Here is a 50,113-nt window from a genome sequence, read left to right on the forward strand (position 1 = left end):
TTCGTCCGGGGCGACGAGTTCATCTCCGCGCTGGCCCGCAGCCTGCACCGGGCGGTGGTGGCGATCGGGCTGCCGCCGGCCTTCCTCGGTCACGTCGGCGGCGACGACTTCGTGATCGTCTGCGCCCCCGAGCAGATCCGCCCGCTGACCTCCCGGGCCGTGGTCGACTTCGAGAAGTCCGCCGACACCCTCTACGACCCGATGGACCGGGAGCGCGGCTTCGTCGAGCTGAAGGACCGCCGGGGCAACATCCGGCGGGCCGCCCTGGTCACGCTGTCGATCGGCGTTTCGCTCTCGGACGCCCGCAAACGCTTCACCGACCCCCTGGACGCGATCGCCGTGGCCAGTGAGATGAAAACGGTCGCCAAGAGCCAACCGGGGTCATACGTCGCGGTGGACCGCCGCCGCGCCGACGGGGTGTGAAGTAGCACGCTGGAGGTGGCGGACCTCCCGGGGTGACGTGTAAGACTTCGCATGTACCCACCACGCGCTGGCGGGGCTCGGTGAAATTCCGAACCGGCGGTGATCCACGTAACAGTGGTAAGCCCGCGACCCGGACGGCTGTGCCGCCCGGTGGACCTGGTGAGAATCCGGGGCCGACGGTGGGGGAGCGGTCCGTCCGCACCCCCGACAGTCCGGATGGGAGACAGCGCGCGGGCGGGGCGGGCCTGCGCGGGCGTCATCCGGCCGCGCGTGGGCTCCCCCGGGGGCGGCCCTGCCGTTCCCGGTTCCGCCGCCGCCTGCCCGTTCCTCCCGTACCGCCCGCGCGCGGACCGGCGAGGGAGAGGGCAGGGCATGGGCGGCGTCTCTGTGGACGAGGCGATGCGTCGTGCCATCGAGCTGGGTGCCCGGGGCCTCGGCACCACCAGCCCCAACCCGGTCGTCGGCTGTGTGCTGCTCGACGCGGACGGCACGGTCGTCGGGGAGGGCTTCCATGCCTACACCGGCGGGCCGCACGCCGAGATCGTCGCGCTCGCCCAGGCCGGTGAGCGGGCCCGGGGCGGCACCGCCGTGGTCACCCTGGAACCCTGCGACCACACCGGTCGTACCGGCCCGTGCAGTCACGCGCTGATCCGCGCCGGCATCGCCCGGGTCGTCGTCGCCGTGCCCGACCCCAACCCGGTCGCCTCGGGTGGTGCCGCCACCCTGCGCGCCGCCGGGGTGCGGGTCGAGTTCGGGGTACGCGCCGGCGAGGCCGAGGCCGGCAACGTCGCCTGGCTGACCTCGATGCGGCGCGGCTGGCCGTACCTCATCTGGAAGTACGCCGCCACCCTCGACGGCCGGTCGGCGGCGGTCGACGGCAGCAGCATGTGGATCACCTCCGAGGCCGCCCGGATGGACGTGCACGCGCTGCGCGGCACCGTGGACGCGGTGATCGCCGGGGTCGGCACCGTGCTCACCGACGATCCCCGGCTGACCGCCCGTAACCTGCGCGACGGCACCCTGGCCATCCGGCAGCCGCTGCGGGTGGTGGTGGACAGCGCGGGGCGTACCCCGGCCGACGCCCGGGTCCGCGACGGTGCCGCCCGCACCTGGATCGCCACCGTCGCGGAGGTCGGGGCCGGCCCGGACGGCCGGGTCGACCTGCCGGCCCTGCTGGCCGAACTGCACCACCGGGGGGTACGCGCCGCGCTGCTGGAGGGCGGCCCCCGGCTGGCCGGGGCGTTCCTCGCCGCCGGCCTGGTCGACCGGGTCGTCGGTTACGTCGCGCCGAAGCTGCTCGGGGGTGGCCCCACCGCATTGATCGACGCCGGTGTGACGACCATCGCCGACGCCATCGATCTGGAACTCACCGACGTTACCCGGGTCGGATCCGACCTGCGGATCACCGCGCTGCCCCGGAAGAGGGAGGCCTGACATGTTCACCGGCATCGTCGAGGAGTTGGGCGAGGTCGTCCGGATCGCCGACACGGGGGGTGACTCGGCGCTGGTCGCGATCCGCGGCCCGCTGGTCACCTCCGACGCCCGGCACGGCGACTCCATCGCGGTCAACGGGGTCTGCCTGACCGTGGTCGAGGTCGACGGCGGGGTGTTCACCGCCGACGTGATGGGGGAGACCCTGCGGCGTTCGGCGCTCGGCGGGCTGCACCCCGGTGACCCGGTCAACCTGGAGCGGGCCGCCGCGTTGAACAGTCGGCTCGGCGGACACCTGGTGCAGGGCCACGTCGACGGGGTCGGCGAGGTGCTCTCCCGGGAGCCGGCCGCGCAGTGGGAGACCCTGCGGTTCCGGCTCCCCGCCGCCCTGGCCCGGTACGTGGTGGAGAAGGGCTCGATCACCGTCGACGGGGTGTCGCTGACCGTGGCGGCGGTGGGCGACGACTGGTTCACCGTCGGGCTGATCCCCACCACCCTCAAGCTCACCACGCTCGGCGGTCGGGGCGTCGGTGCCCCGGTCAACCTGGAGGTGGACGTGTTGGCCAAGTACGTCGAACGTCTCCTCGGCACCCGCCTGCCCGGCGACGGCGCACCGCCGTCCGCAGGCCCCCACGGGCCGGTGGCCGGGAACGCCGGTGGCCCGGTGCTCCCGTCGGTCGGCGGGGGTGCGCGGTGACCGGCCCGATAGGTTGGCTGCTCGACGCCCAGGTGCAGGTCGTCGGTTCCCCGGTGCTCGTCCGGGAGATCGTCGGCAACGCCTTCGGGCTGGTCTCGGCGCTGCTCGGGTTGCGCCGGCTGGTCTGGGCCTGGCCGGTCGGCATGATCGGCAACGGGTTGCTGTTCACGGTCTTCCTCGGCGGCGTGTTCGCCACCCCGCAGGCGCACGACCTCTACGGCCAGGCCGGCCGGCAGGTCTTCTTCTTCGCGGTCAGCGTCTACGGCTGGTGGCGCTGGTCGAGCAACCGCCGCCAGGGTGGGGACGCCCCGGCGGTCACCCCCCGCTGGGCCACCGGCCGGGAACGGCTGGGCCTGCTGCTCGCCGCCGTCGTCGGCACCGCGCTGGGCTATCCGCTGCTGGCCGCGCTCGGCTCCTGGGGGCCGCTGCCGGACGCCTGGATCCTCACCGGCAGCCTGCTGGCCACCTACGGGATGGCCCGGGGCTGGGTGGAGTTCTGGCTGGTCTGGATCGCCGTGGACGCGGTCGGCGTACCGCTGCTGCTGCGCGGCGGTTTCTATCCCTCGGCGGCGATGTACCTGGTCTACGGCGCACTCTGCGGCTGGGGCTTCGCCGCCTGGTGGCGCACCTCGCGGGCCGCCCGTACGGCGTCCGCGCCGATCCCGCCCACCTACTCGGAGGTCGTGGCATGAGCACGCACGGTGTCACCTTTGCCCGCATCGAGGAGGCGGTGGCCGACATCGCCGCCGGCCGGCCCGTCGTGGTGGTCGACGACGAGGACCGGGAGAACGAGGGCGACCTGATCTTCGCCGCCGAGCTGGCCACCCCGGAGCTGCTCGCCTTCATGGTCCGCTGGACCTCCGGTTACGTCTGCGTACCGCTGACCGAGGCGGAGTGCGACCGGTTGGACCTGCCGCCGATGCACCACACCAACCAGGACCGGCGCGGCACCGCATACACGGTGACCGTGGACGCCCGGGAGGGGGTCAGCACCGGCATCTCCGCAGCCGACCGGGCGCACACCATCCGGCTGCTCGCCGACCCCGGCACCGACCCGACGGATTTGGCCCGCCCCGGCCACGTGGTGCCGCTGCGCGCCCGTGCCGGCGGGGTGCTGCGCCGACCCGGGCACACCGAGGCGGCGGTCGACCTGACCCGGCTGGCCGGGCTGCGGCCCGCCGGGGTGCTCTGCGAGCTGGTCAACGACGACGGCACCATGATGCGGCTGCCGGATCTGGAAAAGTTCTGCGTCGAGCACTCGCTCACCCTGGTCACCATCGCCGACCTGGTCGCCTACCGGCGGCGGCACGAGAAGCAGGTCGAGCAGGTCGCCGAGGCCCGGATGCCCACCCCGTACGGGGTGTTCCGGGCGCTGGGCTACCGGGCCGAACACGACCCGGCCGAACACGTCGCGCTGGTCTTCGGCGAGTTGGGCGAGGGCGACGACGTGCTGGTCCGGGTGCACTCCGAGTGTCTCACCGGGGACGTCTTCGGGTCGCTGCGCTGCGACTGCGGGCCGCAGTTGCAGGCGTCGCTGGCCCGGGTCGCCCGGGAGGGGCGGGGCGTGGTGCTCTATGTGCGCGGCCACGAGGGGCGGGGCATCGGTCTGCTGCACAAACTCCAGGCGTACCAGCTCCAGGACCAGGGCCGCGACACCGTGGACGCGAACCTCGACCTGGGGTTGCCCGCCGACGCCCGGGACTACGGCACCGGCGCGCAGATCCTCTACGACCTGGGCGTGCGGTCGATGCGGCTGCTCACCAACAACCCGGCCAAGCGTGCCGGCCTGGAGGGGTACGGGCTGACCGTCACCGGCCGGGAGGGGCTGCCGGTCCGGCCGCACCCGGAGAACGTCCGCTACCTGCGGACCAAGCGGGACCGGATGGGCCATCTGTTGGACGAGCTGGACGAGGTGACCGAGGCCCCGATGGGCCGGCCGGTCCCCGGCGACGAGATCGGAGCATGACCATGGCGGGTTTCGGTGAACCGGGAGTGACCCCGGTGGACGCCACCGGGTTGACGGTCGGGGTGGTGGCCGCGCGTTGGCACGGCGAGCTGACCGACCACATGCTCGACCGGGCGGTGGCCGCCGCGCAGGCGTGCGGTGCGCGGGCCGTGACGGCCCGGGTGGCCGGCTCGGTGGAGCTGCCGGTGGTGGCGCAGGCCCTGGCCCGGCGCTGCGACGTGGTGGTGGCCCTGGGCGTGGTGGTGCGCGGTGCGACCGCCCACTTCGACTACGTCTGCCGGTCGGTGACCGACGGGCTGACCCGGGTCGCCCTGGACGAGGGCAAGCCGGTGGCGCACGGGGTGCTGACCGTGGAGACCCTCGACCAGGCCCGGGACCGGGCCGGGCTGCCCGGCTCGGCCGAGGACAAGGGCTGGTCGGCCACCGTCGCCGCCCTCGACGCCGCCCTGGCGATTCGTACCGCCACCACCAACCCCCACCGCGTCGGCTTCGCCCACTGACCACCCGCTGCCCGCCGGTGAGTTGCGCACCATTGACGCGGGACACGCCCCGCACATCCATCGACCGGCCGAGTTCCACGCCGCAGTACGGGCGTTCCTGGACCGCACCCTCGGCTGATCCCGGGTCCCGCTGTCGCGCTGGTCGGGAAGGGCCCCTTCCTATACGGAAGGCGCTGGTGAGGGGCCCTTCCTTACAGGCGGCCGGCGTCGATGATCCGCTTGAGGAACTGGCGGGTCCTCGGGTGGGTCGGCTCACCGAGCACCTGGGCGGGTGGCCCGGCCTCGACCACCCGACCGGCGTCGAGGAAACAGACCTGGTCGGCGACCTCCCGGGCGAAGCCCATCTCGTGGGTGGCCAGCACCATGGTCATCCCGGCGGACTTCAGGTCCCGGATCATCGCCAGCACCTCCCCGACCAGCTCCGGGTCGAGCGCCGAGGTGACCTCGTCGAGCAGCATCAGCCGGGGCGAGTTGGCCAGCGCCCGGACGATCGCCACCCGCTGCTGCTGGCCGCCGGAGAGCCGGTCCGGGTAGGCGTCGGCCTTCCCGCCCAGGCCCACCCGGTCGAGCAGTTCCCGGGCCTGCGCCTCGGCCTCGGCCCGCTCCCGCCGGTGCACCCGGCGCGGCGCGAGGGTGACGTTGTCCAGCACGCTCAGGTGCGGAAACAGGTTGTACGACTGGAAGACCATGCCGATGCGCCGGCGGACCCGGTCGGGGTCGACCCGGGGGTCGGAGATCTCCACGCCGTCCAGCTCGATGGTCCCGTCGTCCAGCTCCTCCAGCAGGTTGACGCAGCGCAGCAGGGTCGACTTGCCCGACCCGGACGCGCCGATCAGGGCGACCACCTGGTGGTCCTCGACGGTCAGGTCGAGCCCGTCGAGGACCACCTGACCGCCGAACTCCTTGCGCAGCCCCCGGCAGGTCAGCACGGCCATCTCAGCCTCCGGACTGGCGTCGGGCCGAGCGCAGCGTCACCCAGTCGGTGACCGCGATCAGCGGGATGGCGAGCAGCACGAACAGCACCCCGGCCAGGATGTAGGGGGTGTAGTTGAAGGTCTGCGCGGTGGCGATCTGCGCCGCCCGGACGGCGTCGATCGGGCCGGCCAGGGAGACCAGGCCGACGTCCTTCTGCAACGCCACCACGTCGTTGAGCAGCGGCGGCGCGACCCGTCGGACGGCCTGCGGCAGCACCACGTGCCGCATGGTCTGCCGGTAGGTCAGCCCCAGCGAGCGGGCCGCCGCGAGCTGGCTCGGGTGGACCGACTCGATGCCGGCCCGGAACACCTCCGCCAGGTAACCGCCGTAGGTGAGCACCAGCGCCAGCCCGCCGAGCACCAGCACCGGGGGCATCCCCTGCAACCGCAGGCCGGGCACGCCGAGGGTGAGCACGTACAGCACGATGATCAGCGGCAGACCCCGGAAGGTGTACGTGTAGCCCGCCGCGAGCGCGCGGACCGGGAAGAAGACCGGCCCGCGCAGGGTCCGCAGCAGCGCGATCAGCAGGCCGAGCAGCAGCGCCCCGACGGCGCAGCAGGCCAGCAGCCGGACGTTGAGCCACAGCCCGGCGAGCACGTCCGGCAGGGCTTCCAGGGCGATCTGCCGGTCGAGGAACGACCGGCGGACCCGGTCCCAGCCGGGCGCGCCGGTGACCGCGACGACCAGCAGCGTGCCGAGCACCGCCGTGGAGGCGGCGGCGACCAGCACGCTGCGGGTCGTCTGCCGACGCCGGTACGCGGCCCGCCGCCGCTGCGCCGTCGACGGGATGTGTCGCCGGGGCGCGGCCGGGCTGTCGTGGTGTGGTGACACCCGGCTCACTGGAGTTCGGTCGCCCCCGCCACCTGGGCGAGCCACTTCTGCTCCAGTTGCTTGAGCGTGCCGTCCCCGGAGAGTTCACCGACGGTCTTGCTGACGCACAGGGTGATCGGTGAGTCCTTGTCCAGCAGCAGCCCGAACGCCTCCGGCGCACCCACCTGCGGCAGTTGGCCGACGATGGTGGCTTCGGGCAGCTCCGACCCGGTGATGTAGAACGCGGTCGGCAGGTCGACCACCAGACCGTCGAGCTGACCGTTCTGCAGGGCCTTCTTGGCGTCGTCGTTGCTGTTGTAGACCTGCGGCTTCACCGTCGGCTTGATCAGCGCGGTGATCGCCTGGTAGCTGGTGGTGCCCACCTGGGCGCCGAGCTTGGCGTTCTTGAGGTCCGCCACCGACTTCTTCCCGGCGATCTTCGAGGACTTGAGCGCGATGACCGTCTGCCGCACCAGGTAGTACGGGGCGGAGAAGTCGACCGCCTGCTTGCGCTCCTCGGTGATGGAGAACTGGTTGATGTCGAAGTCGAAGGTCTTCGGGCCGGGGGCGATGGCGGTGTCGAACTTGACCCGGGTCCAGGTGACGTCCCCCCGGGCGTAGCCGAGCTTCTCCGCCACCGCGTACGCGACGGCGGCCTCGAAGCCCTCGCCGGTGTCCGGTTTGTTGCCCTTGAACCATGGTTCGTACGCGGGTTCGTCGGTGGCGACGGTGAGCTTGCCCGGCGTCCGGGTCTTCAGGCTGTCCTTGGCGCAGGTGGCCGCCGTGGGGACGGCGTCGGGGGTGGGGGTCACTTCCTGGGGTGCGCATCCGGCCACCGCGACGAGGAGAACGGCGGCGGTGGCGGCGGCGCGGGCACGTGAGCTACTGCTGACCATGGCCGCCAGGATAGAGAAGAGCGCCGATCCCTCGAAGGGTGTCCCATCAGGTAGATGAGAGATCGATGTCCAAACGTGTCCGGTCCGTTGCCGGCGTGCCGTCCGGTCGTCCCGGCTGGGCCGGCACGCCACCGGGCTGGCGGGCGCGTCCCAGCCTGCGGGAACCCGGCGTGGCCGGACGACTCGGCCGGACCCCGGAGCGCACGGCGTCGGGGGGCGGCTGGAAGAATCCGGTCCCGTGAAGACGTTCGAGGAGTTGTTCGCCGAGCTCCAGGCCAAGGCCGCCGCCGGCACGCCGGGCTCGGGCACGGTCGCCGCCCTGTCCAAGGGGGTGCACTTCGTCGGCAAGAAGGTCGTCGAGGAGGCGGCCGAGTCGTGGATGGCCGCCGAGCACGAGGGGCCGGAACGCACCGCCGAGGAGATCTCGCAACTGCTCTACCAGGTGCAGGTGCTGATGCTGGCCAGCGGTCTGGAGCTGAAGGACGTCTACCGACATCTGTGAGTGCGCCCGCGTCGTTGATCTGATCCGATCGAAGGAGCACTCCGTCATGCTGCGTGTCGCCGTACCCAACAAGGGCGCCCTGGCCGAGAAGGCCGCCCAGATGCTGCGCGAGGCGGGCTACCGCCAGCGCACCGACCCCAAGGACCTGGTCTGCCCGGACGAGGCCAACGACATCGAGTTCTTCTACCTGCGCCCGAAGGACATCGCCACCTACGTCGGCTCGGGTGACCTCGACGTCGGGATCACCGGCCGGGACCTGCTGATCGACTCCGGCGCCCCCGCCGAGGAGGTGGTCGACCTGGCGTTCGGTCGGGCCACCTTCCGCTTCGCCGCCCGCCCCCAGGACGTCGGTGACGTGCAGGAGCTGGGCGGGCACCGGATCGCCACCGCGTACCCGGGGCTGGTCGAGCGCTACCTGGCCGACCTGGGCGTCAAGGCCGACGTGATCCGGCTCGACGGCGCGGTGGAGAACGCCATCCGGCTCGGGGTCGCCGACGTCGTCGCCGACGTGGTGGAGACCGGCGCGACGCTGCGCCAGGCCGGGCTGGTGGTCTTCGGGGACCCGCTGCTGCGCTCCTCGGCGGTGCTGGTCCGCCGGGCCGGTGCGCCGGCGCACCCGCAGGCGGAGCAGTTGCTGCGTCGCCTGCACGGGGTGCTGGTGGCCCGCCGGTACGTGATGCTCGCCTACGACGTGCCGGCCGGCCTGCTCGACCGGGCCAGCGCCCTCACCCCGGGCATCGAGTCGCCGACGGTCTCCCCGCTGCACCGGGAGGGCTGGGTCGCCGTGCAGGCGATGGTGCTCCGCGACGACGTGCACCGGATCATGGACGAGCTGTACGAGTTGGGCGCCCGCGCCATCCTGGTCACCAACATCCACGCCTGCCGCCTCTGATCCCGCCACCGGGTGGCGGCGCGGGGGTGGGCTGCGGCGGGTGGCAGACTGGAGCGGTGAGCGACACCGAGTTGATCCGCCTGAAGCCGCGCCGTATCCGGGTCGTCTGTTGGGCCTCGGCGATCGCCCTGCTGGTGGTCTTCAGCCTGGTGGCCACCTCGTTGACCGGGGCGACCGGCGAGGGCTACGGCACCTTCCAGCGGGGTGACCAGTTCGCCATGATCGGCCTCGGGGTGTTCGGCGCGCTGGGCATCCTGCTGTTCACCCGGCCCCGGGTCGAGGCGGACGCCCGGGGGGTGCGGGTGCGCAACATCCTCGGCTCGTACGAGCTGCCCTGGGAGGTGGTCCGGGGGGTGCGCTTCGACCGGGGTGCGCCGTGGGCCAGCCTGGAGCTGCACGACGACGACCTGCTGCCGATGGTGGCGCTCCAGGCTGCCGACAAGGAGATCGCGGTCGACGGGGTGCGCGCGTTGCGCCGGTTGCACCAGGCCCACCTGGCCCGCCTGGGCGGCGCCTCCACCATCCGCTGACCGCGCCGACCGACCGGCGACGGGGGTAGCCGACCGGCAGCCGGTCGGCTACCAGGCTGGCCGTGCCGGCCGGTCCGGGCCCGCCGCCGGGCTTCTCGGGCCGTGTTGACCTGCGGGCCCGGTTTGGGGATGGCTGGGGCGGGGGTGTAGTGTTTCGGAGTCGACCAGACTGCCTCCGCCTCCGGCGGTCAGGCGGTCCCGAAGCGGAGCGCCTGCTCCCACCCGAGTCGCCCCAGTCGGTGGCCGGGTCCGGTCACCGGTTCCGGGCATGTCCCGGTGCCGGATGCGCGATCATGTGATCGTGCCGACCGGTCGAGCGGGCCCTGGCATGTGCCGGGGCCTTCTGCTTTCCGAGTCGTCCCCACCCGGGGGCCGCGCGGAGTCGGCCACACAGCAGACTCGACTCGAGGAGGCCCCATCAGCGTCGAACCACGCGTGAACGAGCAGATCCGGGCACGTGAGGTCCGACTGGTCGGCCCTGAGGGTGAGCAGGTGGGCATCGTCCCGCTGGAGCGCGCCCTGCAGCTGGCCGCGGACGTCGACCTGGACCTGGTCGAGGTTGCGCCGATGGCGCGCCCGCCGGTGTGCAAGCTCATGGACTTCGGCAAGTTCAAGTACGAGAGCGCACTCAAGGCGCGCGAAGCGCGGCGTAACCAGCAGCAGACCGTCATCAAGGAGATGAAGCTCCGGCCGAAGATCGACCCGCACGACTACGAGACCAAGAAGGGTCACGTGGTGCGGTTCCTCAAGGCGGGCGACAAGGTCAAGGTGACGATCATGTTCCGTGGTCGGGAGCAGAGCCGCCCGGAGCTGGGTTACCGGCTCCTGCGCCGGCTCGAGTCCGAGATCACGGACCTGGGATACGTCGAGGCCGCTCCGAAGCAGGACGGTCGGAACATGATCATGGTCCTCGCGCCGCACCGGGCCGTGAAGGCCTCCGCGGTCGCCGCCACGGCGTCCCGCACCGGCCCCCGGGACCGGACCGCGGACGAGTCCGCGTCGCCGGCAGACGGCGAGGCCCCGGTGGCCGGCGAGACCGCAGCAGCCGGCGAGACCGGCCCGACCGCTGACACCAGCGGCCAGTAACAGGGAGAAGACGTTCCACATGCCGAAGATGAAGAGCCACACGGGTATGGGCAAGCGGGTCAAGGTGACCGGCAAGGGCAAGATCGTCGCCCAGCAGGCCGGCCTTCGCCACAACCTGGAGAAGAAGCCGTCCACCCAGACCCGGCGGCTGACCGGCACGGTCGAGCTGGCCAAGTCCGACGTCAAGCGCATCAAGAAGCTGCTCGGCCGCTGACGCGCGCCACCTTTACCTAACAAGGAGTTGAGATGGCACGCGTCAAGCGGGCTGTGAACGCCCAGAAGAAGCGTCGTACCCTGCTGGAGACCGCGAGCGGTTACCGCGGTCAGCGCTCCCGGCTGTACCGCAAGGCCAAGGAGCAGGTGCTGCACTCGATGCAGTACGCCTACCGGGACCGTCGCGACCGCAAGGGCGACTTCCGGCAGCTCTGGATCCAGCGCATCAACGCTGGCGCCCGGGCCAACGGCATGACCTACAACCGGCTCATCCAGGGCCTGCGCCTGGCCGGCATCGAGGTCGACCGCAAGATCCTCGCCGACATGGCCGTCCACGACGCCGCGTCGTTCGCCGCGATCGTCGAGCTGGCCCGCGCCGCCGTGACGGCCGAGGGCACCGGTGGCGCCGCAGCCCAGGCTGCCTGACCACCCGCAACAACGGATCGAGGCGTCTCCCATGCAGTCACCAGCGCACGGGAGACGCCTCGACGCCGTCACCGGCCCGTTCACCCCGCGTACCCCCAGGGTGGTCGCCGCCCGCCGGCTGCACCGGCGTCGGGACCGCGACACGGCCGGCCGGTTCCTCGCCGAGGGCCCGCAGGCGGTCCGCGAGGCCCTCGACCGCACCGACACGGTGGTGGAACTCTTCGGCACCCCGACCGCCCTGGACCGGCACGCCGACCTGGCGGCCCGCGCCGCCCGCGCCGACCTGCCGGTCTCCGAGATCACCGACGAGGCCCTGGCCGCGTTGACCGAGACCGTCGCCCCGCAGGGGCTGGTCGCCGTCTGCCGGCACCTCGACGTGCCGTTGCGGACCGCCCTGGCGCGCGGACCGCGCCTGGTCGCGGTGCTCGCCGGCATCCGTGACCCGGGCAACGCCGGCACCGTGCTGCGCACCGCCGACGCGGCCGGCGCGGGCGTGGTGGTCTTCGCCGGTGACACCGTCGATCCCTACAACGGCAAGTGCGTGCGGGCCTCCGCCGGCAGCCTCTTCCACGTCGACGTGGTCCGCGCCGCCGACCCCGGCGCGGCGGTCGCCGGGCTCCGCGCCGCCGGGCTCACGATTCTCGCCACCACCGGGTACGGCGACAGCGACCTCGACGACCTCGTCGACCACGGCCGGCTCGCCGCCCCCACCGCCTGGCTGTTCGGGGCCGAGGCGCACGGTCTGCCCGAGGAGTTGACCGCCGTCGCCGACGCCCGGGTCCGGGTGCCGCTGCACGGGCGGGCCGAGAGCCTGAACCTGGCTGCGGCTGCCGCCGTCTGCCTGTACGCTTCAGCCCGAGCACTGCGCTGACCCCGGTCGGCGCACACCCAGCAGGGGAGTCGGTCACGTGCGGAACGCGCCACGGCGTTCGTTTACCCAGCCCGCCGGTGTCGGCGGGCGGCGGGCCTGACCCTTCCCCGCGCGCAACTCCCACCGGCGGGCTGCGGCGAAGCCGCGCGTCCGTAGACTCGCCTAGCCGCCCGGGAGGGTCGGCGCCGCCGTGAGGGAGTGCCCGTACGCCATGAGCTACCGCAACGATCCGTACGACCCGAAGCAGGTCGCCCTGCTCGACCCGGCCGCCCTGGCCGAGGCGGTGGCCACCGCCGAGCAGGCGTTCACCGCCGCCACCGACCCCGACGCGTTGACCGCGCTGCGCCCCGCGCACCTCGGTGACCGGTCCCCGGTGTCGCTGGCCCGCCGGGAGATCGGCGCGCTGCCGCCGGCCGCGAAGTCCGACGCCGGCAAGCGGGTCAACGAGGCCCGCCGGGCGATCGAGTCCGCGTACGCGGCCCGCGCCGAGGTGCTCGACCGGGAGCAGGCCGCCCGGGTGCTGGTCGAGGAGCGGGTCGACGTGACCCTGCCGTACGACCGGTGGCCCCGGGGTGCACGCCACCCGCTGTCCACCCTGATGGAGCAGATCAGCGACCTGTTCGTCGGGATGGGCTACGAGGTGGCCGAGGGTCCCGAGGTCGAGTTGGAGTGGACCAACTTCGACGCGTTGAACATCCCCGCCGACCATCCGGCACGCGGGCTGATGGACACCTTCCACATCGCACCGCCGGCCGGCGCGGACACCTCCGGCCTGGTGCTGCGCACCCACACCTCGCCGGTGCAGGCGCGCACCATGCTCACCCGCAAGCCCCCCATCTACGTGGTGGTGCCCGGCCGGGTCTACCGCACCGACGAGTTGGACGCCACCCACGCGCCCGTCTTCCACCAGGTCGAGGGCCTGGTGGTGGACCGGGGCATCACGATGGCGCACCTGCGCGGCACCCTCGACCACTTCGCCCGGGCCATGTTCGGCGCGGGGGCGAAGACCCGGTGGCGTCCGCACTACTTCCCGTTCACCGAGCCGTCGGGGGAGTTCGACGTGTGGTTCCCCGAGCACCGCGACGGCCCGCGCTGGGTCGAGTGGGGCGGCTGCGGCATGGTCAACCCGAGAGTGCTGCGGGCCTGCGGCATCGACCCGGAGGTCTACTCCGGGTTCGCGTTCGGCATGGGCATCGACCGGACGGTGATGTTCCGGCACGGGGTCAGCGACATGCGGGACATGGCCGAGGGCGACGTGCGGTTCACCCGCGCGTTCGGGGCCGGGGCGTAGGGCGATGCGGGTACGAGTCACGGAGACGGTGGTCTGAGTCATGCGAGTTTCTGTCAGTTGGCTGCGGGAGTATGTCGATCTCCCCGTCGACCTGCCCACCGAGGATCTGGAACAGGCCCTGGTGGACCTCGGCATCGAGGTCGAGTCCGTGGTGGACCTGCGCCGCACGGTCACCGGTCCGCTGGTCGTCGGTGAGGTCCGCGAGATCGAGGAGCTGACCGGGTTCAAGAAGCCGATCCGGCACTGCCTGGTCGACGTCGGCGCCGCCAACGGCACCGGCGAACTCCAGCAGATCGTCTGCGGGGCGCGGAACTTCGCCCCCGGCGACCGGGTCGTGGTGATCCTGCCCGGCGGGGTCCTGCCCGGCGACTTCACCATCGGCGCGCGCAAGACGTACGGCCGGATGTCGGCCGGCATGATCTGCTCGGCGCAGGAGCTGGGCCTGGGTGACGACCACTCCGGCATCATCGTGCTGCCGCCGGACACCGCCGCCCGACCTGGCGACGACGCCCGCCCGGTGGTGGGCCTCGACGACGTCGTGGTCGAGCTGGAGATCACCCCCGACCGGGGGTACGCGTTGAGCGTGCGCGGCATCGCCCGGGAGCTGGCGTACGCCCTGGGGTTGTCCTTCCGTGACCCGGGCCTGGTGCCCGCGCCGGCCGGGACGGACGAGCCGGCGTACCCGGTGCAGCTGCGCGACACGGTGGGCTGTGACCGGTTCACCGCCCGGATGGTCCGGGGTGTCGACCCGACGGCGGCCACGCCCGGCTGGATGCGGCAGCGGCTGACCGTGGCCGGCATCCGCAGCATCTCGCTGCCGGTCGACATCACCAACTACGTGATGCTCGAGTTGGGTCAGCCGATGCACGCCTTCGACGCCGACCGGATCACCGGTCCGCTGGTGGTGCGCCGGGCCGAGGCGGGCGAGAAGGTGACCACGCTGGACGGTGTGGTCCGCGCGCTCACCACCGAGGACATGGTGATCTGCGATGCCGGGCTGCCCAACTCCCTCGCGGGCGAGGGCGACGGCGTCCCGATCTCGCTGGCCGCGGTGATGGGCGGCGAGACCAGTGAGGTGGTCGGCGGCACCACCGACGTGCTGCTGGAGGCCGCCCACTGGGACCCGGTGATGGTGGGCCGTACCGCCCGCCGGCACAAGCTGTTCAGCGAGGCGGCCAAGCGGTGGGAGCGGGGGGTCGACCCGGCGCTGCCGCTGGTGGCCCTCCAGCGCGCCGTCGAGCTGCTCACCACGCACGGCGGTGGCGAGGCCGGCGCGGAGGTCCTCGACCTCGACCACGTCCGGCCGATGCGCCCGGTCACCCTCCCGGCCGACCTGCCGTCGCGCCGGATCGGGGTGGACTACTCCCCGCAGCGGGTGGTCGACCTGCTGGAGCAGGTGGGTTGCACGGTGATCCGGGGCGGCGACCGGCTGGCCGAGGACCCGGGGACGGTCGGGACGGCCGCCGATGCCGGCGACGTGCTCACCGTCACCCCGCCGACCTGGCGGCCCGACCTCACCGACCCGGCGGACCTGGTCGAGGAGGTGGTCCGCCTCGACGGTTACGACCGGGTGCCGTCGGTGCTGCCGACCGCGCCGCCCGGCCGGGGTCTGACCTGGCAGCAGCGTCGCCGCCGGGCGGTGGCCCGCTCACTGGCCGAACGCGGCTACGTCGAGGTGCTGGGCCTGCCGTTCGTCGCCCCGGAGCTGGCCGACCAGCTGGGGCTGCCCGCCGACGATCCGCGTCGGCCGGCGGTGCGGCTGGCCAACCCGCTGTCGGAGGAGGAGCCGCTGCTGCGCACCACGCTGCTCGGCCCGCTGCTGGGCATCCTCAAGCGCAACCTGGGCCGGGGCCACCGTGACCTCGCGCTCTATGAGATCGGCACGGTGTTCCACCCGCGGGCCGGGGTGGGTGCGCCGCCGGTCATGGGGGTGGACCGTCGCCCCACCGACGCCGAGTTCGCCGCCGCCGACGCGGTGGTGCCGGCCCAGCCCCGGCACGTCGCGGTGGTGCTCACCGGTGACGTGGAACCGGCCGGCTGGTGGGGCGCTGGCCGCGCCGCCGGCTGGGCCGACGCCGTGGAGGCCGGCCGGGCGGTGCTCGCCGCCGCCGACCTGCCGGCGGACCGGATAGAGGTACGGGCCGCCGAGCACGCCCCCTGGCACCCGGGTCGCTGTGCCGCGCTGCTGGTCGACGGGGTGGTGGTCGGTCACGCCGGTGAGCTGCACCCGACGGTGGTGGCGGCGCTGGAACTGCCCCGCCGGACCAGCGCCATGGAACTGGACCTGGACGCCCTGCCGGCCGCCCCGGTGGTGTCCGCGCCGACCGTGTCGGGGTTCCCCCCCGCGTTGATCGACGTGGCGTTGGTGCTGGACGACTCGGTGCCGGCCGCCGACGTCCGGGCCGCACTGGTCGAGGGCGCGGGCGAACTGCTGGAGCACGTCCGGCTCTTCGACGTGTACGCCTCGGAGTCGCTCGGCGCGGGTCGCCGGTCGCTGGCGTACAAGCTCACCTTCCGGGCGCCGGACCGGACGCTGACCGTGGAGGAGGCGGTGGCCGCCCGGGACGCCGCCGTGGCCGTCGCCGCCCGGCGGTTCGGGGCGACCCTGCGCGGCGCCTGAGGCGCACCGGCCTGACGACGGCCCCGATCCGTTCACCGGGTCGGGGCCGTCGCGTTCTGGACGGAGGTCCCGGCCGCGCCGCAGACGGCGGCGGATTCCGTCAGATCAGGCAGCCGTGGGCGGTCATGACCGCCAGGTGTTCCCGGTCTCGGAGCCGGTCGAGCTTCTTCTTGGTGGCGGCGACGACGGAAAGCTGAACGAAGCGGATGCCTCCGATGACGTCTGCCTCATCGATCAGCAGGTCCGTCGACCACAACTCCGGAAACCAGCCGTCAAGGATCTCGACGTGACCGTGGAAGAGTCGTAACCGACGTACGTCCGAGTAGGGGGCGGGCGACGGGCTGCCGTGCTCGCAGGCGGCGGCCCAGGCGGGACCTCTGGCCACGACGTCGATGTCCCCGGGGTCGGATATCCATCCTCTGGCGAAGAGAGGTCCGCTTCCGGCCACCGCGAAGTGCCGCTGCGGTAGGTGGAGGGAGAGTAGCTCCCGCATGTACGGGTGACCGAGCAGCGTGTTCATTGATTTCCTAGAGTGCTGGCAGCCCCAGTGCGATGCGGACCGCGATCCCTGCGCCGACCGCGACAATAAGACTAGTCATCGTCCCCACCATGACGTATTGGCTGAAGGTGCCTTCTGCCTGCTCCCGGACCTCCGGCAGCCTGACGAGAGACTTGACCGCGATCGCCAGCGCCGCGGCTGCGGGTTGCCCCGTGGCGATGAAGGTGAAGACCAGCGCCCGCTCGATCCAGCCGAGCTGCGTCCCCAGGTGCAGCAGGCTTGCGCCGCCTCCCTGTTCGGGAAGGGCGTTGAAGTACGGCTTGACCACGCGTGCCACGACGAGGTTTCCGACGAACACTGCCAGGAGGAAGCCGGAGAGAACGAGACCGAGCTTGTCGTCCCGCCAGAGGGCGACGACCTGCTGGGGCCAGGTACCGCCGTAGAACACGCCTACCGCAAGGAGCAGTACCCCCGACACCATCGCAAGGCTTCGGTGCGCAGTGACCGGACGAAGGTAGCTGCTGAGAACCGACCGATCGTGGAGTTTCCTGGTCCAGCGTCGAATGGGGAACCGCAGGGCGAGACGTCCGGAAGTGGGAAGAAGCAGTATCCCCGTCAGCACGGCCGCAGCCCAGACGAGGGCGGCTTTCCCGCCATCGAGCACCGGGAAGACCGCGTAGGCGGCGTAGCTGCCGGTGACGGTGTGGGCGACCCATGGTCGGGCGCGTAGGACGTCCAGGCTTGTCGGCAACAGCACGGCGACGAGGAGTCCGAACACGAGCCGGGTCAGTTCCAAGGTCCACCCTTAGGCTTAGAGTAATCGCTTTCTCACGGGAAGCTATCCAGTCCTGTCAAGCGTCAGGGTTCCGGGCGTTCCTGGTTCGTCGTCGGGGGGTCGGGCGGTGGGTGCCCTGGTGGCCGGATGTGGCGGTGTCGGCGGGGATCGATGGCGCTACGTCGGCCCAAGGGAGTCGATCACCGCGATCGGGTGTGGGGGCGGGACCGGCCATGTCATGCTCATGCGGCGGAGTGTATTAAGTTGCATCCGGCTGCGGCGGCGGCTAACCTTCTCTGCATAGTCATGCGGAGGTAGGAATGGGTATCCGAGTTGCGGTCGCCGGGGCGAGTGGTTACGCCGGGGGCGAGCTGCTGCGCCTGATCGCCGGTCATCCCGAGTTCGACCTGGTCACCGCCACCGCCCACCGTCAGGCCGGAGCGCCGGTCACCGCCGTGCACCCGCAGCTCGTGGGGTTGGACCTGGTGTTCGCGGCGACCGATGCGGCCACGCTGGCCGACGCGGACCTGGTCTTCCTGGCCCTGCCGCACGGCGAGTCAGCGGCGCTCGCCGCCGAACTGCCCGAGTCGGTGCGGGTGGTCGACCTCGGTGCCGACCACCGGCTGCGCGACGCCGACGCCTGGTCCCGCTACTACGGCGGCCCGCACGCCGGGGCGTGGACGTACGGCCTGCCGGAGCTGCCCGGCCAGCGGGCCGCGATCGCCGGGGCGACCCGGGTCGCCAACACCGGCTGCTACGCCGTGGCCATCACCCTGGCCCTCGCGCCGCTGGTCGCCGCCGGTGCGGTCTCGCCGGCCGACGTGGTCGTGGTCGCCGCCTCCGGCACCTCCGGGGCCGGGCGGGCCGCCAAGACACACCTGCTCGGCAGCGAGGTGATGGGGGACCTGTCGCCCTACAAGGTGGGTGCCCACCAGCACGTCCCGGAGATCAAACAGGCCACCGGCGCGACCGGGCTGTCGCTGGCCCCGGTGCTGGCCCCGATGCCGCGCGGCATCCTCGCCACCGTCACCGCCGTGCCCACCGGCGACGCCGACCCGCGCGCGGTGCTGGCCGAGGCGTACGCCGACGCGCCGTTCGTGCACCTGCTGCCCGAGGGGGCGTGGCCGCACACCGCCGCCACCGCCGGGGCGAACTCCTGCCACCTCCAGGCCACCGTCGACGTCGACTCCGGTCGGGTGATCGTGGTCAGCGCCATCGACAACCTCGGCAAGGGCGCCGCCGGTCAGGCGGTGCAGAACGCCAACCTGATGCTCGGCCTGCCCGAAACCACCGGCCTGCCCCTCTTTGGAGTTGCACCGTGAGCGCGAGGAGCGCAGCGCAGCGGAGCCCCGCAGTCGCGAACGAAAGGCCTGCACTGTGAGTGTCACCGCCCCTCGGGGGTTTCGTGCGGCCGGAGTCGCGGCCGGGTTGAAGAGCGGCGGGGCCACCGACGTGGCCCTGGTCGTCAACGACGGCCCGGACGCCGGCGTCGCCGGCGTCTTCACCACCAACCGGGTCAGGGCCGCGCCGGTGCGGTGGACCCAGCAGGTCGTCCGGGGCGGTGTGGTCCGCGCCGTGGTGCTCAACTCCGGCGGGGCGAACGCCTGCACCGGTCCGGCGGGCTTCCAGGACACCCACGCCACGGCCGAGCACACCGCCGCCGCGCTCACCGCGTCCAGCCCTCGGCTGCGGCTCGGTGCCGGTGACGTGGCGGTCTGCTCGACCGGCCTGATCGGTGAGCGGCTGCCGATGGACCGGCTGCTGCCCGGGGTGCGTGCCGCGATCCGGGCGCTGGCCCGCGACGGCGGCCCGGCCGCCGCCGAGGCGATCATGACGACGGACACCCGGCCGAAGACCACCGTCGTGCGGGGGGCCGGCTGGACGGTGGGCGGGATGGCCAAGGGCGCCGGGATGCTCGCCCCCGGCATGGCCACCATGCTGTGCGTGCTGACCACCGACGCGGTGGCCGGGCCGGAGCTGCTGGACGCCGCGTTGCGGGCCGCCACCCGGGTCACCTTCGACCGGGTCGACTCCGACGGGTGCATGTCCACCAACGACACGGTGCTGCTGCTGTCCAGCGGGGCGTCCGGGGTGGAGCCCGACGAGGCCGAGCTGACCGCCGCCGTCACCGCCGCCTGCCACGACCTGGCCCAGCAGTTGGTCGCCGACGCCGAGGGGGCGACCAAGCAGGTCGCCATCGAGGTGGTCGGTGCCGCCGACGAGGACGACGCGGTCGAGGTGGGCCGGTCGGTGGCCCGCAACAACCTGGTCAAGACCGCGCTGTTCGGCAACGACCCGAACTGGGGTCGGATTCTCGCGGCGGTCGGCACCACCGCCGCCGCGTTCGACCCGGACGCGGTGGACGTGGCGGTCAACGGGATCTGGGTGTGCCGTGGCGGTGCCGCCGCCGAGGACCGGTCCAAGGTCGACCTGACCGGGCGGGACGTCACCATCCGCATCGACCTGCACGCGGGTGCGGCGGCGGCGACGATCTGGACCAACGACCTGTCGCACGCGTACGTGCACGAGAACTCGGCGTACTCGACATGAGCCTGTCCGCGGATCTCACCCGGGCCCAGGTGAAGGCCGAGACGCTGATCGAGGCGCTGCCCTGGCTGGCCCGGTTCTCCGGGGCCACCGTGGTGGTCAAGTACGGCGGCAACGCGATGGTCGACCCGGCCCTGCAACGGGCCTTCGCCGCCGACATGGTCTTCCTGCGCTATGCCGGGCTCAAGCCGGTCGTGGTGCACGGCGGCGGGCCGCAGATCTCGGCGATGCTGGGGCGGCTCGGCATCGCCAGCGAGTTCAAGGGTGGCCTGCGGGTCACCACCCCCGAGGCGATGGACGTCGTCCGGATGGTGCTGGTCGGCCAGGTCGGCCGGGAACTGGTCGGCCTGATCAACGCGCACGGTCCGTTCGCCGTCGGCCTGTCCGGGGAGGACGCCGGCCTGTTCACCGCCGTGCGGCGGCCCGCCTGGGTCGACGGTGAGGCGGTCGACGTCGGTCAGGTCGGTGACGTGGAGTCGGTGGACGGGTCGGCGGTGACCGACCTGATCGCGGCCGGTCGGATCCCGGTCATCTCCACCGTCGCCCCGGACGCCGACGGCGTGCTGCACAACCTCAACGCCGACACCGCCGCCGCCGCGTTGGCGATCGCCCTGCACGCCCGCAAGCTGGTCGTCCTCACCGACGTCGCCGGTTTGTACGCCGACTGGCCGGACACCACCAGCCTGGTCAGCGAGATCGACGCCGAGGCGTTGGCGGCGCTGTTGCCGTCCCTGGAATCGGGGATGGTGCCCAAGATGGAGGCCTGCCTGCGGGCGGTGCGCGGGGGAGTGCCCGCCGCGCACGTCGTCGACGGTCGGGTCGCGCACTCCACCCTGCTGGAGGTCTTCACCTCGGAGGGGTTCGGCACGATGGTCGTCGACACCCCGTCCGGGTCCACCCATGAGGAAGGCACGGTCGGCGCATGAGCACGCTGGTGCAACGCTGGGGCGAGTCCATGATGGACAACTACGGCACCCCGCCGCTGGCGCTGGTCTCCGGCTCCGGCGCGGTCGTCGTCGACGAGGCCGGCCGGGAGTACGTCGACCTGCTCGGCGGTATCGCGGTCAACGCGCTCGGGCACGCCCACCCCGCCGTGGTGGCCGCCGTCTCCAAACAGATCGCCACCCTCGGCCACGTCTCCAACCTGTTCGTCGCGGAACCCCCGGTGGCCCTCGCGGAGTTGCTGCTGGCGTTGGCCGGCCGGCCCGGTCGGGTGTTCTTCGCCAACTCCGGCGCCGAGGTCAACGAGGCCGCGTTCAAGCTGTCCCGGCTCACCGGCCGGTCGCACGTCGTGGCCACCGTCGGCGGTTTCCACGGCCGCACCATGGGGGCGCTGGCGTTGACCGGCCAACCGGCGAAGGCCGACCCGTTCCGCCCGCTGCCCGGCGACGTCGACCACGTCCCGTACGGCGACGTGGCGGCGCTGGCGGCGGCCGTCACCGACGCCACCGCGATGGTGATCCTGGAGCCGGTCCAGGGCGAGAACGGGGTGGTCGTCCCGCCGCCCGGCTACCTGGCCGAGGCGCGGCGGATCACCGCCCGGCACGGGGCCCTGCTGGTGCTCGACGAGGTGCAGACCGGTATCGGGCGCACCGGTCACTGGTTCGCCCACCAGGCCGACGGGGTGGAGCCGGACGTCATCACCCTGGCCAAGGGGCTGGGCGGCGGGTTGCCCATCGGCGCGTGCCTGGCCTTCGGTCGGGCCGCCGAGCTGCTCCGGGCCGGTTCGCACGGCACCACCTTCGGCGGCAACCCGGTCAGCTGCGCCGCCGCCCTCGCGGTGGTCTCCACCATCGCCGGCGAGGGCCTGCTCGACCACGTCAAGCGCACCGGTGAACGGCTGCGTCGGGGCGTCGAGGCGCTGGGCCACCCGCTCGTCGCCGAGGTACGCGGAGCCGGTCTGCTGCTCGGCATCGTGCTCGCCGCACCGGTCGCCGGCCCGGTGGCCGGCGCGCTGCGCACGGCGGGGTTCCTGGTCAACCCGGTCCAGCCGGGGGTGATCCGGCTCGCCCCGCCGCTGATCCTCACCGGCGAGCAGGTCGACGCGTTCCTGGCCGCCCTCCCCGCCGCCCTCGACACGGCCGTCGACCTTCCGGCCGCTGACGGCACGCCGGCCACCCACGGCACGCCGGCTGCGCAGACCCGCACCGCGCCGCCGTCCATCCCCACCCCGACCCCGACGGAGACCCGCACATGATCCGGCACCTGCTGGCCGACGACGACCTCACCCCGGCCGAACAGTCGGCCGTGCTCGACCTGGCCGCCCGGATGAAGGCCGACCGGTTCGGGTTCACCCCGCTGGCCGGGCCGCGTTCGGTGGCGGTGCTGTTCGACAAGCAGAGCCTGCGGACCCGGATCTCCTTCGACGCCGGCATCGCCGAACTCGGCGGTCACCCGCTCGTGGTGGACACCCAGGTCACCCACTTCGGTCGGGGCGAGACACTCGCCGACGCCGGCCGGGTGCTGTCCCGCTACGTCGCCGCGATCGTGCTGCGTACCCACGGCGACGACCGGATCGCCGAGGTCGCCTCGCACGCAGGCGTGCCGGTGATCAACGCGCTCACCGACGGCTACCACCCGTGCCAGCTCCTCGCCGACCTGCTCACCGTCCGCGAGCACTGCGGCGGCACCGCCGGGCGGACCCTGGCGTACGTGGGGGACGCGGCGAACAACCTGTCGCACTCGTACCTGCTGGCCGGGGCTACCGCCGGGATGCACGTACGGGTCGCCGGGCCGGCCGGGTTCCAACCCGATCCGGGGGTGCTGGACCGGGCCGGGAAGATCGCCGCGGGCACCGGCGGGTCGGTACGGGCACTTGTCGACCCGGTCGAGGCGGTCCGGGACGCCGACGTGGTCGCCACCGACACCTGGACCTCGATGGGCCAGGAGGGCGACGGGCTGGACCGGATCACCCCGTTCCTGCCCTACCAGGTCAACGCCGCGCTGCTCGGTCACGCCGGGCCGGACGTGAAGGTGCTGCACTGCCTGCCCGCCCACCGGGACGAGGAGATCACCAGCGAGGTGCTCGACGGCCCGCACAGCGTGGTCTTCGACCAGGCGGAGAATCGGCTGCACGCCCAGAAGGCGCTGCTGACCTTTCTCCTGGAGGCATCCTCATCATGACCGCCCCGACCCGCGCCGCCCGGCACGCCCGCATCGTCGAGTTGATCCGGGCCAGGGCGATCCGTTCCCAGACCGAGCTGGCCGACCTGCTCGCCGCCGACGGGGTGCAGGTCACCCAGGCCACCCTCTCCCGGGATCTGGAGGAGTTGGGCGCGGTGAAGGCCCGGGGCGGGGACGGGCGGGCGGGCTACCTGATCCCCGAGGACGGCCACCGGCCGCTGCGCGACGCCGAGGCGGCCCCCGCCCGGCTGATCCGGCTGCTGCGCGAGCTGCTCAACGGGGTCGACTCCAGCGGCAACATCGCCGTGCTGCGTACCCCGCCGGGCGCGGCGCACTACCTGGCCAGCGCCGTGGACCGGGCGGGTCTGACCGAGGTCGTCGGCACCATCGCCGGTGACGACACCATCCTGGTGGTGGCCCGCGAGGCCGACGGTGGGGCCGCGCTCGGCGACAAGCTCGCCGGGTGGGCCCGCCGCGACGAGGCCGGGGAAGGAAACACCCCGTGACCGGGTCGGTCACGGGTTTGCGTACGACGGACGAGCCGGCGCCGGGAGTGAACCCCGCAGTCGGTGAGCGAAAGGTGAGCACTGCCAGAATGAGCGGCGTGGACGACAAGAGCCTGACCGAGAACAGCGCCGCGACGAACCGGACGAGCCTGTGGGGTGGCCGGTTCGCCGGTGGCCCCGCCGAGGCCCTGGCGCGGCTGTCGGTGAGCGTCCAGTTCGACTGGCGTCTCGCCCCGTACGACATCGCGGGTTCCCGCGCGCACGCCCGGGTGCTGGCGGGCGCGGGGTTGCTCGACCCCGACGAGCTGGGGCGGATCCTGGCGGCGTTGGACGACCTGGAGGCGGCCTGCGCGTCCGGGCAGTTCCGTCCGACCATCGACGACGAGGACGTGCACACCGCGCTGGAGCGGGGCCTGCTGGAGCGGCTCGGCAGCCTCGGCGGCAAGCTGCGCGCCGGCCGGTCCCGCAACGACCAGGTCGCCACCGACCTTCGGCTCTATCTGCGCGACCACGCCCGGGGGGTGGCCGCCCGGCTGGTGGAGCTGGCCGAGGCTCTGGTGGAGCAGGCGGAACGGCACGTCGACACGGCCGCGCCGGGGATGACCCACCTCCAGCACGCCCAGCCGGTCACCTTCGGGCACTGGCTGCTGGCCCACGTCCAGCCGCTGCTGCGGGACCTGGAGCGGCTGCGCGACTGGGACCACCGTACGGCGATCAGCCCGCTCGGCGCGGGCGCGCTGGCCGGCTCGGGCCTGCCCCTGGACCCGGTGGCCGTCTCCAAGGAGTTGGGTTTCCGGACATCCTTCGCCAACTCCATGGACGCGGTCGCCGACCGGGATTTCGTCGCCGAGTTCCTCTTCGTCACCGCGCTCGTCGGGGTGCACCTGTCCCGCCTCGGCGAGGAGGTGGTGCTCTGGACGTCGCACGAGTTCGGTTGGGTCGAGCTGGACGACGCGTTCGCCACCGGGTCGTCGATCATGCCGCAGAAGAAGAACGCTGACATCGCCGAGCTGGCCCGGGGCAAGTCCGGTCGGCTGGTCGGCGGTCTGATGAGCGTGCTCACGATGCTCAAGGGCCTGCCGTTGGCCTACGACCGGGACATGCAGGAGGACAAGGAGCCCGCGTTCGACGCGGTCGACACCCTGGAGCTGCTGCTCCCGGCGCTGGCCGGGATGATCTCCACGATGACCGTCCGGGTGGACCGCCTGGTCGCCGCCGCGCCGGTGGGCTTCTCGCTCGCCACCGAGGTCGCCGACTGGCTGGTCCGGCGCAACGTGCCGTTCCGCGACGCGCACGAGATCACCGGAAAACTGGTGGCGCTCTGCGCGGCCCGCGACTGTGCCCTCGACGAGGTCTCCGACGCCGACCTGGCGGCGGTCAGCGAGCACCTCGACCCGTCGGTGCGTGACGTGCTGTCGGTCCGTTCGGCGCTGGCCGCCCGGATCACCCCCGGCTCGACCGGCCCCGGCCCGGTCGCCGACCAGCTCGCCGCCGCGTCCGACCAGCTCACCGGCTGGCGGGAGTGGGCCGCCGAGCGGGTCGTACCCCGCTGATCTGACGCGTGCCGGTCGTCCGCGCCCCGCAACTCGGAAGGCGGACGACCGGACCTGGGCCGGCTGGCCGCCGCCCAGGTCCAGCGCGTTCCACCCGGGCCGGTCGACGTACCGCCCGGGCCATAGTTGCGGCCGGTCGTCGCGGGCGGGCTGCCCGCGACGCTGGCTCGCCGTCGTCGCGGCGGCTGTGGCCGTCGTGCCGTGCCGTCTTCGTCGCGCTGTCGGTTGCGGTGCGTGAGCGGGCAACTCCCGCTACGGAGAGCGACTTTTGTCCGGCGAACACCATGACACCTTCTCGCCCTTTGCTCTGCTGCCCATTCCGCGCCACGCCGCTGACCAGGTGAATTGTTGGGGCTGGCTGACGGTTCGGCGCGGGAGGCTGTGACGCTAAGTGTCTGTCGCGTCGAGGTCAGCAGAGCAAAGGGGCGACAGCAGGGTAGTGGGTGGTTGCGCCTTGACTACTCTCAGTATCGATCGGCGAGCCTGGGGGTGGTGGGGCCGCAGACGACCAGGCGGTTCCAGCGGGTCAGGCGGTGCGGGCGGCCAGGCGTTCGTGGCGTTGCTTGGCCGCCTGTGCGCTGCCCAGTCCGAGCCCGAACGCGATCGCCTGCCAGGTCAGTCCGCGGGCCCGGGCCATCGTCAGCAGGCCCACCTCCAGCGCGTCGAGTTCGGCGCGCAGGTGTGGCAACAGGGTCAGCGCGGCGGTGAGGTCCGCGTCGTCGACGGGCTCCTCGTCGGCCTCCCGGGTCGCCCCGCCGGCGGCAAGCGCGGTGACCACCGAGACGGCCTCCCATGGGTCGGCCAGGTACGGGTTGGTGTGCCGGCGTCGTCGTGCGTCGGTGTCGGCGTGCCGGGTGCTGATCCGGTGCAGCGCGGCGTAGGTCCGCTCGGCTCGGGCGCGGGCCGCGTCAGGTGCGCTGAAGGTGTCGGTCATGGCACCCATTCCATGCTGACAACGATCCGTTGTCAACAAAATGTTTAAGCAATTCGTCGGGCTGCCCACCGTGACGACCGGCCGGCATGACGACGTCTGCCTGCCCCGGATGCCGACGGGAATACGGTCCTCGGTTTGCCGATCTTCCGCAGGTGCCGTTACCTGGAGCGGTGAACTACCCGTGGCTGCACGCCCCCGCCGCCGAGGTGGCCGAGACGGCGCGCACGCTGCTCGGCTGGGAACTCGCCGCCGGTGGCGTCCGGATCAGGCTGACCGAGGTCGAGGCGTACGCCGGCACCGGCGAGGACCCGGCGTCGCACGCCCACCGGGGACCCACCCCCCGGACCAGGGTGATGTTCGGGCCGGCCGGGCACGCCTACACGTACTTCGTGTTCGGCATGCACTGGTGTCTCAACATCGTCTGCGGTCGCGACGGTGAGGCGGCGGCCGTACTACTGCGGGCCGGGGAGGTGGTCGACGGGCTACCCGCGGCCCGCACCCGCCGGGGGGACGTCGCCGACCGGGACCTGGCCCGGGGGCCGGCCCGGCTGGCCGTCGCGCTCGACGTCACCGCGTCTGCCAACGGCACCTGCGTGCTCGACGGGAGCGGTCCCCTGCTGCTGAGCCCGCCGACCTGCCCGGTCGCCCGCGCCGAGGTCACCGCTGGTCCCCGGGTCGGGGTGGCCGCCGCCCACGACGTGCCGTGGCGTTTCTGGATCACCGGCGACCCGACGGTCAGCGCCTACCGCCGGCACGTGCCCCGCCGGCGCGGCTGACCCGGACCACCATGCCGACCGCCGACGGTGGGCCGACCGCCGACGGTGGGCCGGGGACCGACGGGGCGTCCGTCTCCGGCGAAGTTCGCTAGCATTCGCGCGCAATCGTGACCGGAGGTGGTTCGGATGGACGCAAACGACGCCGGAGTGCTGGTCGGCAGGCTGGCCTGCGTGGCCGTCCCGCTGGTGCTGATGATGGTGCTGGCGGTCGTCGTCGTGGTGGCGGTGCAGCTCGGCCGCCGCCGCCCGCCGCCACCAGGGCCGCCGCCGTCGTGGCCCCCGACCGGCTCGACCGGGTACGCCCCACCCGCCGGCCCGCCCCACCCCGCGCCACATCCCGCTCACCCGCATGCCGGCCAGCCCTCGACCGCCGGCCAGCCCTCGACTGCCGGCCAGCCCTGGACCGCCGGCCAGTCCACGACCGCCGGCCCGCCCGACGGTTCGCCGTCGGACGTCCGACCGGCCGATCGGGCGCCGTCGGCCGCCAGTGCCCCCGGCGACCCGTCGTCGGACGCGTCGGACCAGGGCGATCCGGGTACCCCGAGGCAGGGGGAGGAGCCGGCGGGACCGTCGTCGGCGGGGTGACCGGTGCCACCCCGGGAGTGGCCGACGCCGGAATAGTTGACGCGTCAAATAGGTTGTGCGCGACGTCCGGGTACCACGAACGGCCCGGTATCTCAGACGCGAGGAGCTGGTCATGCAGTTCGGAGTCTTCACCGTCGGCGACGTCACGGTCGACCCGACCACCGGACGGGAGCCGACCGAGCACGAGCGGATCAAGGCGATGGTGACCATCGCCCTCAAGGCCGAAGAGGTCGGTCTCGACGTCTTCGCCACCGGCGAGCACCACAACCGCCCGTTCGTCCCTTCCTCGCCCACCACCATGCTGGGGCACATCGCCGCCCGCACCGAGCGGCTGCTGCTGTCCACCGCGACCACGCTGATCACCACCAACGACCCGGTGAAGATCGCCGAGGACTACGCCATGCTCCAGCACCTGGCCGACGGCCGGGTGGACCTGATGATGGGGCGCGGCAACACCGGGCCGGTCTACCCGTGGTTCGGGCAGGACATCCGCAACGGCATCCGGCTCGCCGTCGAGAACTACGAGCTGCTGCACCGGCTGTGGCGGGAGGACGTCGTCGACTGGCAGGGCAAGTTCCGCACCCCGTTGCAGTCGTTCACCTCGACCCCGCGCCCGCTCGACGACGTCCCGCCGTTCGTCTGGCACGGCTCGATCCGCAGCCCCGAGATCGCCGAGCAGGCCGCCTACTACGGTGACGGTTTCTTCGCCAACCACATCTTCTGGCCCAAGGAGCACACCCAGCGGATGGTCGGCCTCTACCGGCAGCGCTTCGCCCACTACGGCCACGGCTCGCCCGAGCAGGCCATCGTCGGGCTCGGCGGCCAGGTGTTCATGCGACGTAACTCGCAGGACGCCGTGCGCGAGTTCCGGCCGTACTTCGACAACGCGCCGGTCTACGGGCACGGGCCGTCGCTGGAGGAGTTCACCCGCCAGACCCCGCTGACCGTGGGCAGCCCGCAGCAGGTCATCGACCGCACCCTCGGCTTCCGGGAGTACGTCGGCGACTACCAGCGGCAGCTGTTCCTGCTCGACCACGCGGGGCTGCCCCTGAAGACGGTGCTGGAGCAGCTCGATCTGCTCGGCGAGGAGGTCGTACCCGTGCTGCGCAAGGAGTTCGACGCGCTGCGCCCGGCGCACGTGCCGGTCGCGCCCACCCACGCCTCGTTGGTCGCCGCCCGCGACGCCGCGCTGGCCGGGACGGGTGACGCCGGTGACCCGGCCGGTGCGGGTGACGCCGGTGACCTGGCTGCCGCCGGGGCGGAGGGGGTCCGATGACCCGCCGCACCCTGGCCGTGGTGTCGGCGGGTCTGAGCCAGCCGTCGTCGACCCGGCTGCTCGCCGACCAGCTCGCCGCCGCCGCCCGCGACGAGCTGGTCCGGCGCGGCGACGAGGTGGAGCTGCGGGTGGTGGAGCTGCGCGACCACGCCCACGACGTGGTGAACAACCTGCTCACCGGCTTCCCGTCGACGGAGCTGCGGGCCGCCCTCGACGCGGTCACCGGAGCCGACGGCATCGTGGCCGTCACGCCGATCTTCAACGCCTCGTACAACGGGCTGTTCAAGTCCTTCTTCGACGTGGTGGACGCCCAGGCGCTGGTCGACCGACCGGTGCTGATCGGCGCGACCGGCGGCACCGCCCGGCACTCGCTGGCCCTGGAGCACGCCGTCCGGCCGATGTTCGGCTACCTGCGCGCGGTGGTGCTGCCGACGTCGGTCTTCGCCGCCCCGGAGGACTGGTCCGGCGGCACCGCCGAGGGGGCGTTGCGGGCCCGCATCGACCGTGCCGGCCGGGAGCTGGCCGACCAGGTCGACCGGCGGCCACCGGCGACCGGCCCGGCCGACCCGTTCGCCCTCACCACCGACTTCGCCCAGCTCCTGGGCAGCCGGGAGGGCTGACCCGCAGCAGCGGCTGTCGGGCTGGCCCGCGCCGGCTCGGCGGTCCTGCGGCGGCCGGCCGGGCGACCTCACCGGTACGGGTGGGCCACCAGCACCGGGCAGTGGGCATGCTGTACCACCGCCTGGCTGACCGAGCCCAGCAGCATACCGGTGAAACCGCCCCGGCCCCGGGTGCCGACGGCCAGCACCGACGCCGTGCCGCTGGCCTCGATCAGACCCTGCGCCACCCCGACCGCCCGGACCGGATGCTCCCGCAGCACCACGTCCGGGTGGTCGGCGCGGACCGCAGCGGACGCTTCGGCGAGCAACCGGACCGCGTGCGCCTGGTACGCCGCCTCGGACTCGGCGACCTCGTCGGGCACCTCCCGGTCCTGCGGGGCGGGGCCGACGTGCACCAGCACCAGCGGCACCCCCCGCCGGACCGCCTCGGCGGCGGCCTGGTCGGCGGCGACCCCGGCGGCCGGCGACCCGTCCACGCCCACCAGCACCGGCCCGTCCACGCCGATCGGCAACGTCTCCGGCCGGACGACCAGCACCGGGCAGTGCGCGTGCGCGGCGACCTGAGCGCCGACCGAGCCGAGCAGCAGCCCGGCGAAACCACCCAGCCCCCGGCTGCCCACCACCACCAGGTCGGCGCGGCGGGACTCCTCGACCAGTGTCGCGCCCGCCCCACCGGCGACCTGACGCACCTGCACCGTCAGCCCCGACCACCGGTCGGCCAGCTCGGCGGCGGTCCGCTCCAACATCTGCTGCGCCTCGTCCGACGGCGCCGGCACCCCCAGGTCGTACGGGTTGAGCGGCACGCCGTAGCCGAGCGGGTGCAGGTAACCGTGCACCAGGTGCAGCGGCGCGGAACGCAGCACCGCCGCGTGCGCGGCCTGCTCCGCGGCGGCCAGGCTGGTCGGCGAGCCGTCCACGCCCACCACTACCGGTCGGTTCATCAGCTCTCCCAGGGTCGGTTGCGCCCATTGTCGACGTGCCGGCCCGTCAAACGCCGGCAGCTGACCAGGCCGGGCGTGCCGCCGCCTGCGGCGGTCAGACGGCGTGGTTGCGGACGATCACCAGTGGGCTGTGCGCGTGGTGCAGCACCGCGTGGCTGACCGAGCCGAGCAGCATCCCGCCCAGCGCGCTGCGGCCGTGCGCGCCGACGACGGTGAGCTGGGCCGCCGCCGACTCCTCGACCAGCACCCGGGCCGCCGCGCCGGGCACCAGCCGTCGGGTCACCGGGACGTCCGGATAGCGGTCCGACCAGCCGGCCAGCGCCTCGGCGAGCATCCGCTCCTCCTCGGCGGCGAGCGCCTCCACGTCATAGACCAGCGGCAGCACGTCGCCCGGGCCGAGCGGCGCGGGGGTCAGCCAGGCGTGTACGGCCAGCAGCCCGGTGTCGCGCTGGGCCGCTGCGGCGAAGGCGAACCCGAGCGCCTCGGTGGACAGCGCGGAGCCGTCCACCCCGACCAGCACCGGGCCGTCCGCCCTGGCCTCACCGCGTACCACCAGCACCGGGCAGTCGGCGCGGGCGGAGACCTGCACCGCCGTCGAGCCGATCAGCAGCCCGGCGAAACCGCCAAGCCCCCGGGTGCCGAGCACCAGCAGCGCCGCGTCCTGGGCCTCGCGTAGCAGCACCGGGGTCGGTGCGCCGTCGGACAACCAGCCGGTGACGACCAGGTCGGGGGCGACCTTGCGAGCTTCGGTGACGGCGTCGGCGATGATCCGTTCGGCCTCGTGCCGCAGCCCCGCCTGGGGCGGTCCAGCGGGCCCGGGGCCCAACGGGATGCCGAACAGCGGCCAGATGAACGCGTGCACCACCCGCAGCGGGCGGTGCCGGTCGGCGGCCTCCCGGGCGGCGACCCGGACCGCGTCCAGCGCCGAGCGGGAACCGTCCACACCGACCACGACGGGGGCGCCGGATCTGTTCGTCATCATGTCCTCCTTCATCCGTCTCCAGCCTGGTCGTGCGCGGCCCGCCCGGTCAGGGGCGTCCGGCCCGACCGGTGGGCCCTTGGTCCCGCACCGGACGTTCCCGGCCCGTACCGTCGACCGCCGGATCGGTGACCGCGTCCCGGCTGGGGTCGGTGACCGCGTCCCGGCCGGGGTCGGTGACGGCGGCCGTCGGGACGTCGGTCACCGCGTCGGCGACGGCCCCGGCCGGCAGCCGAAGGTCGGGCGGGATCGGGGTGCCGGTGGCGGTGGCGGGGCGGCGGTGGGCCAGCCGCAGCACCAGGCCGGGCAGGACGCTGACCGCCAGGCAGGCCAGCAGGACGGTGGGGCCGAGGGGTTCGGTGCCGAGCAGCGTCCGCAGCGGTGGCAGCAGCACGCCACCGACCTGGAGCAGCGCCGACCCGGCCACGGCGACGAGCAGCCCCGGGTTGGCCTGACCCGCCCCGGCTGTTCGGGGCGCCCGGACGGCGAGTGCCACCCCGAGCTGGGCCAGGCCCAGCACCACGAAGACCACCGACTGCCAGGGCAGCCCGGCGTGGGCGGCGGTCACCCCGGCGGCCAGCACCACCGTCGAGATCAGCGCCCCGGTCACCAGCACGTCGCGGCCCAGCCCTGCGCCGAGCACCGACTCGCGGGGCGAGCGGGGGGCCCGCCGCAGGGTGCCCGGTTCGGCGGGTTCCGCGCCGAGCGCCACCCCCGGCAGGCCGTGGGTGAGCAGGTTGATCCAGAGGATCTGTGCCGGCAGCAGCGGTACGGGCAGGCCGAACAGCGGGCCCAGCAGCATCACCACGATCTCGGCCACCCCGCCGGAGAGGGCGTAGCGCAGGAACCGGCGGATGTTGTCGTAGATCCGCCGGCCCTCGCCGATCGCCACGGCGACGGTGGCCAGGTCGTCGTCGACCAGCACCAGGTCGGCGGCCTGCCGGGCGACCTCGGTGCCGCCGCCCATCGCCACCCCGATGTCGGCGCGGCGCAGCGCCGGGGCGTCGTTCACCCCGTCCCCGGTCATCGCGACCACGTGCCCCCGGGCCTGGAGCCCGGCGATGATGTCCAGCTTCTGCTCCGGCTGGGTCCGGGCGAACACCCGGGCGTGCGGTTCCGCCTGGGTGGCGTCGTCGGTGTCGCCCCGGACCACCGGGTCACCGGCCCGCCACAGGCCGAGCTGTCCACCGATCGCGGCGGCGGTGGCCGGGTGGTCGCCGGTGACCAGCAGCAGTCGTACCCCGGCGGTGTCGAGACCGGCGGCGATCCCGGCCGCGCCGGCCCGCAGCGGGTCGCCGACGCCGACCAGCCCCACCGGGCGCAGGCCGACCGGTGCGGCCAGGTCGGGCACCGTGTCGACAGGTGCGGACGCCACCGCGAGCACCCGCAGCCCCTCGGCGGCCAACTGGCGGGCGGCGGCGGTCAGCGCCTCGATCTCCTCGGCGGTGGCGTCGAGCAGGGTGCTGGTCAGCACGTTCTCCGGTGCGCCCTTGCAGACCACCAACTGCCGCCCGTCGCAGCCCCGGTGCACGGTGACCATCCGGCGGGTGGCCTGCTCGAAGGGGCGTTCGGCGATCCGGGGCCAGGCGCGGCGGGTGGCCTCGGGCTCCAGTCCGCACCGGCCGGCGAAGGCGGTCAGGGCGGCCTCCAGCGGATCGCCGACCGGGGTCCAGTCGGGCTGGTCGTCCTGTGGTGGCGACACGGTGGCGTCGTTGCAGAGCAGCCCGGCGCGTGCCAGCCGGCGCAGTTCCTGCGGCGCGGTCACCGTCGTGCCGTCGCGACTGACCTGCCCGTGCGGGGCGTACCCGACGCCGTCGACGGTGTACCGGACGCCGTCGGGGGTGACCGCCGTCCGCACCACCATCCGTCCTTCGGTGAGGGTGCCGGTCTTGTCGGAGGCGATGACCGTCACCGAGCCGAGGGTCTCCACCGCGTGCAGCCGGCGGGGGATGGCGCGGGCCCCGGCCATCCGGCGCGCGCCCAGCGCCAGCGCCAGGGTCACCACCGCAGGCAACGACTCCGGGACGGCCGCCACCACCAGGCTCACCGCCGTCACGGCCATCTCCACCACCGGCCGGCCACCGGCCACCCCGATGGCGAAGACCAGGCCGGACAGGGCCACCACGGCCAGGGCGAGGATCCGGCCGAGACCGGCCAGCCGGCGCTGCAACGGCGTCGGGGCCGGTCGGGTGCCGGCGACCAGGGCGCTGATCCGGCCCAGCGCCGACGCGGCCCCGGTGCGCAGCACCATGCCGGTGGCCCGGCCGGTGGTCACCACCGTCCCGGCCCGCACCTCCTCGTCGTCGTCGCGGGCCACCGGCACCGACTCGCCGGTCAGCGCCGACTCGTCCACCTGGAACCGGCTCGCCTCGACCAGCCGCAGGTCCGCCGGGACGACGTCACCGGCCTCCACCCGGACCAGGTCGTCGCGGACCAGGTCGGCGGCCGGCAACACCACGTCGCGGCCGTCGCGTACCACCCGGGCGGTGGGGGCGGAGAGCTGGTCCAGCGCGGCGATGGCCCGGTCGGCGCGGACCTCCTGCACCACCCCGATGATCGTGTTCACCGCCACCACCAGCACGATCACCGCCGTGTCCGGCCAGTCGCCGAGCAGGGTGGTGACCGTCGCGGCGGCGAGCAGCAGGGCGACGAGCGGGTCGGTGAGCTGGCGCAGCACCCGGCCGGGGAGCCGCCGCCGGGTCGGCGCGGCGACGCTGTTCGGGCCGTCGGTACGCAGTCGCGCCGCCGCCTCGGCGGTGGTCAGGCCGCCGGTGGCCCGTCCCGGGTCGAGGTCGTCGTCCACCAGCACCGCTCCCGCACCGGATGTCGTCACCGGTGACCTCCCCGCCTCGTGCGGCGTGTCCCGGGCACGCCGTCCCGTTCCACCCTCGCGCGGCGGCGGCCGGTCGGGCAGAGGCGATCTTCCCGCAGGTCACGGGACCATTGGCCCTGCCGCGTCGGCGTCTTCGGGAGTGCCATGGAAGGGACGACATCACGGCGAAGGGCACCCCGATGACCCCTCTGGAGATGCTCACCGAGCACCCCTTCCTCGCCGGCCTGCCGCCGCAGTGGTTGCCCCGGTTGACCGGGTACGCCCGGCCGGTGGTCTGGCACCCCGGTCACCGGCTGTTCTACGCCGGCCAGCCGGCGGAGCGGTTCTGGCTGGTCAGGGGCGGGGAGGTGGCGCTGGACTTCCCGGTGCCGGGGCGCGGGGACGTGGGCATCGAGTCGATCGGGCCGGGTGGGGTGCTGGGCTGGTCGTGGCTGTTCCCGCCCTACCGCTGGCAGTTCGGCGCGGTCGCCGTCCGGCGGACCACCACCGTGGAGTTCACCGCGGAGGGGGTACGCCGGCTGATGGAGTCCGACGACGCCCTGGGTCGGCAGCTCACCACCCGGTTCATGAGCGTGGTCGTGGACCGGCTCCAGGCCTCCCGGGGGCGGCTGCTCGACCTGTACGGCTACCCGACCTCGGCGGCGAGCTGACCCGGACGGGCGGCGACACCCGTGCCCGCGTCGACACCCCCGGCGGCGTCGGCCCGGACCGTTGCGTCGGCGTCGGGGCGGTGCGCGCAGTGACGACCAGTCCGGCGGGCTGGACGAAGACCGTCCGGCGGGACACCGCCTCGTCCCGGTCGTCGAGCCGGTAGCCGTCGAGCCAGATCCACCCGTCGTAGGTGGGCCAGTCGAGCACCCGGATCACCCGGAACCGGACCGGCCGGAGGAACTGGACGCTGGCCGCCCGGGTCAGCAGGAGCAGGTCACCCGCCCTCGGCAGGGGCGCGTTCATCGCCGACCGAACACACTGCGGTACCTGCGCCACGCCCTGATCCGGGTGCGGGCGGCCTCCACCACCGGGCAGAAGCCGCTGCCGGTGCACTTGTCGCACCGCCGGTCGCGGTGCTGGTCCAGGCAGCGCCACGCCGATTCGATCAGATACGGCACCGCGCGGTGTCCATACATCCCGCCTCCCGGGGGTGTCGGGGTCGTCGCGGCACCCCGCCCCGCCGAGCCCCGCTCCACCAGGGCGGGGGCACCGCGTCACCGATTCCACACCGTGAGCGGCACCCCTGTCAACTAGGGCAGGCCCTACAAAATAGTGCCTTGTAGGCCGGGCCGTGTAAGGCAGGCCCTGAGGGGTAGGACCCACTGTGCATACCTTCGGGGGCATGGGCGAGGAGGAAGTTCCGGGTCCGCTCGTCGGAGCCGCTGAGATCCAGCAGATGCTGGGCGTGAGCAGGTCCCGGTTTCGGCAGCTCATCCTGCTGCCCAAGTTCCCCGCGCCGTTTCAGAAGCTGATCGGCGGCTCGGTGTGGCTGCGGTCCGACGTGGAGGCGTACATCAGGGACCACCGTCGGCCCAAGCCGTCAGCCGACGAGGACGAGCAGGGCTGAGCAGCCCCGCCCGTCTGATGGCCGGCGTCTGACCGGCCCTGCCCGTCCGGTGGCCGGCGTCAGGTGACGGTCAGGCCGCGTGCGGCGAACTGGGCCCGGACCCGGGCCACCAGCTCCGGGGACGGCGGTTCCGTCCGGGCGAGTGGAAAGGTGAGCCCCAGCTCGGCGTACTTGTGCGCGCCGAGGCGGTGGAACGGCAGCACCTCGACCCGCTGCACGGTGTCCAGCCCGGCGGCGAAGTCCGCGACCCCGGCCACGTTCTCCTCGGCGTCGGTGAGACCGGGCACCAGCACGAACCTGATCCAGATCGGGGTGCCCCGGTCGGCGAGCCGCCGGCCGAAGCGCAGCGTCGGGGTGACGGACCCGGTGCGGGTGACCCGCCGGTAGGTCGCCGGGTCCCACGACTTGACGTCCAGCAGCACCAGGTCGGTGGCGTCGAGCAGGGCGTCGTCGGCGCGGACGCCGAGGAAACCCGAGGTGTCCAGCGCGGTGTGCAGGCCCAGGTCGTGGCAGCGGCGCAGCACCTCACCGGTGAACCGGGGTTGCATCAGCGGCTCGCCGCCGCTGATCGTCACCCCGCCCCCGGCCACCGCGATGAACCGGCGGTACGGCTCGATCTCCGCCATCAGCTCGTCGACAGTGCGGTGCCGGCCGCTGCGCCGGTACCAGGTGTCCGGGCTGTGGCAGTACCGGCAGCGCAGCGGACAACCGGCGAGGAAGGCCACGAACCGGGTCCCCGGCCCGTCCACCCCCACCGACACGTCCCACGAGTGCACCGCCCCGGTCGGCACGCCGTCGCCCCGCCCGGTGGCGGTGGCGACGGCGTCGCGCGGCCGGACGTTCACAGCGACCCGTGGAAGGTCCGGGACACCACGTCCTCCTGCTGCTCCCGGGTGAGCCGGACGAAGTTCACCGCGTACCCGGAGACCCGCACGGTCAACTGCGGGTAGCGCTCCGGGTGCGCCATCGCGTCGACCAGGGTGGCCCGGTCCAGCACGTTGACGTTGAGGTGGAACCCACCGGCGTCGGTGTAGCCGTCCAGCACCCCGGCCAGGTTGTCGATCCGCTCGTCGCGGGTGTGACCCAACCCGTCCGGGGTCACCGTCGAGGTCAGCGAGATGCCGTCGCGGGCCGCGTCGTACGGCAGCTTCGCCACCGACAGCGCGGCGGCCACCAGCCCGTGGGTGTCCCGGCCGTTCATCGGGTTCGCGCCCGGGGCGAACGGCTCACCGGCCCGCCGGCCGTCCGGGGTGTTGCCGGTGTGCTTGCCGTAGACCACGTTCGAGGTGATGGTCAGCACCGACATGGTCAGCTCCGCGTCGCGGTAGGTGCGCTGCCGGCGCAGCTTCGCCGCGAACGTCTCGGTCAGCCACACCGCGATCGCGTCGGCCCGCTCGTCGTTGTTGCCGTACGTCGGCGGTTCCCCCTCGACCACGTAGTCGATCGCGAGCCCGGTGTCGTCGCGCAGCACCTTCACCTTGCCGTAGCGGATCGCGGCGAGGCTGTCCACCGCCACCGACAGCCCGGCGATGCCGGTGGCCATGAACCGGCGCACCGGGTGGTCGTGCAGGGCCATCTCCAGCCGCTCGTAGGCGTACCGGTCGTGCTGGTGGTGGATCACGTTCAACGCGTCCACGTACGTCTCGGCCAGCCAGTCCAGGGTGCGCTCGTAGGCGGCCAGTACCTCCGCGTAGTCGAGGGTCTCCCCGCCGACCGGGGCGCTGGCCGGGGCGACCTGCTCACCGGTGATCTCGTCGCGCCCGCCGTTGATCGCGTACAGCAGGGCCTTGGCGAGGTTGGCGCGGGCACCGAAGAACTGCATGTCCCGGCCCACCCGCATCGCCGACACGCAGCAGGCGATCGCCGTGTCGTCGTCGTACGCGGGCCGGATCAGGTCGTCGTTCTCGTACTGGATGGCGCTGGTGTCCAGCGACACCTGGGCGCAGAACCGCTTGAACCCGACCGGCAGCCGGGGCGACCAGAGCACCGTCAGGTTCGGTTCCGGCGCGGGACCGAGGTTGTAGAGGGTCTGCAGGTAGCGGAAGCTGGTCCGGGTGACCAGCGGCCGGCCGTCGGCACCCATCCCGCCGAGCGCCTCGGTGACCCAGGTCGGGTCGCCCGAGAAGAGCTGGTCGTACTCGGGGGTGCGCAGGAACCGGACGATCCGCAGCTTGATCACGAAGTCGTCGACCAGCTCCTGGGCGTCGATCTCGGTCAGCCGCCCCTCGGCGAGGTCCCGCCGCAGGTAGACGTCGACGAACCCGGCGGTACGCCCCAGCGACATCGCCGCGCCGTTCTGCTCCTTGGTGGCGGCCAGGTAGGCGAAGTAGAGCCACTGGATCGCCTCCCGGCCGGTGGTCGCCGGCCCGGAAATGTCGTAGCCGTAGCCCGCCGCCATCTGTGCCAGCTCACCCAGGGCCCGGATCTGCTCGGCCAGCTCCTCCCGGTCCCGGATCACCTCGTCGGTCGACGGCCGGTCGTCCAGCGCCGCCTTGAGCGCCTTGCGCTCGGCGACCAGCCGGTCCACCCCGTACAGCGCCACCCGGCGGTAGTCGCCGATGATCCGTCCCCGCCCGTACGCGTCGGGCAGCCCGGTGATGACGTGCGAGCGGCGCGCGGCGAGCACGTCGGCCGGGTACGCGTCGAACACCGCGTCGTTGTGCGTCTTGCGGTAGGTGGTGAAGATCCGGTGCACCTGCGGGTCGGCGGGGTAGCCGTACGCCTTCAATGCGGTCTCCACCATCCGCAGCCCGCCGGCGGGCATGATGGCCCGGCGCAGCGGCGCGTCGGTCTGCAACCCGACGATCAGCTCCCGCTCCCGGTCGATGTACCCGGGGGCGTGCGCGGTGATGGTGGACGGGGTGGCCGCGTCGATGTCGTACACGCCGCGTTGGCGTTCCTGCACGAACATCGCCCGCAGCGTCCCCCAGACCTCCAGGGTGCGGCAGGTGGGCCCGGTGAGGAACGACGCGTCCCCGGTGTACGGCTCGTGGTTGTCCCGGACGAAGGCGGCCACGTCGATGGTGTCGCGCCAGGCGTCGCCGGTGAAGCCACGCCACGGGTGCAGAGGTGCGGTGCCGGTCATGATCGGTCCTTCCGCGGTGGTCGGGTCCGGCGGCCTGGGTCGCCGGGGTGTTTCGCCTGTACCCTCAGCCTCGCCGGAGCGGGCCGCCCCGGGCAGAGGCGCAGGACCACCCCCGCCCGGGACCAAAGACCCCTGGCGGCCGGTCAGCGCCGCACGACGAGCCGCTGGGCGCGCAGCAGCCGCGCCCACCACGGCCGGGGCGTCGCCGCGCGCAGCGCGGGCCCCCGCACGCCGCGCAGGCTGACCCAGCCGCCCGGCCCCATGGTCACCGTGCCGATCGCCGGTGGCCGCCGCCGGGCCACCACCGCCACCCCGGCAGTGAGCAGGGCGACGGCGGCGGCACCGGCCGCGGCGGCGAGCACCCGGTCCGGGTCGGGCAGCGCCCGGTACCGGACCCGCCCGTCGGCGAGCACGAACGCGCCGACGGCCCGCCCGTCGCGGGTCACCGGCACCAGCGCGGCGGCCGGCGAGCCGGGCAGGGCCAGCACCGGCCCCACCGGCCCGACCGCCGTCACCGTCGGTGTCACCGCCGGTTCGGGGGTACGGGGCACCGGCGGCCCCAGCGGGGCGGGCCCGGTCGGATTGAAGATCGCGGTCATGACGCTGCCTCCTAGCGGCTGTCGGACGTGTCGGTGGCGGTCTCGACGGCGGCCCGGCCCGCCGCCAGCCGGGCGATCGGCACCCGGTACGGCGAGCAGGAGACGTAGTCCAGGCCGGCGTCGGCGAAGAACGCCACCGAGTCGGGGTCGCCGCCGTGCTCACCACAGACCCCGACGGTCAGGTCCGGGCGGGTGGCCCGCCCCTCCGCCACGGCCAGCCGGACCAGCCGACCCACCCCGGCGGCGTCGATGCTCTCGAACGGCGACACCCCGAAGATCCCCCGCTCCAGGTACGTGCCGAAGAACGAGCCCTCCACGTCGTCCCGGGAGAACGCCCAGGTCAGCTGGGTCAGGTCGTTGGTGCCGAAGGAGAAGAAGCGGGCCTGCGCGGCGATGTCACCGGCCGTCAGCGCGGCCCGGGGCACCTCGATCATCGTGCCGACCGGCATGGCCGGCGCGTCGGGCACCCCGGCGAGGACCAGGTCGGTCTCCGCCCGCACGGCCGCCAACTCCCGCACGTCACCCACCAGCGGCACCATGATCTCCGGCCGGGGGTCACCCCCGTCGCGCACCCGCTGCGCCGCCGCCTCGGCCACCGCCCGCACCTGCATGGCGAACAGCCCCGGGATCACCAGCCCGAGCCGCACCCCGCGCAGCCCCAGCATCGGGTTCGCCTCGTGCATCCGGCGGACCGCCGCCAGCAGCCGCCCGTCGCGTCCCGGGTCCCGCCCGGTCGCCTCGGCACGGGCGACCCGTGCGGTCAACTCGTGCAACGGGGGCAGGAACTCGTGCAACGGCGGGTCGAGCAGCCGGATCGTCACCGGCAGGCCGTCCATCGCGGCGAGAAGTTCGGTGAAGTCGGCCCGCTGCAACGGCAGCAACGCCTCCAGGGCGGCGGTCACCTCGTCCGGACCGTCGGCCAGGATCAGCCGTTCCACCAGTTCCCGGCGTTCACCGAGGAACATGTGCTCGGTACGGCACAGGCCGATGCCGGTGGCCCCCAGCGCGCGGGCCCGGCGGGCGTCCGGACCGGTGTCCGCGTTGGCCCGCACGCCGAGCCGGCGCACCGCGTCGGCGTGCCCGAGCAGCCGGTGCACCGCCGCGACCAGCGGATCGGCCTGCGGGGCCAGCTCACCGGCGAGGTAACGGGCCACCGGGGAGGGCTGCACCGGCACCGCCCCCGGGTAGACCCGGCCGGAGGTCCCGTCGATCGAGATCACCTCGCCGGCCCGGACCACCCGGTCGCCGACGGTGAGCTCGCCGCGCTCCGGGTCGATCCGCAGCGCGTCCGCGCCACAGACGCAGGTCCGGCCCATGCCCCGGGCCACCACGGCGGCGTGCGAGGTCTTCCCGCCCCGGGAGGTGAGCACCCCGGCGGCGGCGATCATGCCGGGCAGGTCGTCCGGGGTGGTCTCCCGGCGGACCAGGATCACCGGCCCGTCGGCGGCGGTCGCCGCGGCCGAGTCGAACACCACCCGGCCCACCGCCGCACCCGGCGACGCGCCCACCCCGACGGTGAGCGGCGGTGGCGCGTCGGCCAGGTCGAACGCGGGGAACATCAGCCGGCCCAACTGCGCCCCGGTCACCCGGCACAGCGCCTCGTCCAGGGTGATCAGCCCCTCGTCGACCAGTTGCGCGGCGATCACGAAAGCGGCGGCGGCGGTCCGCTTGCCGACCCGGGTCTGCAACATCCACAGCTTGCCGCGTTCGATGGTGAACTCGACGTCGCACAGGTCCCGGTAGTGCCGTTCCAGCGTCGCCATGATGCCGGTCAACTGCCGGAAGCTGGCCGGGTCGATCCGCTCCAACTCGGGCAGGGCGACGGTGTTGCGGATGCCCGCCACCACGTCCTCGCCCTGCGCGTCGGGCAGGTAGTCGCCGTACACGCCGGGCGCGCCGGTGGCCGGGTCGCGGGTGAAGGCCACCCCGGTGCCGGAGTCCGGGCCGAGGTTGCCGAAGACCATCGCCATCACGTTGACCGCGGTCCCCAGGTCGTCGGGGATGTGTTCCTGCCGCCGGTAGAGCCGGGCCCGCTCGGAGTTCCACGACGCGAACACCGACCGTACGGCCAGGTACAACTGCTCGTGCGGCGCCTGGGGGAACTGGTGCCCCACCTGCCGCAGGAAGATCTTCTGGTACGTCTCGACGAGGTCGCGCAACTGCTCGGCGGTCGGTCCGTCCGGGCCTGCGGTGGCGCGCAGCGCTGCCAGCTCCCGGTCGAACTCGTCCGCCGGCACCCCGTGCACGGTGCGGGCGAACATCTGGATCAACCGCCGGTAGGAGTCCCAGGCGAAGCGGGCGTCATCGGCACGGGCGGCCAGGCCCGCCACGGTGGCGTCGTTGAGCCCGATGTCCAGGATCGTCTCCATCATCCCCGGCATCGAGTACCGGCCGCCGGAGCGCACGGCGAGCAGCAGCGGGTCGTGCCGGTCGCCGAGCCGCCGGCCCAGCCGGGCCTCGACCTCCCGCAGATGGGCGTTGATCTCCTCGAACAGGCCGTCCGGCGGCGACCCGGTGTTCAGGTACGCCCGGCAGGCGTCGGTGCTGACCGTGAAGCCCGGCGGCACCGGCAACCCGAGCCGGGTCATCTCGCCGAGGTTGGCACCCTTACCGCCGAGCAGGTCGGCTCTGCTGCGATCACCCTCGATGAAGTCGTAGACGTACCTGGTCATGGCCCCGGCCCTCCACTCCACTCGCCGGTCGGACCTGTCCCTTCGTTGGTAGCAACGGTCGGGGGGCGGCCGGCAGGGCCGGACGGTACGCCGACCGGGCCACAGGTCCCGAGGTTGTCGGTGCCGGTGCGTATCCTCCGGCGATGACCGACGAGCTGTCCCTGCGGCCCGTGTGCGACGACGACCTCCCGCACTTCTTCGCCCACGAGCAGGACCCGGAGGCGGCCTGGATGGCGGCGTTCGGCCCGGCCGACCCGACCGATCGGGCGGTGTTCGACGCGCACTGGGCCCGCATCCGCGCCGACCCCCGGGTCGTCAACCGCACCGTGGTCGTCGACGGCGCGGTGGTCGGGCACGTGGCGGCCTTCCCGGTGGACGAGCACACCGAGGTCAGCTACTGGATCGACCCGCGCCGGTGGGGGCGCGGCCACGCCACCGCCGCGCTGTCCGCCCTGCTGCGCGAGGTGCCGCAGCGGCCGGTGCGGGCCCGCGCCGCGAAGGACAACCGGGCCTCCCTGGCGGTGCTGCGCAAGTGCGGCTTCGTGGTCGTCGGCGAGGACTCGGGGTACGCCGACGGCCGGGGCGTCGAGGTCGAGGAATGGCTGCTGGAGCTGCCCGCCGTCCCCGCTGACCAGGGCGGGCACTAGTCTCGCGGGGTGAACTGGCTCGAACTCGTCGGCTGGGCCGGCTCCGCGCTGCTGGTCTGGTCCCTGCTGCAGACCCGCATCCTGCGCCTGCGCGCCCTCAACCTGGTCGGCTGCCTGATCCTGATCGGCTACAACGCCGCCGTGCAGGTCTGGCCGATGGTCGGCCTCAACGTGGTGCTCACCGCGATCAACGTGTGGTACCTGCGGTCGATGCTTGCCACCCGGCACGACGACCGCGCCTACCAGGTGGTCGAGGTGGGCGTCGGCGACCAGTTCCTGGCCCACACGCTGCGGGTGCACGCCGCCGACATCGCCCGGTTCAACCCCGACTTCCGCCCACCCCCGGCCGACGCCGACCGGTCGGCCTTCCTGGTGGTACGCGACGACGAGGTGGTCGGGGTGGTGCTGTCGCACGCCGAGGCGGACGGGACCGCCCAGATCGACCTGGACTACGTGACCCGCCGCTTCCGGGACTTCACCCCCGGCGAGTTCGTCTACCGCCGCAGCAGCCTGTTCACCGACCGGGGTTTCCGCCGGGTGGTCAGCCCACCCGGCATGGTCGCCCCCTACTACCACCGGCTCGGCTTCCGCCCCGACGGCGACGCGTACGTCCTCGACCTGGCCCCGGCCGCCGGTCGGCGCTGACCCCCGACCGCCGGGCAGCGCGCTGACCGTCGGCCTCCGGCGGCGGTCAGCGGACGGCCGGTCGCAGCCAGGCCGGCCGTCGGGCCCGCAGCCGGTGGGGCCAGGCCGGCCGTCGGGCTCGCGTCGGGTCCCCCGACGGCCGGACGGGGCCGGACCGCCGTGCGGGCCGCATCCGGTCACCGACGATGGCCGTGGGGAGGGTTCGCCGACCGCGCGGTTGGGCACAGACTGGGCTACGCCGGGCGGGTCCTCCGCCCGGCGGCGTCGGCCCGTCGCCGACGCCCCCCGCCTGAGGGAGAGTGCCGGGCGTGCAGAGCTACTGGAGCCAGTTGGCCCTGGTCGGAGTCTTGGTGGTGCTCAACGCGATCTTCGCGGGCAGCGAGATGGCCCTGGTGTCGCTGCGGGACAGCCAGGTGCAGCGGTTGGAACGCACCAGCCGGGCCGGCCGGGTGCTCGCCCGGCTCGCCAAGGACCCGAACCGCTTCCTCGCCACCATCCAGATCGGTATCACCCTGGCCGGGTTCTTGGCCTCGGCCGCCGCAGCGGTCTCCCTGGCCAAGCCGCTCGTCCCGCTGCTCGGTTTCGTCGGCGGCGCCGCCGAGACGGTGGCGATCGTGCTGGTGACCCTGGTGCTGACCTTCGTCACCCTGGTCTTCGGTGAGCTTGCCCCCAAGCGGATCGCGATGCAGCGCGCCGAACGGTGGGCGCTGCTGGTGGCCCGCCCGCTGGACATCCTGTCCAGCTTCACCCGGCCGGCGGTGTGGCTGCTCGGTGCCACCAGCGACCTGGTGGTCCGGTTCGCCGGGGTGGACCCCAAGCAGCAGCCCGACGAGATCGGCCCCGACGAGCTGCGCGACATCGTCGCCGGCAACCACGGTTTCACCAAGGAACAACGCACCATCATCGCCGGTGCGGTGGAGATCGCCGACCGGCAGCTGCGCGCGGTGCTCGTACCCCGGTTGCAGGTCTTCACGCTCGACAGCGGGACCACCGCGGAGGCCGCCCGGCTGCTGCTGGCCGCCACCGGCCACTCCCGGGCCCCGGTGGTGCGCCACGGCGGCCTGGACGACGCGGTCGGCGTGATCCACCTGCGGGACCTGGTGGGGGTGCCGGACGACCGGCCGGTCGACGACTGCGCCCGACCGCCGATGCTGCTGCCCGACTCGCTGCCGGTGGTGGACGCGCTGCGCCAGTTCAAGGCGGAACGGCAGCACATCGCCCTGGTGGTCGACGAGCGGGGCGCGGTCGACGGGATCGTCACCCTGGAGGACATCCTGGAGGAGATCGTCGGGGAGATCTACGACGAGACCGACCGGGACGTCCGCTCGGTACGCACCGAGGCCGACGGGTCGCTGGTGATGCCCGGCACCTTCCCCGTGCACGACCTGACCGACATCGGCGTCGATGTGCCCAACCGGCCGGCCGGTGACTACACCACCGTCGCCGGGATGGTGCTGTCCTGCCTCGGGCACATCCCCACCGTCGCGGGGGAGAGTGTCACCATCGACGGGTGGGAGATGACCGTCACCGGCGTCGACCAGCGCGCCATCTCCCAGATCCGGCTGCACCACGCCCCGACCACGTCCGCCACCGACGAGCAGGAACCCGTCCACGACGAAGCCCACGCCTGACGCCACGACGACGTGGGGCTTGCATCTCAAGCCGCTGGAGATCGCATAGTGGTGGTCGTGAACATGAACGAGCTGTACGCCATCGGGGATGTCGCCCGGCGGACCGGCCTGAGCGTCAGCGCCGTCCGGTACTACGCGGACGCCGGTGTCGTCACGCCGGACGCCACCACCCCGGCCGGCCACCGCCTGTACGACGTGTCGGCCATCGCCCGACTGGAACTGGTCCGGACGCTGCGGGAACTCGACGCCGGCCTGGACGAGATCCGGCGGGTGCTGGCCGGCGAGGCGACCCTGCGCGAGTTGGCGACCACCCACCTCGCCCTGCTGGCCCGGCAGGAGACACGGCTGCGCAGCCGTCGCGCGGTGCTGTCGGCCCTCCTGCGCCAGGACTCCACCGCCGAGCAGGTCACGCTGATGCACAAGCTGGTCGGCATGCCGGACGAGGAACGCGACCGGCTGATCGACGAGTTCTGGGCCGAGGTCTCCACCGGGTGGGAGCCACCGCAGCGGATGGTCGACTGGTGGCGGGCGGCCCGGCCCGAGCTGCCCGAACAACCCACCGCGGCGCAGCTGGAGGCGTGGATCGAGCTGGCCGAGCTGGTCCGGGACCCCGAGGTCCGGCAGGCCGTACGCCATGAGCTGCACCAGGCGTGCACCACCGGGGCCGGGCCGCTGATGAGTTCGCCGCCGATGCTGGACACGCTGGAGACGGGCGCGGCGATCGGCCAACCGGTGCTGGACGCGGCGCGCGAGCGGGTACCGCCGGACTCGCCCCGGGGCAGGGGGATCGCCGACCAGTGGATCGGGTGGTTGACAGGCATCTTCGCGACGCCGGACAGCCCCGGGCTGCCGGACACGCCCGAGTTCCGGATCCAGGCGGCCGACCGGATGCTGGCCGGCGCGGAGTGGGACCGCATGCCGGCGGAGGGACCGTTCGACAGGTACATGGAGTTGGTCGCCACCGTGAACGACGACCCACCGGAGCGGTTCCCGTACGAGTGGCTGGCCGCGGCGTTGCGCGCGTCCGCCCTGCCGGCTCGCTGCGCCGGATAGCACGGTCCCGTGCCGTCCGGCCTGCCCCCGGCCCGCCGGGCTGTCAACCCGACCGGGGTGGCGTCCCGAACGGGAAGCCCGGCACCGGGGGCAGCAGCTGGATCTGGTCGGCGGGGAACTGGCGGGTGTCCCGGCTCAACGCCCGCGCGCTCACCCGGATCAGCCAGGGGCCGGACGGGTGCCGCTGCGCCCCGATCAGCCGGCCCCACATCCGGCTCCACCAGTGGGCGGTCACCAGCACGTCGGTGAGCCGGAGCCGGCCGTCCGGGAAACCACCCCGCACCACCACGTCCACCACCCGCCCCAACCGCCGCCCGTGCAGGTCGTACGCGGTGCGGCCGAGCAGTTCACCCGCTCGCACGGCCGGCGCCCGGTATCCGGTCGATCAGGTGCCGCCGCAGCCAGGTCTCCACCGGCGGGCGGGGCAGCTCGTCGGCGCGGGCCCGCAGCCGGACCGCGCTGTCGATCCGGGCGACCTGATCGAACGGGATGCGCAGCGGCGTCGACGCCCCCTCGGTGAACCGGTCGGCCAGCGCCACCAGCAACCGCCCCATCCGCCCGCCGATCCGCTGCCCGAGCGCCCCCTGCCCGGTCAGCAGGTACGCCACGTAGGGCACGCCCTGCGCGTCGAATGCGAACCCGACGTCGTCGACCTTGCCCAGCAGCAGCCCGTCGGCGTCGACGATCTGCCGGTCGAGCAGTTGCCGGGCGAGCTGGACCCTCACCGTCCCATCCCCGTCCCGACGGCCAACGGGATCGCGGCCACCGACGCCGCCACGATGACCAGCAGGAACACCGCACCGAGCAGGTTGAGCCACGGCCCGTTCACGTCGTCACCCAGGTAGGTGCGGTCGTTGGCGACGACCAGGATCGGCAGGTACGTCAACGGCAGCACCACCGCGCTGGCCACCAGCATGTACTCGGTCAACCGCACCGGGTCGACGGTGGTGGACAGCAGCAGCGTCGCGGCCAGCACGCTGACCAGCAGCACGCTGTGGAACCGGGCGGCCTCCCGGGGACTGACCCGCTTGCCCCACTGCCACCCGAAGTACTGCGCCGCCGCGTACGCCGCCGACAGCCCGGTCTCCAGCGCGGCCCCGAAGGTCACCGCGAAGAACGCCAGCGCGGCGACCGCCAGCCCCACCCCGCCGAACGCCAGCACCACCGGTCGGGCGACCTGGTCGAGGGTCGACAGCGACACCCCGCCCGGGTGGAAGACCACGGTGGCGGCGGCGACCAGCGACAACGCCAGCAGCCCGCCGACCGGGAAGCCGATCAGGACGCTCGACCGGGCATCGGCCAGATCGGCGGCGCTCCAGTTCTCCTCCACCCCGCCGGAGGAGAAGAAGAACACCTCGTACGGGCTGACGGTGGAGGCGAACAACGCCACCGCCACGAACCAGTACGCACCCCAGCCCTGGCCGGCCGTCCCGGGGTGCAGGGCACCGTGGCCGAGCGCCGCCCAGTCGGTCGGCAACCAGAACAGCGCCAGGGCGAACACCAGCAGGGTCAGCCCGGCCAGCCCGAACACCCGCTCCATCAGCTGGAAGCGCATCCGCCACAGCACCAGCCACACGGCGAACGCCGCGACCGGCACCCACAGCAGGTAACTCACCCGGGAGGCCAACTGCAGGGCCAACGCCACCCCGCCCAGCTCGGCGGCCAGGGTCAGCACCGTGACCAGGTAGGACGCCGCCAGGTTGAGCAGCGCGATACGGGGACCCAGGCGTTCGCGGACCAGGTCGAACACCGCCCGCCCGCTGACCGCCGCGATCCGGCCGGCCATTTCCGCGTACGCGCAGATGCCGACCACCCCGAGCACCAGCACCCAGGCGTGGCCCATGCCGAACCGGGCCCCCGCCTGGCTCGCCGCCACCAGGTCGCCGATGTCGACGAAGCCGCCGATGGCCGACAGCACCCCGAGGGTGGCGGCGAGGAGCTTCACGCGGGCCGGCCGACGCGGGGACGCGGTTGTGGCACCCGGGAGCGCCCTCACGGGGGGACGGGATCGGCGGCGGTCATCGAGGCGACGATATCGGCGCAGGAGGCACCGCATCCGGCAAACCGGTCAGGCTTCCCGGGTCACCTGCCCCCGATGCCCGATGCCCGATGCCCGATGCCCGCTGGTCGCCCTGCTCGCTCCGTGCGCTGGTCGCCCTGCTCGCCCTACCCGGCCCGGACGTCCCGCTGGTCGCCCTTCTCGCCCGGCCCGCACGTCCCGCCGGTCGCCCGGGCGGAGGGCCAGGCGGGGGAGCAGCCGGGCCAGGGCGTCGCGGCGTCAGTCCCGGGTGAGGTTCTGCAACCGGACCTGGCCCCGGGAGACCAACCGGCCCTCGGCGTCGGTGATCTCCACCTGCCAGAGCTGCTGGCTGCGTCCCCGGTGCACCGGGGTGCCGACCGCGACCAGCTCACCCTCGCGTACCGCCCGCAGGAAGTCCGTCTGGTTGGACACCCCGACCACGCTGCCCCGGTCGCCGAGCCACAGCGTGCCGCCCACGCTGCCGACGGTCTCCACCACCGTGCAGTAGACGCCGCCGTGCATGATGCCGGCCGGCTGGTGCAGCTCCGGCCGCACCTTCCAGCGGATCACCACCCGGTCGCCGCTGGCCTCGTCGAACGTCAGCCCCAGCAGGCCGACCAGACCATCCGTCATCTCCGGGATCTCCACGGCTTTCCTCCTCGTCGCACCGGCCCGGCCAGCCTAGCCGCGCCGCCGGCCGGCAAACCCGGTACGGCCCCAGGTCGGCAATGGGGGAGAATCGGTGACCGTGACCGACAGCAACCTCCCGCACGGGCGGGACTCCCTGACCGACGACCTGCGGTGGCGCGGCCTGATCCAGGACTCCACCGGCCCCGACGAACTGCGTGCGCTGCTCGACGGCGGGGCGGCCACCTTCTATGTGGGCTTCGACCCGACCGCGCCCAGCCTCCACGTCGGCCACCTGATGCAGGTCACCACCGCCCGCCGGCTCCAACTCGCCGGGCACCGCCCGCTGCTGCTGGTGGGCGGCGCCACCGGCCAGATCGGCGACCCGAAGGAGAGCGCCGAGCGTACCCTCAACCCGCCCGAGGTGGTGGCCGGTTGGGTGCAGCGCATCCGCGACCAGCTCGCGCCCTTCGTGTCGTACACCGGGGAGAACGCGGCGCAACTGGTCAACAACCTGGAGTGGACCGGCGAGATGTCGGTGGTCGAGTTCCTGCGCGACGTCGGCAAGCACTTCCCGGTCAACAAGATGCTCGCCCGTGAGGTGGTGCGGGCCCGGCTGGAGACCGGCATCAGCTTCACCGAGTTCAGCTACCAGCTCCTCCAGGCCAACGACTTCTTCGAGCTGCACCGACGGCACGGCTGCCAGCTCCAGTACGGCGGCTCGGACCAGTGGGGCAACATCACCGCCGGTGTCGACTACGTGCGTCGCCGCGGTGCCGGCCCGGTGCAGGCCTTCACGACCCCGCTGGTCACCCGCTCGGACGGCACCAAGTTCGGCAAGACCGAGGGCGGCGCGGTCTGGCTCGATCCGGAGATGACCAGCCCGTACGCCTTCTACCAGTTCTGGGTCAACGCCGACGACCGGGACGTCACCCGCTACCTGCGGTACTTCAGCTTCCGCTCCCGCGAGGAGCTGGAGGCGCTGGAGAAGGAGACGGCGGAACGCCCGGCGGCCCGCAGCGCCCAACGTGCCCTCGCCGAGGAACTCACCACCCTGGTCCACGGCGCGGAGGAGACCCGGCAGGCCGTCGCCGCCAGCCAGGCGCTCTTCGGTCGGGGCTCGCTGGACGACCTCGCCCCGGAGACGCTGCGTGCGGCGCTGAGCGAGGCCGGCCTGGTGCAGCTCACCGGTGAGCTGCCCGACGTGGCCGGGTTGCTGCGCGACGCGGGGCTGGTCGGCGGGCTCAAGGAGGCCCGTCGGGTGATCACCGAGGGCGGTGCGTACGTGAACAACACCCGGGTCACCGACGTCGACGCCACCGTCGACCCGGTCGACCTGCTGCACGGCCGTTACCTGGTGCTGCGTCGGGGCAAGCGCTCCTTCGCCGGGGTCGAGCTGCGCCCCTGACGGCCGGGTGTGACGTGCGACGCGTCCGCCGGATTTGACGATCAACTCGGCGGACGCGTAACTTTCTCTCTGCCAGCGCGGAACGGACGAAC

General features: G+C 73.4%; 51 protein-coding genes, 1 pseudogene and 1 riboswitch (1 of these 53 only partly in view). Of the genes and pseudogenes, 33 read left to right on the forward strand and 19 right to left on the reverse strand.

The window, feature by feature from the left end; all coding sequences use genetic code 11:
• The 6 genes from ACQP2H_RS11030 to ribH form a co-directional block, all read left to right on the forward strand.
• Positions 1-423, forward strand: partial view of a GGDEF domain-containing response regulator gene (locus ACQP2H_RS11030; protein ID WP_433232512.1) — the end only. Its footprint begins 537 nt before the window's first position; the window shows 423 of its 960 coding nt (coding positions 538-960); the start codon falls outside the window, past its left edge; it ends in the stop codon at positions 421-423.
• Positions 424-485: 62 nt separating this feature from the next.
• Positions 486-655, forward strand: a riboswitch (FMN riboswitch).
• A 140-nt stretch (positions 656-795) separates the two neighbouring features.
• On the forward strand, positions 796-1,857 hold the full coding sequence (ribD, locus tag ACQP2H_RS11035; protein WP_433232514.1) for a bifunctional diaminohydroxyphosphoribosylaminopyrimidine deaminase/5-amino-6-(5-phosphoribosylamino)uracil reductase RibD: 1,062 nt from the start codon (positions 796-798) through the stop codon (positions 1,855-1,857).
• 1 nt (position 1,858) lies between these two features.
• Complete coding sequence (locus ACQP2H_RS11040) at positions 1,859-2,551, forward strand: riboflavin synthase (protein ID WP_255597958.1); 693 nt, start codon at positions 1,859-1,861, stop codon at positions 2,549-2,551.
• A complete protein-coding gene (gene pnuC, locus ACQP2H_RS11045) occupies positions 2,548-3,243 on the forward strand; it encodes a nicotinamide riboside transporter PnuC (protein ID WP_208570175.1) in 696 nt (231 codons plus the stop codon). Before ACQP2H_RS11040 ends, pnuC begins: the two co-directional genes overlap by 4 nt.
• Positions 3,240-4,517 (forward strand): bifunctional 3,4-dihydroxy-2-butanone-4-phosphate synthase/GTP cyclohydrolase II, encoded by a 1,278-nt coding sequence (locus tag ACQP2H_RS11050; RefSeq protein WP_219469746.1) that lies wholly within the window; start codon positions 3,240-3,242, stop codon positions 4,515-4,517. Before pnuC ends, ACQP2H_RS11050 begins: the two co-directional genes overlap by 4 nt.
• A gap of 2 nt (positions 4,518-4,519) precedes the next feature.
• Positions 4,520-5,017: a 6,7-dimethyl-8-ribityllumazine synthase gene (gene ribH / locus ACQP2H_RS11055; protein WP_219470879.1), complete on the forward strand. Its 498-nt coding sequence runs from the start codon at positions 4,520-4,522 to the stop codon at positions 5,015-5,017.
• A 191-nt stretch (positions 5,018-5,208) separates the two neighbouring features.
• Here the strand turns inward: ribH and ACQP2H_RS11060 are convergent, their stop codons facing one another.
• From ACQP2H_RS11060 to ACQP2H_RS11070, 3 genes are read right to left on the reverse strand one after another with little or no spacing between them, the layout of a single operon-like run.
• Positions 5,209-5,952: an amino acid ABC transporter ATP-binding protein gene (locus ACQP2H_RS11060; protein WP_433232519.1), complete on the reverse strand. Its 744-nt coding sequence runs from the start codon at positions 5,950-5,952 to the stop codon at positions 5,209-5,211.
• Position 5,953: 1 nt separating this feature from the next.
• Positions 5,954-6,823 carry an amino acid ABC transporter permease gene (locus ACQP2H_RS11065; protein WP_433232522.1) on the reverse strand — a complete coding sequence of 290 codons (870 nt, stop codon included), beginning with the start codon at positions 6,821-6,823 and terminating at the stop codon, positions 5,954-5,956.
• 5 nt (positions 6,824-6,828) lie between these two features.
• Entirely contained in the window at positions 6,829-7,698 is an 870-nt protein-coding gene (locus ACQP2H_RS11070) for a transporter substrate-binding domain-containing protein (protein WP_208570179.1), read from the reverse strand.
• Positions 7,699-7,936: 238 nt separating this feature from the next.
• Here ACQP2H_RS11070 and ACQP2H_RS11075 point away from each other — a divergent pair, with 238 nt between their 5' ends.
• The 9 genes from ACQP2H_RS11075 (at position 7,937) to pheT (ending at position 16,129) form a co-directional block, all read left to right on the forward strand.
• A complete protein-coding gene (locus ACQP2H_RS11075; protein ID WP_132265090.1) occupies positions 7,937-8,200 on the forward strand; it encodes a phosphoribosyl-ATP diphosphatase in 264 nt (87 codons plus the stop codon).
• A 46-nt stretch (positions 8,201-8,246) separates the two neighbouring features.
• Complete coding sequence (hisG, locus tag ACQP2H_RS11080) at positions 8,247-9,092, forward strand: ATP phosphoribosyltransferase (protein ID WP_208570180.1); 846 nt, start codon at positions 8,247-8,249, stop codon at positions 9,090-9,092.
• Positions 9,093-9,148: 56 nt separating this feature from the next.
• Positions 9,149-9,622, forward strand: a complete 474-nt coding sequence (locus tag ACQP2H_RS11085; protein WP_219469755.1) for a PH domain-containing protein — start codon at positions 9,149-9,151, stop codon at positions 9,620-9,622.
• A 435-nt stretch (positions 9,623-10,057) separates the two neighbouring features.
• The gene (infC, locus tag ACQP2H_RS11090) at positions 10,058-10,708 is read left to right on the forward strand and encodes a translation initiation factor IF-3 (protein WP_357024813.1); all 651 of its coding nucleotides are present in this window, start codon (positions 10,058-10,060) and stop codon (positions 10,706-10,708) included.
• Positions 10,709-10,727: 19 nt separating this feature from the next.
• A complete protein-coding gene (rpmI, locus tag ACQP2H_RS11095) occupies positions 10,728-10,922 on the forward strand; it encodes a 50S ribosomal protein L35 (RefSeq protein WP_088645193.1) in 195 nt (64 codons plus the stop codon).
• 32 nt (positions 10,923-10,954) lie between these two features.
• Positions 10,955-11,347 carry a 50S ribosomal protein L20 gene (rplT, locus tag ACQP2H_RS11100; protein ID WP_219469761.1) on the forward strand — a complete coding sequence of 131 codons (393 nt, stop codon included), beginning with the start codon at positions 10,955-10,957 and terminating at the stop codon, positions 11,345-11,347.
• A gap of 31 nt (positions 11,348-11,378) precedes the next feature.
• Positions 11,379-12,218 (forward strand): TrmH family RNA methyltransferase, encoded by an 840-nt coding sequence (locus ACQP2H_RS11105; RefSeq protein ID WP_091253229.1) that lies wholly within the window; start codon positions 11,379-11,381, stop codon positions 12,216-12,218.
• A gap of 211 nt (positions 12,219-12,429) precedes the next feature.
• Positions 12,430-13,509 (forward strand): phenylalanine--tRNA ligase subunit alpha, encoded by a 1,080-nt coding sequence (gene pheS, locus ACQP2H_RS11110; RefSeq protein WP_433232530.1) that lies wholly within the window; start codon positions 12,430-12,432, stop codon positions 13,507-13,509.
• A gap of 40 nt (positions 13,510-13,549) precedes the next feature.
• Entirely contained in the window at positions 13,550-16,129 is a 2,580-nt protein-coding gene (pheT, locus tag ACQP2H_RS11115; protein ID WP_433232533.1) for a phenylalanine--tRNA ligase subunit beta, read from the forward strand.
• A gap of 100 nt (positions 16,130-16,229) precedes the next feature.
• On the opposite strand, the gene ACQP2H_RS11120 is transcribed toward pheT, so the two are convergent.
• Together ACQP2H_RS11120 and ACQP2H_RS11125 are read right to left on the reverse strand one after the other, a co-directional pair.
• Positions 16,230-16,649: a hypothetical protein gene (locus ACQP2H_RS11120; RefSeq protein WP_433232536.1), complete on the reverse strand. Its 420-nt coding sequence runs from the start codon at positions 16,647-16,649 to the stop codon at positions 16,230-16,232.
• 7 nt (positions 16,650-16,656) lie between these two features.
• A complete protein-coding gene (locus ACQP2H_RS11125; protein ID WP_433232539.1) occupies positions 16,657-17,424 on the reverse strand; it encodes a hypothetical protein in 768 nt (255 codons plus the stop codon).
• Positions 17,425-17,723: 299 nt separating this feature from the next.
• Here ACQP2H_RS11125 and argC point away from each other — a divergent pair, with 299 nt between their 5' ends.
• The 7 genes from argC (at position 17,724) to argH (ending at position 25,132) form a co-directional block, all read left to right on the forward strand.
• On the forward strand, positions 17,724-18,725 hold the full coding sequence (gene argC, locus ACQP2H_RS11130) for an N-acetyl-gamma-glutamyl-phosphate reductase (RefSeq protein ID WP_433232541.1): 1,002 nt from the start codon (positions 17,724-17,726) through the stop codon (positions 18,723-18,725).
• Between the two features lie 55 nt (positions 18,726-18,780).
• Positions 18,781-19,953, forward strand: coding sequence for a bifunctional glutamate N-acetyltransferase/amino-acid acetyltransferase ArgJ (gene argJ / locus ACQP2H_RS11135; RefSeq protein WP_219469780.1), 1,173 nt, complete (start codon positions 18,781-18,783; stop codon positions 19,951-19,953).
• Positions 19,950-20,876, forward strand: coding sequence for an acetylglutamate kinase (gene argB, locus ACQP2H_RS11140; protein WP_219469784.1), 927 nt, complete (start codon positions 19,950-19,952; stop codon positions 20,874-20,876). The genes argJ and argB overlap by 4 nt, the downstream gene beginning before the upstream one ends.
• Complete coding sequence (locus tag ACQP2H_RS11145; RefSeq protein ID WP_433232544.1) at positions 20,873-22,147, forward strand: acetylornithine transaminase; 1,275 nt, start codon at positions 20,873-20,875, stop codon at positions 22,145-22,147. Before argB ends, ACQP2H_RS11145 begins: the two co-directional genes overlap by 4 nt.
• Positions 22,144-23,073, forward strand: a complete 930-nt coding sequence (argF, locus tag ACQP2H_RS11150; protein ID WP_433232547.1) for an ornithine carbamoyltransferase — start codon at positions 22,144-22,146, stop codon at positions 23,071-23,073. The genes ACQP2H_RS11145 and argF overlap by 4 nt, the downstream gene beginning before the upstream one ends.
• A complete protein-coding gene (locus tag ACQP2H_RS11155) occupies positions 23,070-23,579 on the forward strand; it encodes an arginine repressor (RefSeq protein ID WP_208570193.1) in 510 nt (169 codons plus the stop codon). Before argF ends, ACQP2H_RS11155 begins: the two co-directional genes overlap by 4 nt.
• Positions 23,580-23,668: 89 nt before the next feature.
• Complete coding sequence (argH, locus tag ACQP2H_RS11160) at positions 23,669-25,132, forward strand: argininosuccinate lyase (RefSeq protein WP_219469788.1); 1,464 nt, start codon at positions 23,669-23,671, stop codon at positions 25,130-25,132.
• Positions 25,133-25,658: 526 nt separating this feature from the next.
• Here argH and ACQP2H_RS11165 read toward each other — a convergent pair.
• On the reverse strand, positions 25,659-26,066 hold the full coding sequence (locus ACQP2H_RS11165) for a DNA-binding protein (protein ID WP_219469791.1): 408 nt from the start codon (positions 26,064-26,066) through the stop codon (positions 25,659-25,661).
• Between the two features lie 170 nt (positions 26,067-26,236).
• On the opposite strand from ACQP2H_RS11165, the gene ACQP2H_RS11170 reads away from it, so the two are divergent.
• From ACQP2H_RS11170 to ACQP2H_RS11185, 4 genes are all read left to right on the forward strand, one after another.
• On the forward strand, positions 26,237-26,842 hold the full coding sequence (locus ACQP2H_RS11170) for a DNA-3-methyladenine glycosylase (RefSeq protein WP_308291086.1): 606 nt from the start codon (positions 26,237-26,239) through the stop codon (positions 26,840-26,842).
• Between the two features lie 126 nt (positions 26,843-26,968).
• Positions 26,969-27,427, forward strand: coding sequence for a hypothetical protein (locus tag ACQP2H_RS11175; RefSeq protein ID WP_433232552.1), 459 nt, complete (start codon positions 26,969-26,971; stop codon positions 27,425-27,427).
• 112 nt (positions 27,428-27,539) lie between these two features.
• Complete coding sequence (locus ACQP2H_RS11180) at positions 27,540-28,703, forward strand: LLM class flavin-dependent oxidoreductase (protein WP_255597960.1); 1,164 nt, start codon at positions 27,540-27,542, stop codon at positions 28,701-28,703.
• Positions 28,700-29,323: an FMN reductase gene (locus tag ACQP2H_RS11185; RefSeq protein ID WP_208570198.1), complete on the forward strand. Its 624-nt coding sequence runs from the start codon at positions 28,700-28,702 to the stop codon at positions 29,321-29,323. Before ACQP2H_RS11180 ends, ACQP2H_RS11185 begins: the two co-directional genes overlap by 4 nt.
• Before the next feature lie 68 nt (positions 29,324-29,391).
• Here the strand turns inward: ACQP2H_RS11185 and ACQP2H_RS11190 are convergent, their stop codons facing one another.
• The 3 genes from ACQP2H_RS11190 to ACQP2H_RS11200 all read right to left on the reverse strand — a co-directional run bounded on the left by ACQP2H_RS11190 (position 29,392) and on the right by ACQP2H_RS11200 (position 34,076).
• Positions 29,392-30,264, reverse strand: coding sequence for a universal stress protein (locus tag ACQP2H_RS11190; protein ID WP_433232556.1), 873 nt, complete (start codon positions 30,262-30,264; stop codon positions 29,392-29,394).
• A 94-nt stretch (positions 30,265-30,358) separates the two neighbouring features.
• Entirely contained in the window at positions 30,359-31,243 is an 885-nt protein-coding gene (locus ACQP2H_RS11195; protein ID WP_219469808.1) for a universal stress protein, read from the reverse strand.
• Between the two features lie 49 nt (positions 31,244-31,292).
• Positions 31,293-34,076, reverse strand: a complete 2,784-nt coding sequence (locus tag ACQP2H_RS11200) for a cation-translocating P-type ATPase (RefSeq protein WP_219469812.1) — start codon at positions 34,074-34,076, stop codon at positions 31,293-31,295.
• 179 nt (positions 34,077-34,255) lie between these two features.
• Here ACQP2H_RS11200 and ACQP2H_RS11205 point away from each other — a divergent pair, with 179 nt between their 5' ends.
• On the forward strand, positions 34,256-34,726 hold the full coding sequence (locus ACQP2H_RS11205) for a cyclic nucleotide-binding domain-containing protein (protein ID WP_219469814.1): 471 nt from the start codon (positions 34,256-34,258) through the stop codon (positions 34,724-34,726).
• Here ACQP2H_RS11205 and ACQP2H_RS11210 read toward each other — a convergent pair.
• Positions 34,725-35,030, reverse strand: a pseudogene (locus ACQP2H_RS11210) (hypothetical protein); the annotation flags it as partial. The gene ACQP2H_RS11205 and the pseudogene ACQP2H_RS11210 overlap by 2 nt on opposite strands.
• Complete coding sequence (locus ACQP2H_RS11215) at positions 35,027-35,203, reverse strand: hypothetical protein (RefSeq protein WP_219469817.1); 177 nt, start codon at positions 35,201-35,203, stop codon at positions 35,027-35,029. The gene ACQP2H_RS11215 and the pseudogene ACQP2H_RS11210, both read right to left, overlap by 4 nt.
• 206 nt (positions 35,204-35,409) lie before the next feature.
• On the opposite strand from ACQP2H_RS11215, the gene ACQP2H_RS11220 reads away from it, so the two are divergent.
• Entirely contained in the window at positions 35,410-35,634 is a 225-nt protein-coding gene (locus ACQP2H_RS11220) for a helix-turn-helix transcriptional regulator (RefSeq protein WP_219469819.1), read from the forward strand.
• Positions 35,635-35,693: 59 nt separating this feature from the next.
• Here ACQP2H_RS11220 and pflA read toward each other — a convergent pair whose 3' ends face one another.
• The 4 genes from pflA to ppdK all read right to left on the reverse strand — a co-directional run bounded on the left by pflA (position 35,694) and on the right by ppdK (position 41,990).
• A complete protein-coding gene (gene pflA, locus ACQP2H_RS11225) occupies positions 35,694-36,479 on the reverse strand; it encodes a pyruvate formate-lyase-activating protein (protein ID WP_433232562.1) in 786 nt (261 codons plus the stop codon).
• Positions 36,476-38,719 (reverse strand): formate C-acetyltransferase, encoded by a 2,244-nt coding sequence (pflB, locus tag ACQP2H_RS11230; RefSeq protein ID WP_219469822.1) that lies wholly within the window; start codon positions 38,717-38,719, stop codon positions 36,476-36,478. Before pflB ends, pflA begins: the two co-directional genes overlap by 4 nt.
• A 143-nt stretch (positions 38,720-38,862) precedes the next feature.
• On the reverse strand, positions 38,863-39,318 hold the full coding sequence (locus ACQP2H_RS11235; RefSeq protein WP_357535785.1) for a hypothetical protein: 456 nt from the start codon (positions 39,316-39,318) through the stop codon (positions 38,863-38,865).
• Between the two features lie 11 nt (positions 39,319-39,329).
• Entirely contained in the window at positions 39,330-41,990 is a 2,661-nt protein-coding gene (gene ppdK / locus ACQP2H_RS11240) for a pyruvate, phosphate dikinase (RefSeq protein WP_357535783.1), read from the reverse strand.
• A 143-nt stretch (positions 41,991-42,133) separates the two neighbouring features.
• On the opposite strand from ppdK, the gene ACQP2H_RS11245 reads away from it, so the two are divergent.
• The 4 genes from ACQP2H_RS11245 to ACQP2H_RS11260 all read left to right on the forward strand — a co-directional run bounded on the left by ACQP2H_RS11245 (position 42,134) and on the right by ACQP2H_RS11260 (position 45,966).
• Positions 42,134-42,637 carry a GNAT family N-acetyltransferase gene (locus ACQP2H_RS11245; RefSeq protein ID WP_219469823.1) on the forward strand — a complete coding sequence of 168 codons (504 nt, stop codon included), beginning with the start codon at positions 42,134-42,136 and terminating at the stop codon, positions 42,635-42,637.
• A gap of 9 nt (positions 42,638-42,646) precedes the next feature.
• Positions 42,647-43,282 (forward strand): YgjV family protein, encoded by a 636-nt coding sequence (locus ACQP2H_RS11250; RefSeq protein WP_219469827.1) that lies wholly within the window; start codon positions 42,647-42,649, stop codon positions 43,280-43,282.
• 308 nt (positions 43,283-43,590) lie between these two features.
• The gene (locus ACQP2H_RS11255; RefSeq protein ID WP_308291088.1) at positions 43,591-44,913 is read left to right on the forward strand and encodes a hemolysin family protein; all 1,323 of its coding nucleotides are present in this window, start codon (positions 43,591-43,593) and stop codon (positions 44,911-44,913) included.
• Between the two features lie 57 nt (positions 44,914-44,970).
• Positions 44,971-45,966: a MerR family transcriptional regulator gene (locus ACQP2H_RS11260; RefSeq protein ID WP_219469830.1), complete on the forward strand. Its 996-nt coding sequence runs from the start codon at positions 44,971-44,973 to the stop codon at positions 45,964-45,966.
• 43 nt (positions 45,967-46,009) lie between these two features.
• Here ACQP2H_RS11260 and ACQP2H_RS11265 read toward each other — a convergent pair whose 3' ends face one another.
• The 4 genes from ACQP2H_RS11265 to ACQP2H_RS11280 form a co-directional block, all read right to left on the reverse strand.
• Positions 46,010-46,327, reverse strand: a complete 318-nt coding sequence (locus ACQP2H_RS11265; RefSeq protein ID WP_219469832.1) for a PRC-barrel domain containing protein — start codon at positions 46,325-46,327, stop codon at positions 46,010-46,012.
• Complete coding sequence (locus ACQP2H_RS11270; RefSeq protein ID WP_219469835.1) at positions 46,314-46,691, reverse strand: hypothetical protein; 378 nt, start codon at positions 46,689-46,691, stop codon at positions 46,314-46,316. Before ACQP2H_RS11270 ends, ACQP2H_RS11265 begins: the two co-directional genes overlap by 14 nt.
• A complete protein-coding gene (locus ACQP2H_RS11275) occupies positions 46,688-47,911 on the reverse strand; it encodes an NRAMP family divalent metal transporter (protein ID WP_357535777.1) in 1,224 nt (407 codons plus the stop codon). The genes ACQP2H_RS11270 and ACQP2H_RS11275 overlap by 4 nt, the downstream gene beginning before the upstream one ends.
• A 333-nt stretch (positions 47,912-48,244) precedes the next feature.
• Complete coding sequence (locus ACQP2H_RS11280) at positions 48,245-48,619, reverse strand: PaaI family thioesterase (protein WP_208570223.1); 375 nt, start codon at positions 48,617-48,619, stop codon at positions 48,245-48,247.
• Between the two features lie 115 nt (positions 48,620-48,734).
• Between ACQP2H_RS11280 and tyrS the strand changes: the two genes are divergently transcribed.
• Positions 48,735-50,021: a tyrosine--tRNA ligase gene (gene tyrS, locus ACQP2H_RS11285; protein ID WP_208570224.1), complete on the forward strand. Its 1,287-nt coding sequence runs from the start codon at positions 48,735-48,737 to the stop codon at positions 50,019-50,021.
• Positions 50,022-50,113 lie beyond the last annotated feature (92 nt).

This window comes from Micromonospora sp. CA-248260, assembly GCF_050942205.1.
GTDB lineage: Bacteria > Actinomycetota > Actinomycetes > Mycobacteriales > Micromonosporaceae > Micromonospora > Micromonospora antibiotica.

What these genes read in the sequence shown, in the direction of transcription:
- ribD (WP_433232514.1), top strand. Translation starts at nt 796, where the DNA reads ATGGGCGGCGTCTCTGTGGACGAGGCGATGCGTCGTGCCATCGAGCTG.
- ACQP2H_RS11040 (WP_255597958.1), top strand. Translation starts at nt 1,859, where the DNA reads ATGTTCACCGGCATCGTCGAGGAGTTGGGCGAGGTCGTCCGGATCGCC.
- ACQP2H_RS11050 (WP_219469746.1), top strand. Translation starts at nt 3,240, where the DNA reads ATGAGCACGCACGGTGTCACCTTTGCCCGCATCGAGGAGGCGGTGGCC.
- ribH (WP_219470879.1), top strand. Translation starts at nt 4,520, where the DNA reads ATGGCGGGTTTCGGTGAACCGGGAGTGACCCCGGTGGACGCCACCGGG.
- ACQP2H_RS11060 (WP_433232519.1), bottom strand. Translation starts at nt 5,952, where the DNA reads ATGGCCGTGCTGACCTGCCGGGGGCTGCGCAAGGAGTTCGGCGGTCAG.
- ACQP2H_RS11070 (WP_208570179.1), bottom strand. Translation starts at nt 7,698, where the DNA reads ATGGTCAGCAGTAGCTCACGTGCCCGCGCCGCCGCCACCGCCGCCGTT.
- hisG (WP_208570180.1), top strand. Translation starts at nt 8,247, where the DNA reads ATGCTGCGTGTCGCCGTACCCAACAAGGGCGCCCTGGCCGAGAAGGCC.
- rpmI (WP_088645193.1), top strand. Translation starts at nt 10,728, where the DNA reads ATGCCGAAGATGAAGAGCCACACGGGTATGGGCAAGCGGGTCAAGGTG.
- rplT (WP_219469761.1), top strand. Translation starts at nt 10,955, where the DNA reads ATGGCACGCGTCAAGCGGGCTGTGAACGCCCAGAAGAAGCGTCGTACC.
- ACQP2H_RS11105 (WP_091253229.1), top strand. Translation starts at nt 11,379, where the DNA reads ATGCAGTCACCAGCGCACGGGAGACGCCTCGACGCCGTCACCGGCCCG.
- pheS (WP_433232530.1), top strand. Translation starts at nt 12,430, where the DNA reads ATGAGCTACCGCAACGATCCGTACGACCCGAAGCAGGTCGCCCTGCTC.
- pheT (WP_433232533.1), top strand. Translation starts at nt 13,550, where the DNA reads ATGCGAGTTTCTGTCAGTTGGCTGCGGGAGTATGTCGATCTCCCCGTC.
- ACQP2H_RS11120 (WP_433232536.1), bottom strand. Translation starts at nt 16,649, where the DNA reads ATGAACACGCTGCTCGGTCACCCGTACATGCGGGAGCTACTCTCCCTC.
- argC (WP_433232541.1), top strand. Translation starts at nt 17,724, where the DNA reads ATGGGTATCCGAGTTGCGGTCGCCGGGGCGAGTGGTTACGCCGGGGGC.
- argB (WP_219469784.1), top strand. Translation starts at nt 19,950, where the DNA reads ATGAGCCTGTCCGCGGATCTCACCCGGGCCCAGGTGAAGGCCGAGACG.
- ACQP2H_RS11145 (WP_433232544.1), top strand. Translation starts at nt 20,873, where the DNA reads ATGAGCACGCTGGTGCAACGCTGGGGCGAGTCCATGATGGACAACTAC.
- argF (WP_433232547.1), top strand. Translation starts at nt 22,144, where the DNA reads ATGATCCGGCACCTGCTGGCCGACGACGACCTCACCCCGGCCGAACAG.
- ACQP2H_RS11155 (WP_208570193.1), top strand. Translation starts at nt 23,070, where the DNA reads ATGACCGCCCCGACCCGCGCCGCCCGGCACGCCCGCATCGTCGAGTTG.
- argH (WP_219469788.1), top strand. Translation starts at nt 23,669, where the DNA reads ATGAGCGGCGTGGACGACAAGAGCCTGACCGAGAACAGCGCCGCGACG.
- ACQP2H_RS11165 (WP_219469791.1), bottom strand. Translation starts at nt 26,066, where the DNA reads ATGACCGACACCTTCAGCGCACCTGACGCGGCCCGCGCCCGAGCCGAG.
- ACQP2H_RS11175 (WP_433232552.1), top strand. Translation starts at nt 26,969, where the DNA reads ATGGACGCAAACGACGCCGGAGTGCTGGTCGGCAGGCTGGCCTGCGTG.
- ACQP2H_RS11180 (WP_255597960.1), top strand. Translation starts at nt 27,540, where the DNA reads ATGCAGTTCGGAGTCTTCACCGTCGGCGACGTCACGGTCGACCCGACC.
- ACQP2H_RS11185 (WP_208570198.1), top strand. Translation starts at nt 28,700, where the DNA reads ATGACCCGCCGCACCCTGGCCGTGGTGTCGGCGGGTCTGAGCCAGCCG.
- ACQP2H_RS11190 (WP_433232556.1), bottom strand. Translation starts at nt 30,264, where the DNA reads ATGAACCGACCGGTAGTGGTGGGCGTGGACGGCTCGCCGACCAGCCTG.
- ACQP2H_RS11195 (WP_219469808.1), bottom strand. Translation starts at nt 31,243, where the DNA reads ATGACGAACAGATCCGGCGCCCCCGTCGTGGTCGGTGTGGACGGTTCC.
- ACQP2H_RS11205 (WP_219469814.1), top strand. Translation starts at nt 34,256, where the DNA reads ATGACCCCTCTGGAGATGCTCACCGAGCACCCCTTCCTCGCCGGCCTG.
- ACQP2H_RS11215 (WP_219469817.1), bottom strand. Translation starts at nt 35,203, where the DNA reads ATGTATGGACACCGCGCGGTGCCGTATCTGATCGAATCGGCGTGGCGC.
- ACQP2H_RS11220 (WP_219469819.1), top strand. Translation starts at nt 35,410, where the DNA reads ATGGGCGAGGAGGAAGTTCCGGGTCCGCTCGTCGGAGCCGCTGAGATC.
- pflB (WP_219469822.1), bottom strand. Translation starts at nt 38,719, where the DNA reads ATGACCGGCACCGCACCTCTGCACCCGTGGCGTGGCTTCACCGGCGAC.
- ACQP2H_RS11235 (WP_357535785.1), bottom strand. Translation starts at nt 39,318, where the DNA reads ATGACCGCGATCTTCAATCCGACCGGGCCCGCCCCGCTGGGGCCGCCG.
- ppdK (WP_357535783.1), bottom strand. Translation starts at nt 41,990, where the DNA reads ATGACCAGGTACGTCTACGACTTCATCGAGGGTGATCGCAGCAGAGCC.
- ACQP2H_RS11245 (WP_219469823.1), top strand. Translation starts at nt 42,134, where the DNA reads ATGACCGACGAGCTGTCCCTGCGGCCCGTGTGCGACGACGACCTCCCG.
- ACQP2H_RS11280 (WP_208570223.1), bottom strand. Translation starts at nt 48,619, where the DNA reads ATGACGGATGGTCTGGTCGGCCTGCTGGGGCTGACGTTCGACGAGGCC.